This is a genomic window from Aerosakkonema sp. BLCC-F183, assembly GCF_041929145.1.
Taxonomy (GTDB): Bacteria; Cyanobacteriota; Cyanobacteriia; order Cyanobacteriales; family Aerosakkonemataceae; genus Aerosakkonema.
In genome coordinates, this window is sequence record NZ_JBHFNU010000035.1 from 1 (window position 1) to 46931 (window position 46931).

Consider the following 46931-nt stretch of genomic DNA (forward strand, 5'->3'; position numbering starts at 1 on the left):
AGGTTGATAGCCTACCTTTGGATGTTCGCAGTTGGGAATGCCTCAATTGCAAAACCAAGCATGACAGAGACGTAAATGCTGCTATCAATATTCGAGATGAAGGCTTACGGATATTATCGTTGGGAACCAGCGATACTGCCCCAGGAGGCGATGTAAGACCAAAGCGGGGGCGTAAGTCATCCGTAGAGGCGGTTGCTGTTGAGTTGGGAAGCCCCGTCCCCTCGTGGGCGGGGTAGTTCACGAGCGATCGTCCAAATTTCTTAGTTGTACATCCACTGCATTCCGATAGTCATCATCTGCCATCACACTAGATGGAAGTCGATTGGCTTTCACCGCACTCTCGACAAGATCTTGGGCATCGATACTACCTGTGCGATAAGCAGAAATTAGAGCTTGGGCGCTCGGAATACCTTGCTCCTCGAAGTAACCTTGATAAGCCATGTAAACTAGATTGAAAGGTTGCAGTTCAAAGCTAGGAACCGTGGGGGTACTACTTGACGAGGCAGGGTTGTCAGTTGGTGACTCAGCTCTAACAGCAGGTGCGGCAACAGCAGACAGCAACACAACAGATAAACTACCAATAATTAAACGTTTCATGACAAAATCTCCTAAATCAATTGAAGTAGCTCGGTTAATTACTTCCTTTAATTACTAGGATGATTTATTGTGATAGAGATTACATCTAACAATTAGGATAAGACTCAAGGTAGAATAAATATTGTTTGGCGAGCGCGGTCATATCTACAATTTAAATTTTTAAGTCTTACCAATGACAGATAATTTTTAGTTGACAAGTCTTGGATTCACCGACTTTTTTTGGATGTTGTGTTGCTGATGAGGTAGGTTTTTTTAAGTTAAATCCAGTCAGGCGGGTGAGGCAAAGTACCGTAGAGTTCCCTTAATTTGGCCAGATCTTGTCCAAACCAATTATGAAGCCAGTGACGGTAGGCTGAAATTGCCTGTAGCTCGATCGCACCCTGATTGACCATCTGTATAATTAAATGTGCGGCCATCATCCCGGACATAATTGCTTTGAGAACGCCGTGAGAAGAAGCGGGGTCGAGTACAGCAGCGGCATCTCCAACTATAAAATAACCGAGATCGGCGCAAGCAGGCACAACGCGCCAGGTTACATCTGCCGCAGCCATTTTACCTTTGGGTTTGAGTCCTTGGAACTCTTCAGGAAGCCAATTTTTTGCGATTGTTTCGTTAGCAAAAGATAGTCGAGTCCATTGATAAAGTTGGGGACGCACCCGCGCCGTCCAAGTCCACCCACATTTGTCTGCAACTATTGCCGGTGCATCATCCCGCATCGGACAATCTCCCGACGCATATCCATAATAAGCAATCAGACGGGGAGAATAAGTGTGAATTGGCAATGTTAACTGTTTAGCTAGCCAGTGTCCGCTACCGGCAGCGTCGATAATAAAAGATGATCGCAAAAAACCATCAGATGTTTCCACTCCGACAATGCGATTTTCTCTCACTACAGGTTGGAAAGCGCGACAGGCTTGCCGAATTTCGACGCCTAACTCAATAGCTTGATTTTGCAAAATAGCATCAAAATGCGATCGCCATGCTTGAAAACCGCGCCACTTTCCCCTTTCATCCGCACCGAAAGGCACAAATCTCGATTCGCTTTGCCATTTAACCCAATTTCCTTCGTGTCTGAGGAAATCAGCAGAAAGAATTTGTGCTGCTACGCCTAACTGTTCCAGAAGCGGTTCTATCCCTGGATGGAGGGTTTCGCCGGGACGATCGCGCGGAAAAATTTCGCGTTCGACGATAACGACGCGCCAACCCATTTTAGCTAACAAGATAGCCGCAGCAGCACCGGACGGGCCACTACCAATAATTACGACATTCGGCTCAGATATTTTTGAGTTCCCAGTCACGATTGCCTCTTTTCATGACAATTTGAATGGGATCTACAAACAGAATGACCATTTCCTCAATTGCCACAAAAACTTTTTGACCAACAGAATTTTTGTCGCCGTGACGATATACCTGAAACCGATAAACATTACCGTGCAGGTTAGTTTTCGTTTGCGATTCGGCTTTTTTCACTTCGGGGTCATCATCAGCAACTTTCCGGAAAGAAAAAACACTCCATTTAGCTTTTTCGTTAGTGATATCCCAGAAAGCTTGAGAGGAGGTAACACCTGGTTTATAAAAATTTTCTTCCTGAATGCCCAAGGCTCGATAAACTCGCGCCATTGCCAAAACGCGGGCTTCGTATTCGCGAATGCCTACTTTGCCAGTTAGGGATAAAGAAAATTGATTTTGCAAAGCATTTTTGACATAATCAATGTTATCGAAAGCAGCGTACTCGACAAATTCTTTATTTTCGCGATTTACTAACCGAGGGCCTGTAACTCCATCCCAAGGAAGCTTGCCAATTTGACCGATTTCTTCATCGGTAAGCGGGCTAATGGTCGGCCAAATTTCGTTAGGTTCAAAAGTGCGTGCCGTATCGGGAGCAACCGCAGGCCAAAATGTACTCAGCGCTGCACATAGTTTGGCATCTTCGGGAAATGGACTGCCCAAACCGTAAGCTGCCAGGTGTTTTGTGCCGTCGGGGGTAACGTCGAAACTGACATCCCAACCGGGAGCAAAAATTCCCGCTGCGGCATCTGGAAGGTAGGAACTTCTGTTAGTTTCGGGAACTTCCAGAGGCATTTGACGAACGGGTTTGTCTAGCAAGAAAGAGACGATCGCCGTTACGGTAGTATCTTCTGTCCGGAAAGGTGCTTTTTTAATCTGAATATTCGGCGGTAGTCGTTCATCGGATAAAGTACCGGGTGTAATTCTCCAAGTACTGCGTTTGATCGAACTCGGTACTGACTGCTGCCACCAATCCATCAATTCTCGCTGATCGGTATTGGGAAAGAAATCAGGCGCAGCTACTATAGAATAAGCTGGTACGCGGCGGGGCAAAAGTACTGCTAATTGGGGACAGATAGCTTCAATCCAGCCATCGCCGGTAAAATCGATAAAATGTAAGGCATCGTAGCCACCTTGGGCGACAATTTGGGCGACGTTTTCTTTTTCGTTGAGGTCAACTTGTTGGCCGTTTGGCAAAATTTGAAAGCGTGCGTGAACATATTCAGGAGCGCGACGCGCATCTTGTTTGCCAGTAGGAATGTTGAGGCTGGAAGATAAAATTTGCTTGTAATCTTTGGGAACTTTAAATGTGAGGGGTTTACCCTTATATTCTGCTGGTTGAACTAAGTGGGGATGCACGACTGGCAATAAAACTCCAGGGCCATATTGAGGATTATTTGACCATTCTGCTATACCCTCAGTAAATATAAATGGTGGCTTGCTAATGTCTGGTTCTTGCCATCCGGTGCCTTGCGGCCCAATTGCGAGATGGATGCGTCGCAGCTTTTCGTTAATGTGATAAGATTTTAAGACTACTTGCAAGTCAAAACCGCGCAGGCATTCTTTGCCGTTAAAAAGTTTGTGCAGGGGCACCCAAAAATCGCGCAGCTTATCATCGCCTGGGTTGGGATAGTTGTCGCTATCTATACGATTTAGTTCTTGCCTGATGTTGAAACGCATCGGCCCAAATCGGTCTTTGTTGCCTTTCATTTGAACTGCTAAGTAGGCGGAGTAACGAGCTGGCAAAACTCGAAAAGCATGAGGATTTCCGTCTACAAAAGGTAGGAATCCTCGACTGCGACCGTTATATAGTGGCTCGACAGTTCCTACTCTGGCGATGCCGGTACGGGAGTAGCACATTTCGGCGTGCTTTTGCAGGACTGTTTCCGGTGCGGGGCGATATTCGGATGCAAAGACGACGATCGCTAAATTAGCACGGTTGGCACGCGCTCTAATCTCCAGCAGGGAGGGTGGATTGACGCCATAGACGTAGTTTTCGACGGTATCGATTTCCGCTAGAGTGGGAAAAGCACTTAGCTGTTTGCCATCAACACCAGAAACTACATTCGTGGAAGCGAAGGCGTGAAAGAGCAAGCTGCGGGCGGGATTGCGCGGTTCGATACCTCTTTTGCCTTCTTGGGCAAAATCTTCAAAACCGGGAATGCGTCGGTTGATACCAGGTAATTCTTTGGTGAGTTCCCGTTTGAGATCGGTGGCGGCGATATCGAGTCCGTGTTGGAGAAGCAAGTCTCGCCATCCGTGGGGAGCAAGGCGATCGCAGATTTTTTTTACTTCTTGGATAAGAGTCATTTCCGATGGGTAGATGCCCGGTGGGTCATCAGTTTTCGTACATGGGAAATAGTTTACCAAGTAGCGAACAAAAAATGCTCTTAAGACCGAGGCCAGAAAAATTTCAAAGATGAGATTTAAGATTTTAGATTCCAAATTTGAAATCTAAAATCTTAAATCTGAAATTACAAACGTATTTGCTTTAATTGACTGCGAGGATTGAAACTGCGGGAGGTGCGGATTTTTTCGTAATATTCCCGTTCGATCGCACTGAGGTCTTTCGGCGGGACGATCGCAATTTTCACCATTTGGTCGCCGCGTCCGGCTTTGGGATTTGGCCATCCTTTCCCCCGCAGGCGTAGGGATTGACCGGAACGAATGCCGGCGGGAACGTTGACTGTAACGGCACCATCGGGTGTCGGCACTTCTACTTGAGCTCCCAACACGGCTTCATCGGGAGTAATTGGCACCTCGCAGACCAAGTTTTCTCCCTCAAAATGGAAGAAGGTATGGGGCAGCAATTCCACTGTTAAGTACAAATCCCCGCGCTGCTGGGTGTAGGGATTGACTGTGCCTTTGCCTCTGAGACGAATGCGGCTACCTGTTTTGGCACCTGGGGGAATTCGCACGTCAACGACTTCCACACCTAGATCCAGGCGCTTCTGGACGCCGTGAAATGCTTCGGATAAGCTGAGGTTGAGAGTTGCCTCTCTATCCGATCCTGTTTGACCTGCCCGATCTTCAAAACCTTCATAGCCACCAAAATTGTTATATCCGCTTGGGCCTCCCGCATTGGTACGATAGTTGTAAGTCCGCCCGCCTGAACGCCCCGGCCCAGCACCAGTACCTGTGGTGCCGAATCGACCCAGCAATTCGTTGATGAATTCATCAAAACTGCCATATTGACTGAAGTCGAAGTTACCGAAATCAACGTTAGGGCTAGCACCGCCCGATGGCCATCCTTGACCGGCCTGTTTCCAATACTGGCCGAATTGATCGTATTTTTTACGTTTGTCTGGGTCTGACAATACTTCGTAGGCTTCGCTGACTTCTTTGAAGTGGGATTCAGCTTCTTTGTTGCCTGGGTTCATGTCGGGGTGATACTTGCGTGCGAGTCGGCGGTAGACTTTTTTGATTTCGTCAGCGCTAGCGGTCTTATTCAGCCCCAAAACGGCGTAATAGTCTTTGAAGTCGGTGGCGGGCATTAGGCAGTCTCCTATAAAGGTAAAGATTTTATTTATATATTTTCGCGAAGGTATTTGGAATTTGCTTTTAATGGCTATTCCGGGCAGAGCGATTTTTGCAGAAAGCTCTACCCTCAATGATGGTGAGAGCAAATACCAATTTTCTATTTAAGGGTATCAAATGTGCAAGTTCGGTTCGGTTCGGAAATTGCGATCGGACTAGAGAGCAATTTCCGTACTGGCTACGCCTGGGTAGTAGCGCAAAATCGGGTCTAGCCCATCCTCAAGAGTTGGCGGCGCTGACCGCAGTCGCTCGTGCATCCGGAATATGACATCTTCCGGTACTCTGCGCTGACGGCGGCGATTCCGTGCCAGACAAAGCCATACTGGTATATCTAGCCACAATGCGGTGATGTGAGCGAAGCCGGTGGCGCGGGCGAGGGCGATCGCTTCTCGTCGCTGTTGGCAAACTGCGTTGGTTGCATCGTAAATGGCTTCTTTGGCTTGCCCCAACTGTATTTGCTCTACAGCTTGCTGAAATTGGCGCGTCAGTTCGTCCCAAACTAAAAACCAGGGCCCCTGGATCGCTTCATCTCCAAACAGTTTAGCCCTAATGGTGTCTGTGGAAATTAACAGACGCTGTGGGCATTCTGCGACTAGCTTTTGTGCCAGAGAGGATTTGCCGCTACCAGGAAGCCCTATGAGAAAAATTAGTCTCGTCATTGAGAATTTTGGATTTTGGATTTTAGATTTTGGATTAAAAATAAATCTAAAATCTAAAATCTAAAATCTGAAATCTAAAATCTAAATGATTGTTCCATCGGGAATTGTGGCATTTTTGAGAACTACAACAATGCCGTTGCGGATGAAGAAACCCTCACTTTCCCGTGAGGCTTCTTCCACTCTGTCTTTGTTGGTAATCACAACGTTGCAGCCAATGCAAGCGTTTTTGTCGATGATGGCACGGCGAACAATTGTGTTAGCACCGATGCCCAAGGGAACTTTACCGTTATGGCAAATCGAGTTCCGTTCCATAAAGGGCTGGTAGAAGTCCGACCCCATCAGCAGGGTGTCTTCCACAATGCAGCCGGATTCGACGCGCGATCGCACACCCAAAACCGAGTGATCGATGCGACATTCTTTCAGGATACAGCCTTCGCTGATCATCGATTCTGTGACTTGACAATCCAACAGTTTTGTGGGTGGTAAGTAACGGGCGCGAGTATAAATGGGGGCACTTTCGTCGTAGAAGCTGAAAGGCGGGTGAGGCTGTCGCGTCAGCGCCAAGTTAGCTTCGTAGAACGATTCGATCGTCCCAATATCTTCCCAGTAGCCACCAAATAGGTAAGCTTGAACGTTGAGATCTTTAGCCGACGCCGGGATAATCTCTTTACCGAAGTCGGTGCGTTCTGGGGATTCTTTCAGCAGCTGAATCAGCACATCCTTTTTAAAGACGTAAATCCCCATTGAGGCGATGTAAGGCATTGCCTGAGCTTTTTCTGGCGTTAGGCCCAGAACGGTGGTATCCACTTGCATCTTTGTCAAAGCATCGCCTTTGGGTTTTTCGCTGAAGTCAACCACTCGTCCGTTTTGGTCGATTTTCATCAAGCCAAAATCGGAGGCCCGTTTCTCATCCATCGGTACGACGGAGATGGTGATATCCGCATTGGTGTCCCGGTGGCGTTGCCAGAACAAGCGATAGTCCATCCGGTAGAGGTGGTCTCCCGAAAGAATCAGATATTCATCTACATCCCATTCCTCGAACAGCCACATATACTGGCGCACCGCATCGGCAGTACCCTGAAACCAGTTTGGGTTTTCGGGGGTTTGCTGGGCGGCGAGTACCTCAACGAACCCGTCGGTAAAGCCTGTAAAGTTGTAGCCACGGGCAAGGTGACGATTGAGGGAAGCCGAATTGAATTGCGTTAGGACGTATATTTTGAAGATCTCTGAGTTAATGCAGTTACTGACGGGAATATCGATCAGGCGATACTTCCCAGCCAGGGGTACTGCGGGTTTGGCCCGCAGCTTGGTTAGCGGGTAAAGGCGGGTTCCTGCGCCACCGCCCAGGATGATAGATAGTACTCTTTTCACGAAAAACCTCTCAACTGCCAATCAACTCCCTAGTCCAGTGTCTGATTGTGCGGAGCAGTTTGCAAGAGGGGGAGGGAGGAAGTGTGAGGATCTGTCCCCAGTCGGAGGGTGGGCTGCTAGGCGGAAGTCAAAAAAGGGACTAGGGCGTCGGGATTAGGGGCTAGGGACTAGGGAAGAGGGAGAGGGGAGAAAAGAAATTTTGACTTTTGACTTTTGACTTTTGACTTTTGACTTTCCCACTCCCCCACTCCCCAAGTCAAAATGTCTTATGTTGGATTTGATAGTGGATGGGGAATTGACCCTGCTTTGGAAAAGGTGAAGCTGAGGATATTATGCTTAACTACAATCCGCTACACTGCTTGCCGTCTTCGGAAGAGTTACCCAGTTCGGACGATACGCCTGTGGATAACGAATTACAAGTTTTAATTCCCAGTTTGTTATCGGCGGTTTTAGCTTTGATTTGGCAAAACCGGGAGGATTGGTTTTTTGGGATTAATATGGGAATTTATTACGATCCTGCTAAACCTGCGATCGTACCCGATGGTTTTTTGAGTTTGGGTGTGGAACGTTTTGTCGGGGAACAGGGACGCTTGTGTTATGTGCTTTGGGATGAAGATGGCATAGTTCCTTCTTTAGCGTTGGAAGTTGTTTCTAAAACTTATAACGCTGAATACGAACAGAAAAAAATTGATTATGCGGAGATGGGAGTATTATATTACGTTGTTTATGCTCCCACGCGCCAACGTCGGCGAAGACAGCGTTTGGAAGTTCACCACTTAGTTAATGGAGAATATGTTTTACAATCTGGCGATAGGATTTGGATGCCTGAGATTGGTTTGGGAATTGGTAGGGAAAGGGGAACTTATCAAGGATTTACGCGGGAGTGGTTGTATTGGTATAACGAAAATGGAAATAGATATAAGACGCCGGAAGAAGTAGCTGTTGAGAGAGAGCAACAGTTACAGGATCTATTGGCTAGGTTACAGGAAAGGGGTATCGATCCAAATAGTATTTGAGAGTGCGATCGCACCTCTACAAGATCGATCCTCAAATAGAGACTCGATCGCTGCGGAGATTGACGAAGCGATCGAGTTATTAAGAATCGCAAGTTTTCTAGATGAGGATGCGATCGGTTTCGCAGATTGTAAAACGGGGCGGGGTCAACTGTTCTTAATCTTCACAACAGCGTCCTGAATTCCTCCCTTGTAATCTGGCAATCGCGCAATATCTGCGCCAGCAAACCAGGGCCAATTGTTTCACCTGAATGTACGGGTACAACAGTTCTACGACCGTCATCATGTACTAGAAAATGGTGACTTCCACGCACTCTTGCTACTGAAAAACCCCCTCTTTCAAGCGCTGCAATCACTTCGCTTCCCGTCAGACTTGGCAGTTTGCTCATACCTTAACTGCTACTCTCTGAACGCCAATAAATTCCAGCGACTCGCCTGTGTCTTGCTCAACTTCCAAGCAAAGTTCGATCGCTTCTTGAATGCGTTCTATCAATTCATCCAGTGATTTTGCTTGTGTATGACACCCAGGAAGACTAGGCACAGAAGCGACAAAATAACCTTCTGAATCTCGCTCGATAATTACATTAAATTCTCTGTTCATTTTCAGCAGATATTATTTTTTCATAATCATCTAATATTTTATCATCTTTGATAACAGAACAAACTATCATTTCTTGTAAATCTTAAGATTGAAACCGTCGCCGTCATTATTTTAGCAGCGATCGCTCCTCAAATAAAAGCTCGATCGCTGCGGAGATTGACGAAGCGATCCAGGTATTTATTAAAAATCACAACTTTTCTAGATGAGGATGCGATCGGTTTTGTAGATTGTCAAGCGGGATGCGATCGGTAGCACTCTGATAGTGAAATTAATTAACCTGTGTATTAGCACTTAATACACCAACTATTTTTACTCCTGAATTGAGTAAGGAATTCCTAAGCGATCGAGCATTTCCAAATCGGGAGATGCTGGTGCTTTGGGTGGTATGTAAAGCGTTGACATTGAGTTATCTAAAATTTCAGGAACCTTTGCCAAAGGTACGTGCTGAATAACCGGAGTGCAGACAGGATATTGTGCAGCTTCGTAAATTATTATTTCGTGGTCTGGATCGTAGTATTGCTGCAAATATTCAATCAAAATAGGGAGACACCTAGAAGCACGAATTTCCGGATTAAAAGACAACTCTCCGACAATACCAAATTGCCACAGAATCAATGAGCTAGATGTGTCGAATTTGCGCTTGTAAACCAGGAAATCAGTGGCTTCAAAACTTTGACATCCACTGGTAGCAGGATCGATACCCAGGTCAGCAAACAAACAATCTTCGGCGGAAATAGCAGGTAACATCCTGGCACAAAATCCTTCCAAACGCGCACGTTTAATTGCTTCATGGGATGGGTAAACAAAAACTCCTGGATGACCGTAGAAGACAACACATACTTTTAAGCCCTCTCGAACACAACTAAGAATTCGCTCTACCATCTCTAGATAAGTAGTTAGCCGATTTTTGCCCGGTTGATAAAAGACGGAAAGGGACTCAGATGTTGAATTAATTTTTTTAAGCCAAGCAATTGTTGGTAGGTCAGCAACAACGAACAAAAGCTTTTCGGCTTGTTCGATATAAGCACGCGCTTCTGGTGTTATTTGGCTAATCAGCCGAATACCAGTTCCGACTATAGTTAATGAACCAGAACTCATAATTTTATCCTTGGCAGAAACCTTGTCAAAATGTCTAGAGTTAAGTTTTAGGTATGAACTAGCCTAGAGATAATCGCTGTGCGATCGCAGGCAAAATTTTATTATATCTCTGGTGGGCGTGTGAGCCAAAGCTGGAGAGGAGGAATTGTTATAAAAGCTTCTGCCAAAAGCTCAGGAGATTGGTAAAGTTCTTCAGCAATAGCCGTACCGATCGTTGAGGAATTTCCACTCTTGATGATGGCTTTTTCCGCTGGGGTCAAGTTTGTTGCATCAAGTAGATTATCCGGATTTTCCAGCCAAACAGCTAGTTTCTTTGGATCTTCACCTATTGATAACAAAAATTCAGTTAATCGGGCTTCCACAATTGCCTCCTTTCACAATAGATAACTTAGTAAATTGACTTGCCAGATATTAGAAACTAGACTAACCCTAATAATTGGGCGATCGCAGGTAGTAGTTGATTACAAGCTTCTACCAATTTAGCGGCACTGGGTAAACCAGTAATTGTCCCTTTCAAAATTTTCATTGCTGTTTTTGCCGACTTTTGCATTGCCCCTTCTTTGGAATTTTTTCCAGCTTCTGCTAAAGCTTTTACCTGCTCTAATGCTTCAGCTTTATCTTCATCGTTCAATTCAGTATCAGCTTCAATTACTGTTTGCAATTGCTTGAGTAAATCTGCTAATTTCGGGGCTTCTGGAGCATCCGAATCTTGTAATTGACCAATAGTATTGGTGACAGTACCGCTAATCTCTCCTACTGCTGCTCCGGTCATATTTTGACCGACAGCCGCTAAATTACTTATACTGCCACCTTGGACACCACTGATATTTATGCTACCTTGATTTTCCGGCATAGTATCTCCTTGATTTTGATATTTTTCGACATAAAAACTAGGCCGCTGGAGTGCGGTAGTTACCATGTTTTGTAAACTACTAATATGAGCGTCTTTTGCTGCTAGCAGTAGTTCTAGGTGATTTTCCGGTAAAAATTTAAACTGATTGTAATCCTTAAAATATTCTTCAGCCAGGTAGGATCGATCTACATATTCGGCTGTTTTAGCTTTTAGTAAGAATTTATCTTTTCCTCGTTTTTCCATTGCTACAATTTCTATATCTGCTTCAGGATGGTTTTCGGCTAACCGTTTGAAAGCAATAGCAATTGCACGAGGATCTACACCTTGATTGTGATACAAATCTAGCGTTTTGACAATAGGCGCAATGAAATCAGCAAAGTCGCCGTCTTCAAATATCTCCTGTTTGTTGTCTGGTTTTCGACAGGGATCGGGGTCATCTTTTGTTGGTAAACGCATATATACATAATTACACTTTACTCGCTCTAGTGTAGTTTCAGCAGTGATGCCCCAGTCTTCGATGTATGCACCAGTCAAACAAGCGCCAGTAAAGTTTGTTCTGTCTAGTTGTGTTTGTACTAGCTTTGCTCTAGATAAATTAGCTTGTTGCAAATTAGATTCACTGAGGTCTGCCCCAATAAAACTGGCATCAGCTAGGTTTGCTCCCTGCAAATTAACTCCTCGCAGGTTTAAGCGATCGAAGTTTTTGTTTTGTCCCGCTCCTGTTACCACTAATAGCTGCAACTTTACCTGTTTAAGATAAGTAGTTCCAGCACGAGCAAACGAAAGCTTTTTTGCCTGAAGCCAGCAGGTGCGTGTGAGGGTAGCTCCTCTCAAATCTGTACTTTTAAGTGTGGATTTTGTAAAATTAGTATCTGTCAAATCAGCATTGCGAAAACTGGTTCCTCCTATAGCAGCAAAAGCAACGGCAATACTCCGAGTTACAGGAAACTTTTCATCTCCAGCTAAGGCTCGCCAAGCAACATAACTACTTACTAATCCTACAAACAATACCATACTGAAAGTTCCAACCACAGCTAATAGCACACTTACTTCAAGAGTAGAATAATCAGCAATTATACTTACAGTTAAAGCAACAATAATAGAAGCAACAACATCCCCAGTCCCAGCTAAATTTCCAGCTATATTTATAGCACCAGCTACAGTAACAGTTTGAATACAAATCACCGCAACAACTATAGCTAAAAGAACAGTTGCAGTTGTAGCTACAGCATATTTTCCAATTTCAGGAAAAGTCAAAGACCAAATGAAACTTGAAGTTATAGTTAAAGCTACAGCTACAGCCACAAACCCTAAAGCAGCTTCTAATCCTTTCCAAACAGTTACAATAAAGAATATTAAAAATAATATTAAGAAAATCACACCGCTTAATCGGTAATAAATAGTTTTATTAAATAGAAAAGATACTAGCCAAACACCATTAAATGCCAGAATTAATCCTGACAGCGCCGATAAAAGTAACGAGCCTATTAATAGGCAAGTTGCCCAGCGTCTTTGCAGTCCTGCTGTAGCATGGCTGAAGTTAGCACCGACAAGAATAGCATTGGAAAAGTCTGCACTGCGGATGTCTGCATAGCTGAAGTCTGCTCCTGTAAGGTCTTGACCTTTGAAAGACTGACCTCGGAGATTTTGGCCGGAAAAGTCTTTACCCATACTGAGTAATAGAGGGCTGTAACCACTTCTATACAGGCTTAACAAGAAAATCAGCGAATGTCAGCGTTAGTTAGATTAATTTTCATTAAGCTGAGCTTGCCTCTAACACTTGCTTGGCTTAGATAAGTTTTACAGTCCTAATGCGGCACAGGTTTGCGGGCCAACACGACCTTCTACATCCAAACCTTTATCTTTTTGAAATTGCCTGACTGTTTTTTCGGTATCAATGCCATAAATGCTATAAATGCCGTCTTCATCTACGAAATTTCAGTTGTATTTTCCCTCACTAAGTAGGGAGGAGCCACAAATGTAATGGCAAAAGAAGCGCCATTATGGGAATCAATTTCAAGTTCTCCGCCCAATTGCTCGGTAAGATTAATAACTAATTGCAATCCTAGTGATTGAATTTGTTCGATATCAAAATCTGGTGGTAATCCCACACCATCGTCACTGACTCTTAAATAAAGAGTATTGTTATCGCGATGCAAAAATGTCATACATAATTGTCCTTTATTTCTACCAGAAAATCCGTACTTTAGCGAGTTAGAAACTAGCTCGTTAATGATTAATCCGCAAGGTATTGCTGTATCGACATCTAGCTTTATACTATCTATTTCAATTTTTAAATCAATAGAATTCAAGGAAACTTTGTAAGAACGGAATAAATTTTCGACTAAATTGCTAATGTAATCAGCAGCATCGACTCTTGCTAAATCTTCAGCTTGATACAACTTCTCGTGGATGAGTGCCATAGACCTAACACGGTAGAAGCTTTCTGTAAATAAAGCTAAAACACTTTCATCTTTGATGTAAGTAGATTGAAGTTTGAGCAAGCTGGAAATTATTTGCAAATTGTTCTTAACTCGGTGATGAATTTCTTTGAGTAAAATTTCTTTCTCTTTGAGAGATGTTCTTAGTTGTTGTTCTGCCAATTTGCGCTCAGTGATATCCATGACAACCCCTGTCATTCTCTCAGGTAAATCGGCTCGATCGCGAATAATGTTACCGATACAAGCGATCCAACGTAGGGTATCATCCGGTCGGATGATGCGCGTTTCTGAGTTGAGTGGTTTTCGATCTCGGATGGCAAGTTGGATTGTTTCTGCCAAGGCAGGACGGTCTTCTGGATGAATGCAGTTAATAAAGGCTTCTTGAGTTCCAGGAAAAGAACCAGGTGCAAGACCAAAAATAGCTTCAGTCCTTTCAGACCACATAACTTGATTGGTTTGAATGTTCCAGTCCCAAGTCCCCATTAAGGCGGCTTCTAGGGCAATTCCTAGCCGCAACTCGCTATTGCGGAGTGCGGCTTCGGCTTGTTTGCGATCGCTAATATCAATAAACAAACTATCCCAAAGAATATCACCATTAGGTTGTTTTTCTGGACGACCGATGCCCTGAATCCACTTGAGGCGACCCGATGGTGTAATAATCCGTCCTTCCCATTGCCAAGGTTGTAAATTTTGAGCAGAAACTTTGATTGAATGGAATAAAGATAGCCGATCGTCAATATGAATTATCTCCAAGCTTTTCTGGGCATCTGCTTGCATTACTTCTGGTTCGGTTTCCCAAATTTCGCGGCATCTGGGACTGATATAAGGAAATGCTTGAAAACCATTAGGGCTGAGAAGATATTGACACAGCATTCCCGGTACGTTTGCTGCCATTTTTTGGAATCTAGCTTCACTTTGTTTGAGTGCTTCTTCCGCTCGTTTGCGCTCAGTGATATCCATAGAAATACCACATACAGCATAAGTCACATCATTGCTATATTTTAATGGAAATTTAATAGAAATATAGGTATGTAATCCATCTGTTTGAGGAACAACTTCCTCAAATTTTTGGGCAGTTTTTTCTTTAATTATCTGTTGATTGGTGGCAACAAAGCGCTCAGCAATTTCAAGTGGCCAATAATCATATATAGTTTTTCCAATAATTTTCTCATTATTATGGTTGAACAGTTTTTCATACTGACGGTTAACCAGTATGTATCTATTTTGTAGATCGTTTACATAAATGACGGCTGGGGAATTATCCAAAATTGCTTGGAGTTTGGCTTGACTATCTTGTAGCTCTATTTCTGTACGGCAATGGTGAAGGATTTCATCAGCAAGCTTTTCGACTATTTGTTGTAATTCGTGGGTGCGATATTGCACTTTAATCTCTAATTCTTCATTCAGTTTTTGCAGTCTGGTTTCAGCTTGTTTTTGCTGGGTAATATCGACGCAAGAGCCTATATAACCGAGAAGTTCACCTTCGGGAGTAAGGCGGGGAACACCTTTATCTAAAATCCAACGATACTCTCCATCTGCACGCCGCAGGCGATACTGCAATGAAAAGCTTTTCCTGGCTTGAATTGCGGCGGTGCGGATATTGAGATAGCGATCGAGGTCTTCTGGCAGTATATTTTCTGTCCAATTTCCCTGAAGTTCTCGCTCTAGGGATCGCCCAGTGAATTTCTGCCAAGTCTGGTTAAAAAACGTACACTCTCCTTGAGCATCAGCTAGCCAAATCAGCACTGGGGCGCTATCTGCCATGAGGCGGAACAGTTTTTCGCTTTCTCGGAGAGCGATTTCTGCTTGTATTCGTGCTGTCAGTTTTTCCTGTACCTGTTGATAAAGTTGAGCTTGTTGGATTGCGATCGCTACTTGGTCTGCTACTTGTTTGAGCAGTTCGATTTCTGCTGGCGACCACTGTCGGGGATGGGCGCAATGGTGTGCGATCAGTAAGCCCCAAAGATAATTGTTCTGTAGGATGGGAACGACCAAGTTAGCTCGGACATCAAATTGTCTTAAAAAATGGGCATGGCACCATTGAATGCTGCCATCATCAATATCTGCGATCGCTCGAACTCGTCCCTGACGATATTGATCGATGTATAGGTGAAAACAGGAATCAAAAATGTTATGTCCTAGAATAGGTTGCCAATTTGGATCTACAGATTCTTGCACTACAAGACCAGAAGCATCCTCTTCTAGTTGAAAAATAATTACCCGGTCTGTTTGCAGGAAATGCCTTACTTCAGCGACAGCCGTTGTGAGAATATCATCTAGGTTAAGAGATTGCCGAATGCGTTCAGTTACTAACCGAATTAGACGTTCTCGCTCTGCTTGTTGCCGCAAGTTAGTTTCGGCAGTTTTGCGAGCGGTAATATCTTCTACAATACCTGTGATGCGGTAAACTTCACCAGCGCTATTTTTGAGGGGGAAAGTCTGAATTTCCAACCAGCCAATTTCTCCATTTTGTCGAATAATTCGATATTCGCAGCAATAAGGTAGACCGCATATATGGGACTCAAACGCAGCGGTCACGCACTCCCGATCTTCTGGATGCACTGCATCTAAAAAAGCGTGGGGATTGTTGTAGATAATTTCCGCACTAAAACCCCATATGTCTTGCAGGGCGTGGCTAACATAAAGTATTTTGTTTTGGATGGCGTCTTTGACAAAGAAGCCTTGCTGAATATTTTCTGCTAACTGTTGGAATAATTCGTTACTTTCCCTGAGTGCTGCTTCGGCTTTTTGACGTTCTTGTAATTCCGTTTGTGCTTGTTGATAAAGTTCGGCTTGATGGATAGCGATCGCGCAATGATCTGCGATCGCTTTGACAAATTCAATTTCCTCTGGTGTCCATTCCCGTTCTCCTCGACATTCTTTTAAACTAATTGCGCCCATGAAGCGTTGCTGATAAATCAGTGGTGCAATTATCAGAGCGCAGATATTGCAGTGTTCTACAGATGAGAGAATTTCTGGTGGTTCGCTTGCCTTAATCCGAGGCAAAACCAAAGGTTCGCCATTCGCCAAGTGGGAGCGGTAATAATGATAGAAATCGCAGCCACAGCCGATTAAACTGTTACCTGCTGACGTAGACTCAGAAACATAACGAATGCCCAAATCATTATCTACATCGGTTCTAAAAATCAGGCAACGGCTAACATTGAGTGCAGAATGCAATTCATTGACGGCAATTTGCAAAAGCTCATCCAAAACTAGCGTTCCCCGCATCGCTTGGATGATTTGATTGAGCAAAGCAGCTTGTTTAGCTTGTCTCAACCCAGCAGCGAGTGATTCTTGAAGTTGAGCGGCGCTATGTTGCACCTGCTGTTCCAGTTCGGCATTGCGCTGGCGCAGAAGTTCCGTTTCTTTGATTTTAAAGTTGTAAACCGATTTCCGGGTGCGTTTGAGTCGTTTATACATTGGCAATGACTCGATCGAACATAACGATTCGATTTGTGGATTTTAGATTTTAGATTTATTTTTAATCCAAAATCCAAAATCCAAAATCCAAAATTAGCTGTGTAGATCAAACAGGACGCTGTTCTACCAAAACTTGATAAGCATAGTTAAAATCATCAGTGCAAATCCGAATCGCACTTGGGTCTGCCATCCCTTCACGGCGGTAGCGACGCACTGCTTCTAAAGCAGCTTGATTGCACAGTAGGGCCAAATCTGCCCCATTCCAACCTTCGGTTGCATCAGCCCAGAAAGCCAAATCCACATCTTGTAACGGACGGTCTTGATTGTGTACTTGCAAAATCGCTAATCGACTTTCCCGTTCTGGTAGATCGACTTTTAATTGTAAATCCAACCTTCCCGCCCGCATTAAAGCTGGGTCTAAAGTATCGGGACGATTTGTCGCACCGATGACTAAGATAGTTGCCCCAACTTGCAAACCATCCAACTCTGTGAGTAATTGTCCCACGATGCGATCGCTCACACCAGAATCACCACTGTAACGACCCCGCGCAGGCGCTAAAGTATCGATTTCATCGATAAACACTACGCAAGGCGCAGCTTGTCTGGCTTTGGCGAATAATTCCCTGACTGCTTGTTCGCTAGCACCGACCCACTTACTCATCAATTCTGGCCCATTGACACAGATAAAATTGGCGCGTGCTTGGGACGCAACTGCTTTTGCCAATAAAGTTTTGCCAGTACCCGGAGGTCCCCACAGTAAAATTCCTTTCGGTGCTTGTGCTTTGGTTTGGGAGTAAAGTTCTGGATGCAGCAGCGCCCCTTCAACTGATTCCTGCAAAGTTTGTTTGATGTTCTCCAGTCCGCCAATTTCATCCCATACAACATTGGGAGACTCTACTTCCACCGAACGCAGCACAGCAGGTTTCACTTCTTTAAGTGCTTGTAAAAAGTCGGACTGGTTGACCGTCATCGTCTCTGGAATAATGGATTCCAGAGAAGGAACCTGACGGCGCAAAGCACTATAAGCTGCTTTTTGACAGACGGCTTTCAAGTCAGATCCCACAAATCCTACCGCACTGTCGGCGATCGCATCCAAAGATACCGAATCATCTAAAGGCATGGAACGAGTGAGAATTTGTAATATCTCCTTTCGTCCGTTTCGGTCGGGAACGCGAAATTGTACTTCTCGATCGAATCTTCCCGGACGACGCAACGCCGGGTCAAGATGATCCGGGCGATTAGTCGCCGCCAAAACGATCACACCTTTAGTTTGGGCGAACCCATCCATTAAACTTAAAAGTTGGGCGACCAGTCGTTTTTCCACTTCCCCTTCCACCTTACTGCGGTCTGGGGCGAGACTGTCGATTTCATCAATAAATACAATACAGGGAGCATTTTTCGCCGCTTTGTCAAAAATTCCCCGCAATCTTTGTTCCGCTTCTCCGTAGTATTTACTAATTACTTCTGGTCCAACTAAGGCAATGTAATTAACCCCTAACTCTTCCGCCAATGCGCGGGCAGTCAGGGTTTTGCCAGTACCGGGAGGGCCAACCAAAAGCACGCCCCGTGTTGGTTCCAGTCCGAGTTTAGCTAACAAGTCGGGTCGTTTCAAAGGAATAGCGATCAACTCTTTGAGTTCTTTAAGAACTTCACCCAACCCACCGATATCTTTGAGAGAAGCATCATCCGGCGGTGTTACTTCCTCTGACCCCCCACCCCCACCATCACCAGAACCAGAACTCGGTGGTGGCGGTTGCGTGCGAATGCGACTCGTACCGATATCGTTACCCGAATTACTGGGACGCGGAATACCTCCACTACGGGGAATACCTCCACTACGGGGAATATTACTCAAGGAACGAGTATTGAACTGCATTTCCGCCTGGATTTCTCCCTTGTCAATTTTTTCTTCTAAGGATTTGGCTAATTCTACCAACTGTTCAAACCCTCTGAATAAATCGCTCATACAATTCCTCCTGAATTTACTGCACTAACTTGACTGACCTAAAATAGGAGATTTGCCGCCCCTTTAATTCGCTCTATCGGTTCCACAGATCGAGGTAAACTTGGTAAGCAAACAATAGTTTGTTCGGCAAACAATCCCGGCTCGATTTTTACATCTGGGCTATAGCGGTTATGCACTACATAGCGCTGGGAAACTCCCATTTTTTTTAAAGAAGCTGTTAATCGCACTTGTTCGGCAATAATTGCTGCTTGCGCTTGCACAACCCCAATAAACTCTGTGTGTCGGGGGTCTTTTAATTTCTTCTGCGCTTGCATAACTTGCTGCCTTAAATTCCGCAACCGCCCCATTAAATCTACCCGACCCAACACATTTTGATATTTCATCCACAATTTGAATATCCAAGCTAACCAATCTCCCAAGGCAGTTGGCATTTCCAAAAAGCGCAGCAGATGACCTGTAGGGGCGGTATCTAAAATTATTAAATCTTGCTGCTTTTGGTCTAACAAATCCATTACTGTTACTAATGATAACATTTCATCGATACCGGGTAAAGCTTGCGCTACAATTTGTCGCCAAGCTTCTGGACTGTAAGCTATTTTGACTGCCCCTGTCTGAGATCCTTCGCCGCTAATCATTTCGGCCAATTCCCACAAATAATCATTGCGGAATTGTTCTAAAACGATATCGGCATTTACTTCTTGACCGCTTAAATTAGGAGTTAATTGAGTGGGTTCGTGGCTTAATTTTTCTCCAAAGGCATCTCCCAAGGAATGAGCGGGATCTATGGATATCATGCGGATATTTCGATCGGGATAGCGATTGGCTAGCCCCCACCCAATCGCGGCTGCTACGGTGGTTTTTCCCACGCCACCTTTTCCGCCAATGAGGATAAGTTGGCGTTCTTCTGCGATAAAATCATTGAAACTGGGCAGAACTTTTTTTGGCCATTCTATCGGTGGTGGTGGCGCTAAGGTGACGCGATCGATTTTTTCAATTTGGTTGATAATATTATCTAAAGCTTTACTTCCTAGAGGTTCTATCGCTTGTTGCGGTACAACAAATATAGGATGATTTCCTGGTAGTTTAAGGAATTTATCCAGCAAAATTTGTTGTTCGCTGTAGCGATCTAAGTCTAAATTTGATTTGGGCAAAATTCGGTTGATTAACAATCCGCCACAAGGTATTTCTAAGGTTTGCAAGCTGTCGATAAATCTTGCGGTTTCTAGCAGGCTCATCGGTTCGGCGATCGCTACTACCAAACAAGTAGTAAAATTCCCGTCTTGCAGCAATTTTTTCCCTTCTGTTAATTCAGATTTCATCTGAACTAAAAAATTATCGACTTCATCTGCATTATAGCTGCCTCTAAAACTTTGGGTAATTACCCGATGTTTTTCTTGAAATAATTCTAGGGAATTTAAAATCACATCTAAAAAATCTTTAATTCCCAACAAGTTTAAAGTGTGGCCGGAAGGAGCCATATCGACCACTACTCTGTCAACTACTTTTTCTGTAAGCAATCTTTGAATTTCTAACAAACCCATTAGTTCGTCTAAACCCGGCCAATTTAAATCCCAAACAGGGGTTAAATCCTCTCCTTCAACAAAACTTCCCCGCTCGACTAAAAGTTCTAAAAACTTCCCGTATTTTGCCTTAAATTCTAACAGTAATTTTCCGGCATCTAAAGCCCTGACACTCAAGTTTGGTAAATCGTTTAAGGGTAACGCTTTATCTTCTACCTTTACTTGCAATACGTCTCCCAGAGAATGGGCAGGGTCGGTGGATATCAATAATATTTGTTCCTGGGGAAATAGTTTAGCCCAACGACGCGCAAACCCGCAAGAAAGAGTAGTTTTTCCGACTCCTCCTTTGCCGCTAAACATTGCCAAGCGCAATGAGTCGTATTCGATTATTTCGTTGTTTGAAATGCTATGGTCGATCATAAATTAATGGATTAGATAAAGTGATAAGGAGGCCCAGCTTCTCCTAGTTGTAATTGCCAACGGGGACAAGCTCTCTGCCAAGTGCAAAAGTGTGCTTCAAGTAATAGTTCGTCTTGGCGACTGACTAAAAGATAAATCCGCGATTCTTCACTTGGAGATGGAACGATAATTGCCGATGTATATATCTCGGTAATTAAATGAACTGCATTTTGCCATTCCGCATTTTGGAGAATGTGAAAATCTTGCTGTGTTTGGTAGCGCTGTTTCTTGGCCAAAAAATACTGTCTACCCCCGACTTCAGAAGGGATGGTTGGTTCCTCTAATTTTCGGGGAGTAAATTTTAAAGTGTATTCACCTTTACCGTTGAGTTGGCGTAGCTTTTCTAGGTATTCATTAGCATAAGATTCTAGATGTGTGAGCAAATTTTCTTTGCATAGAAAAGATGTGCCGAACCGCAAGGGTAAAAGCGCCGTTTGGCAAAATACCTCCCAGATAACTCGGTCGTGGCGTAAAACTGCTTGAATTAATAGCGTTTCGTCTTTGCGGAGTGATTCCAAAGATACTTCTGGTTCGACTAAAGCCGAGATTCTACCGCTACTAATCAATCCGACTCGATCGGCTATGCCGATGGGTAAAGTTAGAGTTTTGGTAGGTGTTTTCAAAAAAGCGTAACTATAGAGATTATACAATTCCATAAGCGGCGATCGAAGTAAATATTTCTGAAGAATTATAAACGGCTTCTTAAAGTTTTAGCAAAATCTTGCCCGGATTTTAAGCAAGGCTATTGGCAGTTGATAATTCTCAGCTTATAATATTATAAACCACCTAAATTCACTTATGCAAAACATTCGTCCTCGTAGTATTATCCGGCCAAAAATTAGCAGTATGCCTCGCAATAAATCTGAGGCATCAAAACAGTTGGAACTTTATAAGCTGGTAACTGAACAGCAGCGCATTCAGCAGGAAATGGTATTTATGGAACAGCGGATGCAACAGCTAAAACAACGGCTGACTGTTCTAGATAACCAGATTTTTAGTACCAAACAAACGATTGAAGAATTACATCCAGTAGTTCCCAGCAATCCTAAAGTTAGGGCTTGTCCGCCAATCGTTACTGAGTTCAGTAATTTTCAAAATTTCTACCTAGAATATTAATATTTAAGGTAGAAGTTAAGCTAGAATTAGTAACCATATGGAAGAAACCCGCTCCGGCGGGTTTTTTGATTCTATAGGGAACGTTCGTGTTTAGACAATTTCTGCTGCTGTTTCTGATTCTTCTGACAATGCTTGAATCTTGAGCAATAGTTCTTCTTCCTGAATTTCAAATTCTTCTTCAGAAATATCGCCAATATCAAATGCCAACTGCAAAGCTAATAATTGTTTGTGCAAATTTTCTGTGGCATCGTATTCGGTATTGGCACGTTCTTGAATTTGTTGTCCTATCCATGCCAGACCGGTAATTGGCCCCATAATTGGAAATAGTAAAAGTTTCAGAGACATAACTCTGACTCCAGTTAAAAAAGTTGGGCGAATGTATAAGGAGCGGTAAAATTGTTGTAGCGAATTCTGAAGCGATCGCCAAATTTTCGGTCAATAGCTTCGACGCGATCGCTAAATTCAGCCTCCGCATCCCAAGAAATCAAATAAGCAGCGTTGTAAATCATTTCTTCGGTCATCGGGTCGTTTTCCACGACTTCTTTAGCCAAAGCATTTAATTCATCTCGGAAAGCTTGAATTACTTCCTGCTTGCGAAGCAACAAACCGTTTTCAATCATTTGACCGATATTAATTACTTCCTCCATACTCAAAGTTTTACCTTCCATCGCATCGCGCTTTTGTTTCAAGTCTTTATTTGCAGAAAGTAGCGCTTGCAATTCTGACTTGCTATCCCAAAGAATTTTAACGCTAACTTCTCGGCGTCCCGCTAATTTAGCGAATAAATCTTTTAGTTTATCCTGATGGGGTCCAGTCAATTGTTCTATGACAGTTTCCCAAGTTTTTATTACCATCCCAAAGCGCAAAGGTAGAAGAGTACGAAACCCTTCATTCATCGCTTGTTCTAAAACTCTTTCATGACAAATTAAATTGCGTCGAGAAGCTAGGTATTTTTCCTGTTTAGCGCTCGAATAAAGAAAGGTAAACCCCTCAATAATCGTGCTATATACTGGTTGCTTATCCATTCCTTCTAAGGCTAATTGTTCCGGCATAGAGTCAGGAAAAATGCCGTATAAGTAAAGACCAAAATTCATACAATTTTCCAAAAATTCAACAAACGTTTAACAGCCTTCTCAATTAAGCAGGCATAGATGTCAAAACCAACCTCAGCTTGGCATGAATGAGATTGAGTTGAGCCAAGCCTAAATCCACATTACCTTCTACCACAATGCCGGTATTTAAAAGTCGATCGAGCAGTTCCAAAATAGAGGGATTGCTACTGCTTTCTCCCGGATAGTAACTTCCCGGCGATGGTAAAAGCGTCCCGAATTCTCCAAGATTTACATTAAGATCGGCAGGATCGACTTCAAAAATATCGCACAAATGGAGAACTTGATCTGACAATTTTTCCAGGCTTTCAGCCGCTCTATCTAAATCGGAGTCAGTGAGAATTCCTGCTTCCATACGGCGAATTATTTGCGCTTCGAGTAACTGGCGCACCAGTTCCACAACAGTTAACAGTAAAGGAGCTAAACCCGCTTTACTGTTAACTTTTTCAGCAGCGGAGAATACTTCAGTAGAATTTTCACAAGGCGTGCAAGTTAATGCCATGATCTAAGTTATTTACTGATTTTTTGGCGGCGAGGTTCAATGGCTGAAATTCTAAGGTGAGCAGCTTTATCTTTACTGGAATGACGCCAGTTTTCCAGAGACTTGTTATTGTGTAAGCTCGGAATTTTCTGGCTGGTCGGGATATCCTTCATTGTTTTGATCGTAATCATATTCTGACTTTGCACCTGATGGTAGTTGAGTATTGGTCAAAGCTTTGAGCGATCGCAGTTCTGCTTCTAAACTTTGCAATCGTTCTAGAAGTTGTTGATTTTGCTCGAGCAAACCTTGAGATTTGCTACTGAGATAGGGGTCATTTTCCCACCAATTGATTCCCATTTCCCGCGCTTTATCAACTGAAGAAATTAACAAGCGAATACGGATATGGAGAAGTTCGGTGGTGGCGATGGATACGGAAATATCACCAGCAATCACAATTCCCTTATCTAAAACTCTTTCGAGGATATCCGCTAAGGTAGAACCTTGAGTGGATGTAGTAATCGCTCGACTGGAGTTTGTCTGGGGACGTGTCGGAAGGATAGAGGAAGTCACGATTAGTTTGACTCAAAAAGGGTGAAAAAACGGTCTTGCTTATTGAGCAAGTTTTTTTGTAACAGAGAACTTAGCGCCGTTTCTGCTTGATTGCGGCTGATGTTTAATGCCTTGCGAATTTCAGTTACGTCGGCAGTTTTTTTCTGTTGCAGGTAGCGGTAAATTTCTGGTTCGTGAGGAACTAAATTTTCTGAAGAAACGGTTTCTGAATCTGGCAAACTAGGTGCAACAGCAAGGTCGATCGATTCGATTTCGATTTTGTTGAGGAGTTCCCAGAAAATAGTGGTAGCTTCGCTGAGCGATAAATTGGTACGCGAAAATAACACGTCAGCACAAATATCGCGGAAATCCGCATTGGATGGCTTAGCGAGGATTTCGTGTTCTCCACAGACTTTACCAATCATCAAACAAGACCGCAAACCAGAAGTTTTTTCTGCCCCTGTTTGCAAACGAAATGTTTTGACTAGCCGCACGATTAATAAAGCATCTTCTCGACTAATTCCCGTTTTTTGCACCAGGATTTCGGTTTGGGTCAACTCATCCGGTTCGGGCATATTAATGGTTACCAACCGATCCATTAAAGCATCCTGAGTTGAGTGGACGCCGCAATATTCTTCGGGATTGGATGTAAAAATAGCCCGAAAATGGGGATGAACGTGAAGATATTCCGGTTGATTGCTGCTGGGAGGTAAAGTGAGAATTTTTTCCTCTAGCGCAGAAAGTAAAACGTTGTTTACTTCCGGTCGGGAACGGTTGAATTCGTCATAAACTAAGCTGAATCCTTCCCGACAAGCCATTGTCAGTCGGGAATCTACCCAATTTTGCTTCAGCTCGTCTTCAACTTTGACAACGTTATGAATATAATTGTCTAGGAGTTTTTTATGGGTGTAACCGGATTGACTGCCAATCAAGTCGGCACTTGTAAATTCGTCATCTCCGAAAACTAACATGATCGGTCTGGCTAGGCAGTTGGCCAGGTGCATCGCTAGGGTGGTTTTACCTGTCCCCGCAGGCCCCCGCAGGTGAACCGAGAAACCGGATTGCAGGTAACGCAGTGCGCGAGTGGCTACTTTCTGAATGGAAGGTGTAGCGACAAACTGACCTGGACGAACGCGCAGAACTGCTCTTTTATTATTGATTTGATCGACAGTCATAGTTTAGAACAAGATAAGGTACGAGTATTGAGTTAGCCCGGTTGTGAATTGTGAATTTATGTGCTATCGTCTTAATACAGCTACACAATCACTAGGCTAAAAAGTTTGAAACAGCTTTTAACGGCGGTGAGACTAATCGTTGCTGCCTGTGGAGGGTAAAGAAGAGATTCTCCCGTAGAAGCAGGAAGCCCGAATCCGTAAGGTCGGGAATTGTGCCTCTAGACTGAGTTTTAGGCACTCAGTAGTTGCACAGAATGTCATTGTTTAAAACCTAAAACTCATTGTTGTTTTTGATTACTAACCCCCCGGTCTTACTAGAAAAAACAGCTAGCAGATTAGGGGGTTTTATATTGGAAATCGAGATTTCTCCGCAGCAACTTATGTAGTTGATTAGTTAAATCAATTCTTGGGCTGCTTTGGTGAAGTCTTTACTTGCTTTGCAGAAGTAGTAGGAATTCCAAAAATACTGATAAACAGATCCCGGCGGAATTGACGTAGCTGCTGGTTTTGTTCCTTGGCTTGAGTCATCCGTTGTTGATGGGTAGCCGTTAAAAAATCGCGACTATTTTGCTGCAATTCTTGGTAGAATTTATCCAAATTTGCAGCTTGTTTTTGAGCTTCATCCATCCGTTTTAGATGGGTAGCTGTTAAGAAGTCGCGATTTTCTTGTTGTAAATTTTGATGGAATTTAAACAGTTCTTCCGCTTGCTTTTTAGCTTGGGCGTGTCTTTGTGTTGTGGTATCCGACAGAAATGTTTGAGTCTCTTTAAATAGTTGAGCCACTTCCTCAGCTATTGAACGATGCTCCTGCCGGATTTTTTCCATTAAAGCCGTCATGAGGTTCTCCGCAATAATGCTAAATAACCGTTATTAAACCACACTCGCTGGTTGGGAGCATTCCGGCGACTGTGGTTAAAAGGAACTTCTGCTTTTCTCGCGCCTCGATCGTATAAACGCGGTAATTACGAATCATTGGAAACAAAAGAAAAGCAGAAGGTTTACCAGAATTTAAGATGTTCTCAACCTTGAGATTGTAGAATCAACTCAATTCTTAAGCAGCGGGCATAGCAGCTGATTGAGTTAGACCAACGGCTTCAGCATACTTCAGATAAGTTTCTACAGAAGCGATTACGACACGAGCTTCGATAGCCAACAATTCAATACCGACTAGAGATACACGAGCCCAAGCATCTACAACAATACCTTTATCAAGGATGCGATCGATAACTTCAGCTAAGCTAGAGGAAGAATTGGTTTTTTCTACAGCCATTGTTTTGTACCTTTACTCATTGTTGTTGTTGTTTTTGTCGGTGCGAGGCGTTTGTCTTTGCCTTTGCTTTCGACACTATGAATCTATCAATTATTTTTGGGGTTGTAAATACCTCGCCCAAAATAGATTATTAACAAGTGTAAATATCATCTACGTATAATTACTATTAACCCTTAATCAATTGAGGGTTTACCGCTGATGTGGCGGTAAACCCTTTCAGGAAATATGTGTGGATTCGCTTTCACAATCATGACTACCGTTGACCTTGTGCATAAAATATGATAATATACTTTTCTGTTTGTTTTAGCAGAGCAAAATTGCCTTAATTACAAATATATCTCTTACTTACAAAAACTAAAATAATATCTCAGCACTGGCTCGACAGTCAGTGTTGTATTTAAGTGATTGGTAATAATTATAAATGTGGGCGCTTTAAGCCACTAAGACTGTTCCAGAAATGCAGTAGATCGTATTGTGGTCGAAATCTTGTCAGTTAAAGGGAGTTTAATCTATTTATATAGTCTGAAAAATATAATTGCTCGCTCACGGGCCAATAATTTTTAAGATCTAGTTCGGTTGGAGTAGTATAAAATATCACGTTTTTCAAGACGGATTTTCGATTAACGGCATCATCCTCTGAGTGGTATTTCAGGAGTGCAGCTCAATCATCAGCAATCAACCGAACTCGATCTCTACTTAGTACACTGGTGTGGGAATTAACCTTTGACGACGCGGTTTTCAAATTCTGCGCGGGTTTCTTCCACTATTTCCAGGGCAAACTGATAGATATTGCTATGCTCTTGCTTCAGCCAAGCTAAGAGGCGCGACAGTTGCGCGTTTCGCAAATCTAGGTCTGTCTGAAAAATGATGGAAGCCGCGAGAGCTTGTGCATACTGGTGAGCATGGCCTTGCTCGACAAACTTATCGCTCAGGGCGTTTAGTGCTTTCTGCCGAACGGGATCTGGTGTGGTTTCTGAAGGCATAGTTTTTGGATGAAACATCTTAAGATCATCGTATTGCACCACCCTGGTGACCCAGTATTGGCATCGTTACTGAAATTTGTCCGCACTAATTTAGGTGCTAGTTAATTAATTACGGATATCCCAGCACTAGACTACTTATTTTATTGGTGGGCCTTGGTCACTTGCAGGGCGATCGCATCTGGTTTTGACTTGACAAAATATCATATCTGTGTTTTATGTATTAACTAATGCTCTAGACCATTAAATAAATATAAGGACGCAACAGGGCGTGGAGTTGAGACGATCGCACCTGGGGGACAATCGTCTCAACTCCAGCCGTTAAGTCAGGCATATATAGTATGCGATCGATAATCTGACGCCGGGAAGTGAGTAAATGGAGTACTGTATTGAGATATTATTCTGCTTTAGAAAGAATCAAATTCAGTACATTTAACTCATTAGAAGTTAATAGATACTTATCGGTAAAAATCTTTTCCCTCATTTCTTCTAAACTGTAACTTCTAAAGACCACAAAGGGAAAATCTCTATACTTGTGACCGATAGGCAGAGTTTTATCGGCTGGATACAGGTGGTGAATATAGGTAGCGAGAATATCTCGAAATCTTTCGTCTTCTCCTTCTTCCAGTTCGTCGGCAAAATATTTACTCATTGCTTCACCACTGGTAAAGGTAAATAACGGTAAGGCATAATATTGGTCAAGACGCTGGCTGTTTTGCGCTAAAAACTGGGTTTTATCTCTGGAATCGCGGAGTTTATCTACTAATTCTATAGCATTTTTGATTGCCGATCGCAACCGTTCTGGGTAATCGCAACTGAGCTGAATTGCCCGCATTTTATTCACCAGTTCTTTTGTAGCGTGGGTTGCTATTTCCATCAGCCGCATTTCGTAAGTTTCTTCTAATCTTTGTTCGGCAATTGGTACTACTAGCAAGCTACCATTAATATGACCGTATTGGATGTTGCCAAAGTTGAGTAACTTATCAAATCCATTGGCTATTAAATCTGAAAATTCGGCATTAAAAACTTCTCTTAATTCCAAATAGGGATAATTTTTAGATACAGCAGAAACCCGGTTTCTTGGAGAAACCGGGTTTCTAGGGTTTCTTGGAGAAACCGGGTTTCTAGGGTTTCTTGGAGAAACCGGGTTTCTAGAATTTAACACAAACTCGGCGCGACTGAGTAATTGCTCTAAACTTGTATAAACTTCTTGCAAAAGTTTGTGACTGGGAAGTCTGCGGTGTTCGTTTTTAAGGTCTTTGATCAGATTAGCCATTTGTCCGCTAAAAGTTTGACCCGCCGCCGATACGGACTTTCCACCGATGGGAATCATCAAAAAGTTTGACCGACCGAGTTGTCCGTAACCCTTAATGCGGGTCATTACACAAGTTTTGATAATTAGCAAGATATTTAATAAATTAATAACGCTTTCTCGCAAGGAAAGTTGTTTGTCATCAGCGGAATAGATGGCGCGATCGCACAAATAAAATATCAGTTCTTTTTCTTTGTCATCCAGCGTTTTTTCTTCGCCATTTTCGATATAACTACCGCGACCTCTGTAAATAACTTGTATGATTTCCATCAGGTTACTTTCCACTCGAAAACGAGGAATTTCCACCAAGATATGTTTCGCCTTGGGAAACGATAAACCCCGACTCGCTGAGGAAGTCATAAAAATAACTTTTACCCGATTTTTGAACTGATGTATCTTTTGTTTATCATGCTCGGAAAGGTTGGCGTGTATTTCCAGATAATCTTTATTTTTGACAAACTCTCCCCGCTGCTTTTCGATTTTTTCAATTAATTCTTGCAATTTGCGCTTATCTTGGATGTATACTAGAATTTGACCTGCATCCGCTCGTTTCCAGAGAGCGTTGATATCATCAACAATTTGCGATCGCACAGTATTTTTCAGATCATCTCTTTTCTCAGCAAAAGTATCTTCGTCAAATTTGATCGACTCGACAAATACCTTATATGTAACAGTCAAACTGCTGGCTGGATAAGAGTTCGCGTTGATCGTAAGTGCTGATGCTTTTTTAAACTCAAATTCCTGTGACCAAAGTGGCTCATTTGCTTGTGAAGACGCACGCCTAAAGAATATTTTATCAGGTTCTGGTGATGTTTCAGATAAATGCTGCTGGATGACATCTTTGTCAACGATCGAAGCATCAGCGACAATAACTTTAGTGTTAAAACCATGCTTTGAATCCGCTAACTCATAACGCTTCAAAATCCGGCTGATTCCATTTAAAAACTCAACGCCGCTATCATCGCCAGTGATTTCGTCTATCATAATGAATAAATGCTTGATTCGCGCCGAAATTTTTCTCATTTCAGCAGGAATAACGTTACCATCGCGGGTGTTATAAGCACTTTTGAAGATATTTTCAAAATATTCCAAAGTATTTTTGCCATTGGCGGTTATCCTTAAAGATTGGATACAAGCTGTGGCGACAATATTATTAGATATTTCGCATTCGATCGCTGTATGTATTGCTTCGCAAAGACAGGATAAAACTCCCTTGCTTTTGGGATTTGTGGCGACAATTTCGTCTTCACTTTGTCTCTGAAGTGCTTGCTGGCGCGAAGGTTGGCGTTGAATTGCTTGACTGGCGTCCAGAAAATGAACAGTTTTTTTGCTAAAATCACCCTGACGTTTATGGGAATGATAGTTGACGACACAACGCGGAAAGTTATCGGCGATGAGTTGGGAGTTGGTGTTGATGCAAAATATTTCATCATTTAAATTACCAGTTTCTGCGTCTTTGAATTTTTCGATAATGTCCAAATTGACTTGTTTCCTGGGACTGACGTAGAAGAAAAGAAAACCTTCATGTTTGCGCTGTTTCAGAAATTCTACAATTGCTGTAGTTTTGCCAATTCCTGGATTTCCAGTTAAGAATAAATAAGTGCGATCGCTATTGAGCGCTGTTTTTATTAATTCAGCGTGAGGTTCCCTTAATTCTAATGTCGAACTGAAGTTATCGATCTTTTCGGTATGCGGTATAACAGTTGTACGATCGCTCGGTATTTCTAATAGCTGCTTGACAAAATTTCTGCCGTTTTGGAAACTGCGACCTGCATTTAACTGGATAATATTTAAAACTTCATTTCGCGCTCGATCGATCTCCTGTTCTCTTGGTTCATTCCTGTAAATCTGCGAACAGGTTCTCAGTACATCTAAGTTTTCGGGACGGAGGGACATCGCGCTGATACCGCGATCGCTATATCCCACCACATTAAACACCACCGATGCGGGATTATTCAGGATACCAGTTTGGCATAAAAATTCATAAAAACTGCGAGCGTAAGAACCTGCTTGAATTAACTTAGCACTTTCTTTATCCTCCCGCTTGAAAGCAGTAAAATACCGCGTCAAATTCTCCCCAAAATCAAAACCTAAATTATCGGTAGCACCTGTGTCTATCCGCAACTTAGAAAAAACACTTTTTGAGCGTAAATAGCTAATCTCCCTTCGCAACAAACGCCGCTGATTTTGCATATCTTTATCTTCAAAATCCAAGAGGTCTTTAGCTGACTTGACAGAAAAGATAGATAAGTCAATGGCAATAATTCTAAATTCCTGCTTACAACGCAACAAAATCAGGGTGTCTGCTTTCAAAAACTCACCCTTTTGTTTGTAGCGATCGATGTATATGTTCAGGTTATTTATATTTATATAGTTACCCAACTGCGACAATAAATCTGTATATTCTTGTTCCTCACTTTTCGGATAAGTTTTGATGCTGTTAGCATCGCCAAAACTGCACTGGTAGTACAAAATTTCGATATGCGATCGGTTGGTGTTATTCCATCGAGTAGATTTAATGTACTCCCCAAAAAAATTCAATCCAGACAGAAAACCTTTCTGCAATAAATACAAACACCATTTTTCAATTATTTGGATATCCTTCTGACTGATTACTTGTTCTTCACTCAGTATCCGCTGAAGCATTTTAGGAAATTGCAAGTGTTGCAAATCGCGTTGATACAAGTTACCGAAATTATGCTTGATTTGGTGATGTTGTATATAAGCAAGAATCCCGGTATTAAACCCTACTTCAAATAAACGACCCAAGTTTGCAGCAATCATTTTGCACTCCTGTTATACGTTGATGAGATCTTGTCGTATTTTTAGTCCGCCTGGGGTTCAAACCCCAGGCGGACTATCCATTTAAAACCCCCCTAACTTCGGTCAAAAATGCCAACGAGTTAAAATTAACCTCCCCTCTCATATGCTGAAAAACAGATAACTTACTAAACGATTCCTCACCGATGATGTTCTCATAAGGATCCAGTTTTAAACTGATGTCGCTAGTTTTCTCGAATCGGGAAAAGTGAAAAAGTGTTAGATATTGTAAAATATCATTTTTCAGCGGACTATCATCGTTAATCAACCCCGATCGAATGTCTCGATCGTCAAGAACGCCGGGATAAATGTTCAACAAAGTTGAGTAGGAAATCACGCCGTTGTAAAAGCGATCGTCTCCTTGACCTACACTAATCCCATTAAACAAATTGAAAAACACTACCGCTTGCTGCGCGGAATCTTGCGCCACATTCAACAATTCGGTTGTGTTCTGGATATAAAAAGAAGTTGCTTTAGATTTTTCCGATTTTCGCACATAGTATTTATCAAAAAATACCGGATATATCTTGATGTCGTCGCGGTTTCCCTTCAAATCCTCGATCAATGCAGGGGACATAAAGTAGAGTCGATCGTCATTCTCACTTTGCGTTATATTCAGGTTACTCGTAAAAGGTGCTTGTGCGACATACAAAAAGTGTCGGTATTCCAGATCGTAAAGATTCTTCACCGTGTCTCTAATAATCGCCGGGTTTCGATACAAACTTTTGTTCTTATAATTATCAGAAAACGTTTTGAGAATCTGCAACCGAATAGCACCATCTTCTTGGCGCTTGACGCCGATCGCTTCTCCCACCAAATTAGATCTTCTATTTTCGCGATTTCTGTTACCTGTCCTGGCGTCGCTTTCCAAACTGGAAACAACAATAATCGCTAACTTATCCAGCGTTGGAGTATGTGAATTATCGGTAAATCGAAACTTTTTCGGTAAGACGGAGTACAAAGAGTTAAGACCGTTCCTAACTCTGTGAGTGTCCGCATTCCGAACGCGAAAACCTTGGGAATTACACCGATGTTGCTCGTTCAATAGATGAGACAATACTTTCGATAGATGCGCCATAAACTTTTCTGAGGGTGCGCGGTTATTGTGAGTTCCCTCGTGCAATCTTACCATCGGAATAAACAACCTTTTTTTGGTTGCATCTAGCAATATCTTCAGGCAAATATAAGCCAACAAAGAAATGGTAAAGCGATAAACAAAAGCTTGGTTAGGATTCAATCCATTTTCGTCGTCTAAGCGGCGGTTGTTATAGCGAAACAATATCAACTTATTATCTTCCATAAAATTACGTTGATACGCTTCGATACAACTATGGGGAACCCACATCACTGGTAAAGCATTAACACCTGTGATATCGTATTGCATCGAAAATTGTTGGCGTTCTTCAGTGGAAAAATAGCGGATATCTTCAATAGTAATACTAGCAGGTAACTGACAAAGAGCATTTCGTTCGACGTGCATTTCGTCAATCGAAATGTATCTCAGACATTCTTTGGGATTGCGTCCTACAACTTCTCTGAAGAAAATCCCGTTGAAAATTTGGTTTGTGTCGTTTTCCAGGATACCTCTTCTCACACTAATCTGGATTGGATAGGTTCTCCTTGGTAAAATAGTTTGTCTGTCTAGAAAGTCTTTCAGTAGTTCCCTTAGTCTATTTATTTTCTCTCGGATATTATATTCATTGAAACCTCGAACGATCGCACTCAAGCGTCTGTTTTTTATCTCTTCATTATTACCCTGAAAATCTGACAGTATTCTTTCAAAAGCGATGATAGGGTTATAATTTAGGTCGTCATTAGGATTGTAATCATCTAAGTTCGGGTTATTGCACGCAAAGACAAAGAAGTACAAAAAGGCAAGTTTTAATACCTTTGCTCCGAAGTTGTTAGGATTTCTTTCCCTCTCCTGACGATGCTCATCACTTTCTGGGTCAAGCAGTTTGAGATTATAATCAAAAACTTCATCACCCCCGCTTGCTTCAACTGGATTACCAAACTTCATTTTGAAGCCAAAAATAAATTGGCGTTCTCCCTCGTTAGTGTTTGTACTTTCTCCCAAATTACCTGTTACAATGGGAATGATGGGAAGAGAGTCTAATACTTCCGATCGCGCAAACACATCTTTGTAATTAATCGGCGCTCCAGCATAATTCACATCATAATAACTATCTGCTCTGTCCTGATTAAGAAAATCTTCTATTAACCTGAGACGTCGAATCAAATCTTGCAAATAAATATAGCCAACGCTGTTGTTATTATCGATGTTATCTCTAATATATTCCAAGTACCTTATCTTCGCTTCTTTCTTGAGTTTACCCAAAGTTTCTGTATCTACAATTCGCTTCAGGCGATTGAAGTCAGAGCGATCGTCTTCTATCTGACCTTGAATGCGATCGAACAGTTCTTCCCGATCGGATTGGCTGTCAAAACTAACTCGATCGTCAATATGATTTGACAATCCATCCTGCAAATATTCTGGAAATCGATCGATCTCCCTTACAGTAATAGTAAGTTTGTGAAACTTTAGCAGCGAAGCACTCCCCGGACGGTTGCGATCGACACAAAGTTTCTGCTTTAGTAAATCAGCAGAAGGTCTGTTAAAATTATAAGTAAAACCCAACCTACTTGAATTTCCCTGGAAAGATGTCAAAGGAGTAACTAAGCTAGCAACAAACTCCTCAATCGAGCTATTTTGCCCTAAACTAGATTCTAGTTGCTCTTGCAAACAATCTCTGATTTCTCGAATCAAATTGCGAAAAATTTCTTGGAATTCCTGAGTAAAATGGATGGTAGCAGAACGAACACCGTGAGGAGATGAGAGAGGATTTTGCACCTGTAAAGCAGCGACCTGACTGGCTACAGTGTCAATATCGATCGACAGCCGCTGACCGTTTTCTGATAAGCGAAACGAATTCTGACCTCTTAAACATTGTAAAATTTTTTGTAGTAAATCCCTGTAGTCTACATAGATCGGATCGTTGTCACCCTGTTCTAAAATGTTCATATTTAGCTTGCTTTGGCTGATTTTATTTACATTCAATCACTAGAGGTGAATGTCAGTCAATGGCTCAAGTTGTTAAATCAGCTACATAAGCATACTGAGAAACCGGGTTTCTTACCACATCTTTAGCTGTGAAACCCACGATTTTTCACAGAAACCCGGTTTCTTAATCTTTCGCTGTGAAACCCACGATTTTTCACAGAAACCCGGTTTCTTACCACATCTTTAGCTGTGAAACCCACGATTTTTCACAGAAACCCGGTTTCTTACCACATCTTTAGCTGTGAAACCCACGATTTTTCACAGAAACCCGGTTTCTTAATCTTTAGCTGTGAAACCCACGATTTTTCACAGAAACCCGGTTTCTTACCACATCTTTAGCTGTGAAACCCACGATTTTTCACAGAAACCGGCTTTCTTGGCGTGATTCCTAAATATTTAAAGTTTTCTATCAGAAGTGAGAACCACAAACCTGCGAATAGCTGTACCGTTACAATAAAGAGCTAGCAAGTCATTTATGCAGATTAATACTCCAGATTGGGTCAAACACGCCGTTTTCTACCAGATTTTTCCAGACCGCTTTGCCAGAAGCAAGCAACCTCACAAGCGCCTGTTAAAGAATGCCTCTTGGGAAGCTTGGGACGATATGCCAACTCTACAAGGCTACAAAGGCGGCGATTTGTGGGGTGTAATGGAACAACTCGATTATTTGCAGGATTTGGGGATTAACGCGATTTATTTTACCCCCATTTTTCAATCGGCTAGCAATCATCGTTACCACACTCACGATTATTACCTCGTCGATCCGATGTTGGGCGGAAATTCTGCTTTTAAAGAATTGCTAGATGCCGCCCACAAAAGGAATATTAAAGTTGTTCTGGACGGGGTATTTAATCATGCCAGTCGCGGCTTTTTCTTTTTCCACGACATCCTTGAAAATGGCCCCCATTCCCCTTGGTTAGATTGGTTTAAAATCCAGGGTTGGCCTTTATCTGCCTATGATGGGAGTAAACCGGCTAATTATATTGGTTGGGCTGGCAATCGGGCGCTACCGGAATTCAATCACGAAAATCCCGAAGTGCGGGAATATATTATGGAAATTGCCGAATATTGGATTAAATTCGGTATTGATGGTTGGCGTTTAGATGTGCCGTTCGAGATTAAAGTGCCTGGTTTTTGGCAGGAGTTTCGCGATCGCGTCAAAGCCATCAATCCAGAAGCCTACATCGTCGGCGAAGTTTGGGGAGACTCCCGCCAGTGGTTGGATGGAACTCAATTTGATGGCGTGATGAATTACCTATTTGCCGCACCGACGATCGCATTCACAGCAGGCGATCGCGTTGACATCGAACAAGTCCAAGACCGTTCCTACCAGCCTTACCCGCCCCTATTTGCCAAAGAATACGGCGAAAAAATTCAGCACGTATTGCAACTGTACCCTTGGGACATCCAACTCACCCAACTTAACTTATTAGCCAGTCACGATACAGCGCGGTTGCTTTCCATCGCCAAAGACGACAAACCCAGCGTCGAATTAGCAACATTGCTACTGATGACATATCCCGGTGCGCCCAGCATTTACTACGGCGATGAAGTTAGCTTACCGGGTAAATTAGATCCCGACTCTCGGCGCGGCTTTCCTATGGAAGCCCACTGGGATATTTACGTACTCAAATATCACCAAAAACTGATTGCCTTACGTCACAAATACCCCGCCCTCCGCACCGGTTCCTACAACATTTTGTATGCAGAAGGAACGGTTTATGTGTTCGATCGCATTTTGGGAAATGAGGAATTAATTATTGCCGTTAACATTGGCACTGCTTCCGGAAATGCCAGTTTTGAAGTAACTGGTTTGCAAACTAAACCCAACTTGCTATTGTACGGCGAAGCCGAAATATCTTGGAGCAACGACGAAGAAAAACCCGATCGACTCACATTGACTCTTCCCCCTCGAACAGGCTGTATCCTTGGCCCAAATTATTAACACAGTAGAGTGCGTCAGATAGCAGAATTTTGGATTTTATCCCTAATTTTATCGCTAGTCACGCACCCTACCTTATCTAACTGATATCATCTCCGGTAGCATCGGTTGCATAAAAAATCCCTTTCTTATCTGCGTTTATCTGCGTTTATCTGCCTACATCTGCGGTAGGAATTTAACCACTGATTCTCACAGATAATCTTGAGCATCACTCATATACTACCAATGCCACCGGACATAATATGAACTGGAAAGGTGCGTTACCGTTTTACCTAACGCACCCCACTCAATATTGCGGAACCAATACGGTATCGATAACGTGAATAACACCATTGTCAGCTTCGATATCGGATTTCACAACTGTAGCATCACCCACCTTCACCCCATGAGAAGTATCAATCTTGAGGTCTGAACCTTCAAAAGTAGTAGCCTTGTCCAGATTCATCACATCTTTAGACATCACTTTGCCTTCCACGACATGATAAGTCAGAATCTTTGTTAATTGAGGAATATCACCCAGAAGTTTGTCGATAGTTCCTGTTGGTAGCTGGGCAAAAGCTTCATCGGTCGGCGCAAATACAGTGAAAGGGCCAGTACTTTTGAGCGTATCTACCAAACCAGCTGCCTTAACCGCCTCTACCAAAGTATTGAAAGAACCGTTTCTAACGGCGGTATCTACAATGTCTGCCATGTCTTTTACCTGTTTAATAAATTTTGGAATTAATACAAGTCTTGGTGTACTTAATGACCGGCAACTAATGCAGGCATCAACACGGTATCGATAACGTGAATAACGCCGTTGTCTGCGAGAATATCTTGTTGAAGCACTTTGGCATCATTCACTTTAACGCCGTCTGAGTTATCAATTGCGATTATCGAACCCTCAAGCGTAGGAGCTTCATCTATCTGAAGGAGGTCATCAGACCTAACATCTCCAGGGACGACATGATATGCCACAATTTTTTTCAGCTTGGGGATATCTTCCATCCAGGAAGCGATGGTGGTAGCTGGAATTTTGGCAAACGCTTCATCGGTGGGTGCAAAAACTGCCAAGGAGCCAGGACTCTTGAGAGCGTCTAACAAACCAGCAGCTTCCACTACAGTCAGCAAAGTTTTGAAAGAACCCGCGCTAGCAGCAGTCTCAACTAAATCAGCCATGTGTTTTCCTCTTATAAGTTATGTAATTAATCAATAGCAATAGGAAAACTCATGCTGCATCTTTCAAGAGTTTGAGATAAGAATATCTAATCCGTTCGAGTGGGAGAGTGGGGAAGCAGGGGAGCGGGGTCGTGGGGGAGCGAAAGAATTAATTTTTGACTTTTGACTTTTGACTTTTGACTTTTGACTTTTGACTTTCCTTATGGCTCAACTGCTGGCAACAATGCCCCGCTGTCGCAGCTGCTGCATGAAAAAGTCTTCCAGTGAGGGGCGGGCTAAATTTAAAGAAATTATTTGTGCCTGCATCGCGTTTATACTGGCGACAAAATCCTGTAATTCGCCCTGTAAATGACCTTTCCAGCTGCTTTCTTCAAACTCTAAGTCTGGTATCCATTTTTTAAGAACTTCCGAGTTACCGCCTTTGCCTTTGACGTAATATAGGTCTGCGGTGCCTAGCAGTTCATCCAAAGAGCCGATGCAAATTAATTCGCCTTGGGCTAATATGGCGATGCGATCGCAGATCATCTCCACATCCGAGAGTACGTGACTGTTGAAAAAAATCGTCTTCCCCTGTTGTTTGAGCGATAAAATAATCTCGCGGATTTGGTAGCGCCCCATCGGATCGAGTCCTGACATCGGCTCATCCAGAAACACCAATTCCGGATCGTTGATTAATGCTTGCGCCATACCAACACGTTGCATCATCCCTTTGGAATATTGGCGCAATTGTTTTTTCTTAGCAGCTGACTGGGCAAGTCCTACCATATCTAACAGTAGGGGGATGCGCTCTTTTTGCACAGACTCCGGGATTTCAAATAATCCGGCTATCATCTGTAAAAATTCCCAGCCGGTGAGGTTGTCGTAATAATAGGCATTTTCTGGCAGATAGCCGATGCGTTGCTTGACGGTGCGATCGCCCAACGGCTCTCCCAAAATTGTCGCACGTCCGGAAGTCGGACGCACAATACCCAGCAGCGTTTTGAGCAGTGTAGTTTTTCCCGCGCCATTTTGACCCAAAAGCCCAAATGTTTCGCCTTTATAGACCGTAAGGGTACAGTTTTTCAGCGATTCGATTTTCTGGTTAAGCCAGAAGCCAGTAAGGTACGTTTTGCTTAGCTCATAGGTTTGCACGACCGGCTCGCGTTCAAGGACAATGGCTTCTTCTTGGGTATCTTCAACGAAAGTCATATTAGTTCGGCTATATGGGGTAACGGAGTCTGATGATTCATTATTTTGCAACATCGTCTTTCCGATAATACGGGACAATTGCCAGCGTTGCTCGCCTCCAGTTAAAATTTCAGCATTCAAGGTGCGATCGTACCAACATCTAATTTGACTTATTTTTAGATAATTTTTACCATCTTTCGCCATGAATAGCAACCAAATTCGGCAACAATTTCTTTCGTTTTATGCTGCTAGAGGTCATCAAATTTTACCCACAGAATCTTTGGTTGCTAAATCTCCCGATTTAATGTTCCAAACTAATCTTTGGACATTGCCATTTCATCCAATTTCTCTGGGACAGCGATACTCGCCATCAAGTCATTCTACAATTTTACAAAAGTATATTTCTCCAAATCTGACTGTTCTCACCGAGCGCCATCTTACCTTTTTCGAGAGCTTGGGTAATTGCGGCAACTACACTCAAGCACAGGCATTAAGTTGGGCTTGGGAACTTTGCACGGAAGTTTATCAACTGCCACCAGAGCGATTGGTAGTAAGTGTACGTATAAATGATACTGAAACCTTTGCCATCTGGCGCGATCGCATAGGCGTACCCGAACACCGAATTATTTTCAGCAACCAGAATTTTTGGCGCACTCGTCCGCACGGTCACTGCGGTCGCTACACCCGCATTCACTACGATTTTTACCCAGAACGAGGCTATCAATCGGTTGCATCACAAGAGGATATCCAATTTCAATCTAAAGATAAAGAATACTACGATCGCCCGGACACACTTCATTACCTTTTACCAGAGGAAGATTTGCGATTTCTCAGCTTTTACAATCTGGTTTTGATGGAATTTGATACCGAGAAGTATGTCAATAAGCTTATGCCACTTCAGCATAATTATATAGATGCGGGTCTGGCTGTAGAAAAGCTAGCAGTTATTCTTCAAAAAGTATCTAGCTTCTATGAGACTGACTTAATATTTCCCATCATTACAACTGTTGCTGAAGTTGCTGGAGTTGATTACGATCGAGCGGATGGCTGGACTAAGATTTGTTTGAAAGTGATTGCCGATCAAATACGTGCAGCTGTGTACTTGAGCGCCGATTGTATCCCTAAACCGCCACATTTCTGGAGCCATCCTATCCGTAAGCAAATTAAAATATGGTTAATGCGTGTGGTATTGCACGCACAACTGTTAGGCATTGAACATCTTTTTGTGGAATTGCCGATCGCTACTACCATCACTTTAGGAGAAAAATTTTATCCCCTTTTGCGACAACAGCAAAATGAAATTACCGCCTTCCTAAAAGACGAAGAATCTTACTGTTGGAAACAACTTCAAACCGAGCGGGAAAAAGGTATTGTTACTGGCCAAATGCTTTATCAATTTTTCCACACCTACGATTGCTCTGTAAAAGAGATTCAAAGATGGGCTAATCAGCAAAGTTTGACTCTTGATTTTTCAGAATACAATGCTATTTTAGGGCCAGAGATTGATTGAATTTTATCCAAAATGCAGTAAGCTCGTCCGAGAAAATGTCAGCCAATGAATTTTTACACTTGGTTTGGCTAATACTAGAGCGTCATTCCAGTAAAAGAGGTTCATAAAAGCAAGAAAGTGCGATCCTTCTTCTAAACACCTAAAAAATTCTGAATAGCCTCAAAATATAAATCCATTCCCAGTACCATCAAATTGTTGTGACCCGCTTTAGAAATCAGCAATATCTCTTTGTCCTGTGCAGCAGAAGAACGATGTAATTCCAGCGCATCTTCTACCGGAATCAACACATCATTTTGACCGTGGATAATGAGAGTTCGTGTAGTAATTTGGCTCAATTTGAAGGCGTTGCGACAGCCATCGCGCTCTTCCTCTGCTCTTTTAATCTTGACTCCGAAGCGGGATAACAGCGCGAAAGTATCTGCAAAGCCGCTCTCAATAATCAGTCCTGCCAATCGATCGCCTGCATACCTCGCCACTTCGATCGCAGCAGCACTGCCAAGACTTCTACCCATAACATAAAACTGCTTTGGACTCAAGTAATGAGACTGGAAAATCTCACCAACCGCATCGAACACAGTCACAGCATCACTCAACAAATTGCTAGCTGTAGGCTTCCCGTCGCTCGATCCATATCCACGATAATCCATCACCAGCAGAGTGATGCCTAAGTCCACATAGATCTGTGCCAGTTCATCATAATCAGCAGCAATTTCCCCATTACCGTGAAAATAAAGGATTGCTGGCGAATCGGTAGATGCTGGGTGCAATCTTCCCGTGACGGCGACACCGGGTTCAACCTCCACAGCAACCGGGTAGACAGCTGGAATGTTCGAGGGTAAGTTGTAATCTCGTCTGGGATGGAAGATTACCTGCAATATATCAGGGCGATCGAGAATAGGATGAGTCATGTTAGGCCATTATTTCCAGTCGGACATAAAATCGAAAAGGATTTGCGGAAAATTGAGAGGCAACAAATGGAACGCAAAAAAATCGTGGCAATTATCACCGGCGCAATTTCCTTAATTCTAGCGATCGCCTACCTATTCCTTGTGCAACTGCTAGATTTTCGCGGCCCAATGCAACCCGCACCCCTCAGCCAGCTACCAACAGTAGCAGAATATATTTGCTGAACTACTCCGGCTATGCCTAAAGCATAGCCGGAGCTTCCAACTTCGCGGGGAACAGCGTCCAGCAAAACAGAAGTTTTACCACTCCGACTAGCATAAGCTCAGGCTTGATTGAGCAGAGGGAATTTTTAGATATTCACGACCCAGGTTAAGTAGATCGGCATAATTAAACGTAGATTTTGTTAGGCACAGGCGATAATTTCAACACTTTCAAGCAATAATTAAGTTCGGGTGCCCTAACCCACCATTCCACATATCTGTAACATATACAAACATTTTCCATTATCAACCTGAAAGACCCCTTAATTTTGGTTAATTTCTTCTTTAGCAGCATATCAACTTACATCCTATAAGTCGATATGCTGCTTTTTTATAACTAAACTCTACTGCCCTCCAGAGGAACTGCCTTTGTAGACTCCAAGTGAGTAGCCTTAATCATATGATAGGCAACCATTAGCTGTGTCAGCGCCAGGGGATAACTTTCCAGAGTTTCCCCAGTTGTACCGATCAGCTTCCCAAGTTCTGGGTTGCCTTCTCGGCTACAGAAAGACAATAAGTCAGGTATTTCATTACAGATAATCTTCTCTATCTTGCTAACCTGTTCCTTAGTCGCGTGACTATCCACTTCCAGAACATCAACAGGTTTACCCATATCCCTATCCAATTCTAGCCGAATCGCTGGCATCGAATCGACTTTGCTTTGCTCCAAAATTTCTGTAAAATCCGGGTGCGGTACAGTCGGTCTGAGTACCAACCGTACATTCAGGTGCGAAGCATCTTCCCCAGAAGCATCTTTAGGCGGGTAGAAACTCACCACTACATCTGCCCATTGGCGTTGAGGACGGATAAACTGTTCCGAATCAGGTTCGCGTTTTTCCATTTCCGCAAGAACTTGTTCCGCCGTGTAGCCCCGCTTCATCGTATCTCGCTTCACCTTCCAATTAGCACGCAGGGATTCTGGCGGAGCCAGGTAAACCTTGACATCGTAACAATCTCGTGCTATGCGGGTTGAATAACCGAGCAATCCTTCAATAATCACAAATTTACTGGGCTTGATATACTGTGGCGGCTCAAACGTCCCTGTTTTGTGACTGTAAATCGGCTTGAGGATCGGTTGTCCGGTTCGCAGCAAGCTGAGGTGCTGCTGCATGATATCTATATAATTGCAGTCGGGGTGCAGTGCCGTGATCCCAATCTCGGCACGCTGAGTCCTGTCGTAGCGGTGGTAATCATCCGTACAGATCACCGTGACATTCTCTGGCCCCAACACCTGTGCAATACCTTTAGTCAGCGTTGTTTTACCGGCGGCGCTGTCGCCAACTATGCCAAGGATAATGGGACGAGAAGTCATAGTTCTTGCTCTACTGATGCTAAAAGAATTCTTAATAGATTTAATTTTATGAGTTTATGGGTACGAGAATCAATCCTCGGTATGACTTTCTCTGTCAATCTCTATAAACAATGCCCAAGTCCGATCGAAATATAACTCAACACTCCTTCGCGCCAGAAAAGTGGATCGATACTCGCGCCTGTACTCTGGGTTGTCTGGGGTATGTAGCTGGAATCAAACCGAGACTGCTAAATTTACAGCTTCATTCTCCTCTGTACTCTAGGCAAGCTTTGGTGGGAAATGCCCAGGCCACACAAATTTTTTATTTAAAAATTTGCCAATCAACACTGTAAGTGACACTGAAGAAAAAGTCATCGTAATCAATATACGATTCGCTAGAATTTCCAGTTGTTAAACCACCTCGAACGCTTATTTGGCTATCGCTCGATACTTGGTAAGTTAAGCGCCCCAACAGGCGCTGATAGTAGTCTTCCCGCAGTGTTTTAGTGTAGTCTAGAAAGCTAAATTGATAATCCAAACCAACCTGTAAATTTTTTTGCAAATAGTAGCTAAAAGAAAGGGATAAATAATTGATAATCCGACTGCGGCTATCCGGGTCTGCAAAACTGAAACGAACATCGTAGTAAGAATCCAGAGCCAGCCGTCGAGTCAGCCAATCTCGTCGAGAAAGTGACAGGTAAGCAGAATGCTCGTTTAAAAAGCGATCGCCATTACTTGCCCTAAAATATTGTTGATTGCTCCAACCTACTTCGGCAAAGGTGTTAGATCCAATTCGTTTGTTAATACCGGTTCTGAATCTGACAAAATTGTAATCGTACTGCGATTCATTCAGATAGCGAATTAGATAACCATCGATCGAGGTAGTTAGGTAAGTTCCCTTTCTCAGCATCGGTGCCGACCAAATCGTTACGCTGGGAATAAACTGACTATCAGAAATCGGATCGACCCCAGAAAAAACGTTGCTAGTGTAAAAATAACTGATTCTGGGTACTACATGGATAATTGGCTGAGGCTGACGTGGCGGCACTTTCCTTTCTCGCAGGCGCAGCCTACCCAAATCTGGATCGTCTTCCGTTGCAGAAGGTTGCGACTGTTGTTGTGTTGGTGCAGGTGTAGAGGTGGGGGAAGGCGATGGTGTTAGTGATGGTTGAATTTCTTGTGCAGGCTTTCCCTCTGGCTCCTGTGCTAGAGAAGCACGATCGATCGAACTAAAATCAGACAATGCTTCTAATTCTTCTAAGGTTGGTACGACGTTTAGTTGCTTATCAATATCGAGCTGTTGATTAATTATAGGGATTTGCAGACTGGCGCTACTCAAGTCTGCGGCGGAAAAGCTATATGCTGAAGATATTGCGGCTGGGGACAGTCGATCGTCCGAGCTGCGATCGCCCCTTGGAGAAATAATTTGTTTCGCCAGTAGGTTAGCTGTATCGGTTTGTGGAATATGAGAGTGTATTCTTAGCGCCTTTGGGATTACAGGCGTTGTCAGAGATGGCGCACCTGCTTCAGATAACCTTCCATAAGGTGATAGCTGCCATTGGGAATCGGTTAACAACCCCACACATTGCAGCAAAAAGTTCTGTTTGGAAGTCAGGGAAATGCTACTTGACGTCGAAGATTCGGACTGGTGGCTCAGAAGCGATCGAGTGTAGGGAGATCTAGCAGTTACAAAGCACTCCCTATCGCTTATCCGTTCAAAACTAGACGATATTTTTGAAGCCAATGGGAGAGAAGAAGCAACTTCCCGATCGCCAAATGGATCGGACGCGATCGCCGCCAATCCAACAGAAGACCAGACTGCGCTACTCGATACTAACAAAATCGAAAACGCGAAATATGAGCCCCATTCCCCTTGCACCTTTGAGAGGCGGTGCTTGCAAAGCGAGACATTTCCTGTCTTTTCCATTTCTGAACAGCATTCAAAATCAGTCAGTCGCACAAACTTAGATTGTGGCTTGAAATTACCAGCAAATAAAGATCCAATTACTGTCAAAACGTCACCTTTAGCAAAGGGTGTTTCCTTAAGCCATACTAGCTCGTGGGCGCAGCGCTTTCGCTGATAGCTGGTGTATTGCTTGAGGAGTATAGCTTTAGGCTGAAATTTTTTCAAAGTAGATTTTGAATGCCCCTCAGTACCATCGATTCGATCGCACCCGCTCCACGAGTTAGATCTCTAGATTAAAAAATAACCTATAAAGTGATAATAAGAGTTTTTTATGCTTTTCTGGTGAGTGTAGCTGCTTTTTACTGCCGTTTACTCTCCTTTATACTCCTTAACAATTAGGCGTTTCAGTAACGATTTTGTAGGATGGAAGTAAAGGGTTTGCCTTTATCGGCTTTGGTATGGGTTAAATATTCCAACGTTGGGAAAGATCCATGTCTCATAAATTACTTCTGCTCCTGGGCTTAATTTTGTGGAGCATAATGACACTGCCTCTACCTCCAGAGGCTAGTGCAGAAATGCCATTAACTAAAGCCGTTATTCAGAGCCTACGGAACCTAGTGCGGTTAATCCCACAAAATCAAACAGGGCGTCCCGCCCGTGTATCCGATCCGGTGAGCCCTGGAGATTCCTTGGCTACAGGTCGAGAATCTCTAGCAGAATTGCGCTTCAATGATGGTTCTCTGGCACGAGTTGGCGAACAAGCAGTATTCCAGTTTTTGCCGAATACGCGAACCTTTCGATTGTCCAATGGTACCGCACTACTCCTGATCCCGCCAGGACGCGGTACGACCCGCGTGCAAACTCCCAATGCCAGAGCTGGAATTCGGGGATCTGCTTTATTCGTGCGCTACAACCCAGAAACTGACACCACAGTCGTAGGAGCCCTGACAGATAGTAACATCGAAGTATTTAATCAAAATAGTTCCCAACGAGAGGGGCTGCAAGCCGGTCAGCTTGCTGTAATTGTTAAAGACAGAATAGAGCGCGTATTAGATTTCGATCTCAGAACATTTTATGAAACTAGCGGTCTGGTAAGAGGACTAAACCTGACTCAGCCTGGAGATAAAGCTAATCCAGATGCAGCAATGGCCGAGGTTCAATCCGAAACTTCTGCCGCCGTTACAGGACAGACTCCCATCAGCGGTAATAACGTAATTGAAAACCCAAATTTCATCCAGTTACCTGCCAGTTCATCAGATTTAGCCAATCCTGGTAGCAGGGTTGATAACCCCATAGATACACCCGGTTTCGATCGAAACTTAGGACAACCGAACGGCCCAAATCCGTTTAACAGTAATCCAGCCTTAGAGAATCCCCCGCTAGAGGGCGCTGAAATTCTCTTAAATCAGGAAAATCCGCCACCGCCACCACCACCAGTTAACCCACCTGTAGAACCACCACCACCACCACCACCGCCACCGGTTAACCCACCTGTGGAACCGCCGCCACCACCGCCGGTCAACCCGCCTGTGGAACCACCACCACCGCCGGTCAACCCGCCTGTGGAACCACCACCACCACCACCGCCACCACCACCACCACCGCCACCACCGCCACCACCGCCGGTTAACCCACCTGTAGAACCACCACCACCACCACCGCCACCACCGCCGGTTAACCCACCTGTAGAACCACCACCACCACCACCGCCACCACCGCCGGTCAACCCGCCTGTGGAACCACCACCACCGCCACCACCGCCGGTCAACCCGCCTGTGGAACCGCCACCGCCGCCACCACCGCCACCACCACCGCCACCACCGCCGGTCAACCCGCCTGTGGAACCGCCACCACCAGCACCACCGCCGATTAACCCGCCTGTGGAACCGCCACCACCGCCGCCACCACCGTCGGTTAACCCGCCTGTGGAACCGCCACCACCACCGCCGCCACCACCACCGCCGCCACCACCACCGCCGGTTAACCCGCCTGTGGAACCGCCACCACCACCGCCGCCGCCACCGCCGGTTAACCCGCCTGTGGAACCGCCACCACCACCACCACCGCCACCACCACCGCCGGTTAACCCGCCT

39 protein-coding genes are annotated in these 46931 nt (G+C 43.5%); 7 read left to right on the forward strand and 32 right to left on the reverse strand.

All coding sequences use genetic code 11. The features are described 5' to 3' along the window. Positions 1 to 236: zinc ribbon domain-containing protein (locus ACE1CD_RS08890; protein WP_374823321.1), on the forward strand; the 236-nt coding region annotated here is incomplete at its 5' end. Position 237: 1 nt separating this feature from the next. Here the strand turns inward: ACE1CD_RS08890 and ACE1CD_RS08895 are convergent. The 6 genes from ACE1CD_RS08895 to ACE1CD_RS08920 form a co-directional block, all read right to left on the reverse strand. Beyond that, complete coding sequence (locus tag ACE1CD_RS08895) at positions 238 to 597, reverse strand: hypothetical protein (protein ID WP_374794063.1); 360 nt, start codon at positions 595 to 597, stop codon at positions 238 to 240. A 257-nt stretch (positions 598 to 854) separates the two neighbouring features. Further along, complete coding sequence (locus tag ACE1CD_RS08900; protein WP_374794064.1) at positions 855 to 1895, reverse strand: NAD(P)/FAD-dependent oxidoreductase; 1041 nt, start codon at positions 1893 to 1895, stop codon at positions 855 to 857. Then, on the reverse strand, positions 1870 to 4194 hold the full coding sequence (locus tag ACE1CD_RS08905) for a hypothetical protein (protein ID WP_374823324.1): 2325 nt from the start codon (positions 4192 to 4194) through the stop codon (positions 1870 to 1872). Before ACE1CD_RS08905 ends, ACE1CD_RS08900 begins: the two co-directional genes overlap by 26 nt. 164 nt (positions 4195 to 4358) lie before the next feature. Then, entirely contained in the window at positions 4359 to 5378 is a 1020-nt protein-coding gene (locus ACE1CD_RS08910; protein ID WP_374794066.1) for a DnaJ C-terminal domain-containing protein, read from the reverse strand. Positions 5379 to 5576: 198 nt separating this feature from the next. Further along, entirely contained in the window at positions 5577 to 6080 is a 504-nt protein-coding gene (locus tag ACE1CD_RS08915) for an AAA family ATPase (protein WP_374823327.1), read from the reverse strand. Between the two features lie 81 nt (positions 6081 to 6161). Continuing rightward, positions 6162 to 7451, reverse strand: a complete 1290-nt coding sequence (locus tag ACE1CD_RS08920; RefSeq protein WP_374794068.1) for a glucose-1-phosphate adenylyltransferase — start codon at positions 7449 to 7451, stop codon at positions 6162 to 6164. A gap of 332 nt (positions 7452 to 7783) precedes the next feature. Here ACE1CD_RS08920 and ACE1CD_RS08925 point away from each other — a divergent pair, with 332 nt between their 5' ends. Beyond that, entirely contained in the window at positions 7784 to 8467 is a 684-nt protein-coding gene (locus ACE1CD_RS08925) for a Uma2 family endonuclease (RefSeq protein WP_374823330.1), read from the forward strand. Positions 8468 to 8628: 161 nt separating this feature from the next. On the opposite strand, the gene ACE1CD_RS08930 is transcribed toward ACE1CD_RS08925, so the two are convergent. The 10 genes from ACE1CD_RS08930 to ACE1CD_RS08975 form a co-directional block, all read right to left on the reverse strand. Beyond that, on the reverse strand, positions 8629 to 8853 hold the full coding sequence (locus ACE1CD_RS08930; RefSeq protein ID WP_374794070.1) for a type II toxin-antitoxin system HicA family toxin: 225 nt from the start codon (positions 8851 to 8853) through the stop codon (positions 8629 to 8631). Next, positions 8850 to 9065, reverse strand: coding sequence for a type II toxin-antitoxin system HicB family antitoxin (locus ACE1CD_RS08935; RefSeq protein ID WP_374794071.1), 216 nt, complete (start codon positions 9063 to 9065; stop codon positions 8850 to 8852). The genes ACE1CD_RS08930 and ACE1CD_RS08935 overlap by 4 nt, the downstream gene beginning before the upstream one ends. 309 nt (positions 9066 to 9374) lie before the next feature. Further along, a complete protein-coding gene (locus ACE1CD_RS08940; RefSeq protein ID WP_374823333.1) occupies positions 9375 to 10163 on the reverse strand; it encodes an SAM-dependent methyltransferase in 789 nt (262 codons plus the stop codon). 101 nt (positions 10164 to 10264) lie between these two features. Then, entirely contained in the window at positions 10265 to 10525 is a 261-nt protein-coding gene (locus tag ACE1CD_RS08945; protein WP_374823336.1) for a hypothetical protein, read from the reverse strand. A gap of 56 nt (positions 10526 to 10581) precedes the next feature. Beyond that, positions 10582 to 12687: a pentapeptide repeat-containing protein gene (locus ACE1CD_RS08950; protein ID WP_374794074.1), complete on the reverse strand. Its 2106-nt coding sequence runs from the start codon at positions 12685 to 12687 to the stop codon at positions 10582 to 10584. 129 nt (positions 12688 to 12816) lie between these two features. After that, complete coding sequence (locus ACE1CD_RS08955) at positions 12817 to 12933, reverse strand: peptidoglycan-binding protein (protein WP_374794098.1); 117 nt, start codon at positions 12931 to 12933, stop codon at positions 12817 to 12819. A gap of 11 nt (positions 12934 to 12944) precedes the next feature. Beyond that, entirely contained in the window at positions 12945 to 16880 is a 3936-nt protein-coding gene (locus ACE1CD_RS08960; protein ID WP_374823339.1) for a PAS domain S-box protein, read from the reverse strand. 106 nt (positions 16881 to 16986) lie between these two features. Continuing rightward, positions 16987 to 18846, reverse strand: a complete 1860-nt coding sequence (locus ACE1CD_RS08965; protein WP_374823342.1) for an AAA family ATPase — start codon at positions 18844 to 18846, stop codon at positions 16987 to 16989. Between the two features lie 38 nt (positions 18847 to 18884). Further along, positions 18885 to 20786, reverse strand: a complete 1902-nt coding sequence (locus tag ACE1CD_RS08970) for an ArsA family ATPase (RefSeq protein ID WP_374794077.1) — start codon at positions 20784 to 20786, stop codon at positions 18885 to 18887. Positions 20787 to 20797: 11 nt separating this feature from the next. Further along, positions 20798 to 21481, reverse strand: a complete 684-nt coding sequence (locus tag ACE1CD_RS08975; protein WP_374794078.1) for a GvpL/GvpF family gas vesicle protein — start codon at positions 21479 to 21481, stop codon at positions 20798 to 20800. A gap of 142 nt (positions 21482 to 21623) precedes the next feature. Here ACE1CD_RS08975 and ACE1CD_RS08980 point away from each other — a divergent pair, with 142 nt between their 5' ends. Next, a complete protein-coding gene (locus ACE1CD_RS08980; RefSeq protein ID WP_374794079.1) occupies positions 21624 to 21941 on the forward strand; it encodes a hypothetical protein in 318 nt (105 codons plus the stop codon). A 90-nt stretch (positions 21942 to 22031) separates the two neighbouring features. Here the strand turns inward: ACE1CD_RS08980 and ACE1CD_RS08985 are convergent, their stop codons facing one another. From ACE1CD_RS08985 to ACE1CD_RS09030, 10 genes are all read right to left on the reverse strand, one after another. Next, positions 22032 to 22286, reverse strand: coding sequence for a gas vesicle protein GvpG (locus tag ACE1CD_RS08985; protein ID WP_190463956.1), 255 nt, complete (start codon positions 22284 to 22286; stop codon positions 22032 to 22034). A 14-nt stretch (positions 22287 to 22300) separates the two neighbouring features. Continuing rightward, positions 22301 to 23035: a GvpL/GvpF family gas vesicle protein gene (locus ACE1CD_RS08990; protein WP_374794081.1), complete on the reverse strand. Its 735-nt coding sequence runs from the start codon at positions 23033 to 23035 to the stop codon at positions 22301 to 22303. Between the two features lie 43 nt (positions 23036 to 23078). Beyond that, the gene (locus tag ACE1CD_RS08995) at positions 23079 to 23552 is read right to left on the reverse strand and encodes a gas vesicle protein K (protein ID WP_374794082.1); all 474 of its coding nucleotides are present in this window, start codon (positions 23550 to 23552) and stop codon (positions 23079 to 23081) included. Between the two features lie 105 nt (positions 23553 to 23657). Next, positions 23658 to 24101, reverse strand: a complete 444-nt coding sequence (locus ACE1CD_RS09000; RefSeq protein ID WP_374823346.1) for a gas vesicle protein — start codon at positions 24099 to 24101, stop codon at positions 23658 to 23660. Between the two features lie 2 nt (positions 24102 to 24103). Next, on the reverse strand, positions 24104 to 25255 hold the full coding sequence (gene gvpN, locus ACE1CD_RS09005) for a gas vesicle protein GvpN (RefSeq protein WP_374794084.1): 1152 nt from the start codon (positions 25253 to 25255) through the stop codon (positions 24104 to 24106). A gap of 399 nt (positions 25256 to 25654) precedes the next feature. Then, positions 25655 to 26092, reverse strand: a complete 438-nt coding sequence (gene gvpC / locus ACE1CD_RS09010) for a gas vesicle protein GvpC (protein WP_374794085.1) — start codon at positions 26090 to 26092, stop codon at positions 25655 to 25657. Between the two features lie 214 nt (positions 26093 to 26306). After that, complete coding sequence (gene gvpA / locus ACE1CD_RS09015; RefSeq protein ID WP_190463961.1) at positions 26307 to 26525, reverse strand: gas vesicle structural protein GvpA; 219 nt, start codon at positions 26523 to 26525, stop codon at positions 26307 to 26309. A 716-nt stretch (positions 26526 to 27241) separates the two neighbouring features. Continuing rightward, complete coding sequence (locus tag ACE1CD_RS09020) at positions 27242 to 27508, reverse strand: hypothetical protein (protein ID WP_374794086.1); 267 nt, start codon at positions 27506 to 27508, stop codon at positions 27242 to 27244. 394 nt (positions 27509 to 27902) lie between these two features. Next, complete coding sequence (locus ACE1CD_RS09025) at positions 27903 to 31601, reverse strand: helicase-related protein (protein WP_374794087.1); 3699 nt, start codon at positions 31599 to 31601, stop codon at positions 27903 to 27905. 73 nt (positions 31602 to 31674) lie between these two features. Continuing rightward, a complete protein-coding gene (locus ACE1CD_RS09030) occupies positions 31675 to 34659 on the reverse strand; it encodes a hypothetical protein (protein WP_374823349.1) in 2985 nt (994 codons plus the stop codon). Between the two features lie 514 nt (positions 34660 to 35173). Between ACE1CD_RS09030 and ACE1CD_RS09035 the strand changes: the two genes are divergently transcribed. Continuing rightward, positions 35174 to 36643, forward strand: coding sequence for a glycoside hydrolase family 13 protein (locus tag ACE1CD_RS09035; RefSeq protein WP_374823352.1), 1470 nt, complete (start codon positions 35174 to 35176; stop codon positions 36641 to 36643). A gap of 283 nt (positions 36644 to 36926) precedes the next feature. Here the strand turns inward: ACE1CD_RS09035 and ACE1CD_RS09040 are convergent, their stop codons facing one another. From ACE1CD_RS09040 to ACE1CD_RS09050, 3 genes are all read right to left on the reverse strand, one after another. After that, positions 36927 to 37331 carry a fasciclin domain-containing protein gene (locus ACE1CD_RS09040; protein WP_374794090.1) on the reverse strand — a complete coding sequence of 135 codons (405 nt, stop codon included), beginning with the start codon at positions 37329 to 37331 and terminating at the stop codon, positions 36927 to 36929. Between the two features lie 50 nt (positions 37332 to 37381). Further along, entirely contained in the window at positions 37382 to 37798 is a 417-nt protein-coding gene (locus ACE1CD_RS09045) for a fasciclin domain-containing protein (protein WP_374823355.1), read from the reverse strand. A gap of 207 nt (positions 37799 to 38005) precedes the next feature. Further along, positions 38006 to 38986 carry an ABC transporter ATP-binding protein gene (locus ACE1CD_RS09050; protein ID WP_374794099.1) on the reverse strand — a complete coding sequence of 327 codons (981 nt, stop codon included), beginning with the start codon at positions 38984 to 38986 and terminating at the stop codon, positions 38006 to 38008. Between the two features lie 181 nt (positions 38987 to 39167). Here ACE1CD_RS09050 and ACE1CD_RS09055 point away from each other — a divergent pair, with 181 nt between their 5' ends. Beyond that, positions 39168 to 40475: an alanine--tRNA ligase-related protein gene (locus tag ACE1CD_RS09055; protein WP_374794092.1), complete on the forward strand. Its 1308-nt coding sequence runs from the start codon at positions 39168 to 39170 to the stop codon at positions 40473 to 40475. Positions 40476 to 40606: 131 nt separating this feature from the next. On the opposite strand, the gene ACE1CD_RS09060 is transcribed toward ACE1CD_RS09055, so the two are convergent. Continuing rightward, positions 40607 to 41383, reverse strand: coding sequence for an alpha/beta hydrolase (locus ACE1CD_RS09060; RefSeq protein WP_374794093.1), 777 nt, complete (start codon positions 41381 to 41383; stop codon positions 40607 to 40609). 66 nt (positions 41384 to 41449) lie between these two features. On the opposite strand from ACE1CD_RS09060, the gene ACE1CD_RS09065 reads away from it, so the two are divergent. Continuing rightward, complete coding sequence (locus ACE1CD_RS09065; protein WP_374794094.1) at positions 41450 to 41605, forward strand: hypothetical protein; 156 nt, start codon at positions 41450 to 41452, stop codon at positions 41603 to 41605. Positions 41606 to 41978: 373 nt separating this feature from the next. On the opposite strand, the gene ACE1CD_RS09070 is transcribed toward ACE1CD_RS09065, so the two are convergent. Continuing rightward, positions 41979 to 42953: a phosphoribulokinase gene (locus tag ACE1CD_RS09070; RefSeq protein ID WP_374794095.1), complete on the reverse strand. Its 975-nt coding sequence runs from the start codon at positions 42951 to 42953 to the stop codon at positions 41979 to 41981. Between the two features lie 301 nt (positions 42954 to 43254). After that, complete coding sequence (locus ACE1CD_RS09075) at positions 43255 to 45063, reverse strand: hypothetical protein (RefSeq protein WP_374794096.1); 1809 nt, start codon at positions 45061 to 45063, stop codon at positions 43255 to 43257. A gap of 266 nt (positions 45064 to 45329) precedes the next feature. Here ACE1CD_RS09075 and ACE1CD_RS09080 point away from each other — a divergent pair. Beyond that, positions 45330 to 46931, forward strand: a 1602-nt coding sequence (locus tag ACE1CD_RS09080; protein ID WP_374823358.1) for a FecR domain-containing protein, incomplete at its 3' end; no start/stop codon positions are given.

Excerpts from the sequence above, each read along its gene's own strand:
- ACE1CD_RS08990 (WP_374794081.1), bottom strand. The coding sequence starts at position 23,035 with ATGAATTTTGGTCTTTACTTATACGGCATTTTTCCTGACTCTATGCCG.
- ACE1CD_RS09070 (WP_374794095.1), bottom strand. The coding sequence starts at position 42,953 with ATGACTTCTCGTCCCATTATCCTTGGCATAGTTGGCGACAGCGCCGCC.
- ACE1CD_RS08980 (WP_374794079.1), top strand. The coding sequence starts at position 21,624 with ATGCAAAACATTCGTCCTCGTAGTATTATCCGGCCAAAAATTAGCAGT.
- ACE1CD_RS09060 (WP_374794093.1), bottom strand. The coding sequence starts at position 41,383 with ATGACTCATCCTATTCTCGATCGCCCTGATATATTGCAGGTAATCTTC.
- ACE1CD_RS09020 (WP_374794086.1), bottom strand. The coding sequence starts at position 27,508 with ATGCCTTCAGAAACCACACCAGATCCCGTTCGGCAGAAAGCACTAAAC.
- ACE1CD_RS08935 (WP_374794071.1), bottom strand. The coding sequence starts at position 9,065 with ATGAACAGAGAATTTAATGTAATTATCGAGCGAGATTCAGAAGGTTAT.
- ACE1CD_RS08965 (WP_374823342.1), bottom strand. The coding sequence starts at position 18,846 with ATGAGCGATTTATTCAGAGGGTTTGAACAGTTGGTAGAATTAGCCAAA.
- ACE1CD_RS08950 (WP_374794074.1), bottom strand. The coding sequence starts at position 12,687 with ATGGGTAAAGACTTTTCCGGCCAAAATCTCCGAGGTCAGTCTTTCAAA.
- ACE1CD_RS08895 (WP_374794063.1), bottom strand. The coding sequence starts at position 597 with ATGAAACGTTTAATTATTGGTAGTTTATCTGTTGTGTTGCTGTCTGCT.
- ACE1CD_RS09030 (WP_374823349.1), bottom strand. The coding sequence starts at position 34,659 with ATGAACATTTTAGAACAGGGTGACAACGATCCGATCTATGTAGACTAC.
- ACE1CD_RS08960 (WP_374823339.1), bottom strand. The coding sequence starts at position 16,880 with ATGTATAAACGACTCAAACGCACCCGGAAATCGGTTTACAACTTTAAA.
- ACE1CD_RS08930 (WP_374794070.1), bottom strand. The coding sequence starts at position 8,853 with ATGAGCAAACTGCCAAGTCTGACGGGAAGCGAAGTGATTGCAGCGCTT.
- ACE1CD_RS09040 (WP_374794090.1), bottom strand. The coding sequence starts at position 37,331 with ATGGCAGACATTGTAGATACCGCCGTTAGAAACGGTTCTTTCAATACT.
- gvpA (WP_190463961.1), bottom strand. The coding sequence starts at position 26,525 with ATGGCTGTAGAAAAAACCAATTCTTCCTCTAGCTTAGCTGAAGTTATC.
- ACE1CD_RS08905 (WP_374823324.1), bottom strand. The coding sequence starts at position 4,194 with ATGACTCTTATCCAAGAAGTAAAAAAAATCTGCGATCGCCTTGCTCCC.
- ACE1CD_RS09035 (WP_374823352.1), top strand. The coding sequence starts at position 35,174 with ATGCAGATTAATACTCCAGATTGGGTCAAACACGCCGTTTTCTACCAG.
- ACE1CD_RS08910 (WP_374794066.1), bottom strand. The coding sequence starts at position 5,378 with ATGCCCGCCACCGACTTCAAAGACTATTACGCCGTTTTGGGGCTGAAT.
- gvpN (WP_374794084.1), bottom strand. The coding sequence starts at position 25,255 with ATGACTGTCGATCAAATCAATAATAAAAGAGCAGTTCTGCGCGTTCGT.
- ACE1CD_RS09050 (WP_374794099.1), bottom strand. The coding sequence starts at position 38,986 with ATGACTTTCGTTGAAGATACCCAAGAAGAAGCCATTGTCCTTGAACGC.
- ACE1CD_RS08970 (WP_374794077.1), bottom strand. The coding sequence starts at position 20,786 with ATGATCGACCATAGCATTTCAAACAACGAAATAATCGAATACGACTCA.
- ACE1CD_RS08985 (WP_190463956.1), bottom strand. The coding sequence starts at position 22,286 with ATGTCTCTGAAACTTTTACTATTTCCAATTATGGGGCCAATTACCGGT.
- ACE1CD_RS08925 (WP_374823330.1), top strand. The coding sequence starts at position 7,784 with ATGCTTAACTACAATCCGCTACACTGCTTGCCGTCTTCGGAAGAGTTA.
- ACE1CD_RS09025 (WP_374794087.1), bottom strand. The coding sequence starts at position 31,601 with ATGATTGCTGCAAACTTGGGTCGTTTATTTGAAGTAGGGTTTAATACC.
- ACE1CD_RS08940 (WP_374823333.1), bottom strand. The coding sequence starts at position 10,163 with ATGAGTTCTGGTTCATTAACTATAGTCGGAACTGGTATTCGGCTGATT.
- ACE1CD_RS09045 (WP_374823355.1), bottom strand. The coding sequence starts at position 37,798 with ATGGCTGATTTAGTTGAGACTGCTGCTAGCGCGGGTTCTTTCAAAACT.
- ACE1CD_RS09055 (WP_374794092.1), top strand. The coding sequence starts at position 39,168 with ATGAATAGCAACCAAATTCGGCAACAATTTCTTTCGTTTTATGCTGCT.
- ACE1CD_RS08975 (WP_374794078.1), bottom strand. The coding sequence starts at position 21,481 with ATGGAATTGTATAATCTCTATAGTTACGCTTTTTTGAAAACACCTACC.
- ACE1CD_RS08915 (WP_374823327.1), bottom strand. The coding sequence starts at position 6,080 with ATGACGAGACTAATTTTTCTCATAGGGCTTCCTGGTAGCGGCAAATCC.
- gvpC (WP_374794085.1), bottom strand. The coding sequence starts at position 26,092 with ATGACGGCTTTAATGGAAAAAATCCGGCAGGAGCATCGTTCAATAGCT.
- ACE1CD_RS09065 (WP_374794094.1), top strand. The coding sequence starts at position 41,450 with ATGGAACGCAAAAAAATCGTGGCAATTATCACCGGCGCAATTTCCTTA.
- ACE1CD_RS08995 (WP_374794082.1), bottom strand. The coding sequence starts at position 23,552 with ATGGCATTAACTTGCACGCCTTGTGAAAATTCTACTGAAGTATTCTCC.